This is a genomic window from Streptomyces sp. NPDC031670 (genome assembly GCF_055580545.1).
Window position 1 is genome coordinate 55446 of the sequence record NZ_JBVILC010000012.1, and the last position, 56793, is coordinate 112238.

Annotated in this window: 51 protein-coding genes (1 of these 51 cut by a window edge); 15 read left to right on the top strand and 36 right to left on the bottom strand. The window is 71.3% G+C overall.

Annotated elements, in window-relative coordinates:
• On the top strand, window positions 1-80 hold the 3' portion of the coding sequence (locus ACZ5ID_RS22420) for a siderophore-interacting protein (protein WP_468900693.1). It extends 760 nt beyond the left edge of the window; 80 of the gene's 840 nt are visible here — the last part of the coding sequence; the start codon falls outside the window, past its left edge; the stop codon is at window positions 78-80.
• 281 nt (window positions 81-361) lie between these two features.
• On the opposite strand, the gene ACZ5ID_RS22425 is transcribed toward ACZ5ID_RS22420, so the two are convergent.
• The 11 genes from ACZ5ID_RS22425 to ACZ5ID_RS22475 form a co-directional block, all read right to left on the bottom strand.
• Window positions 362-3196 (bottom strand): DEAD/DEAH box helicase, encoded by a 2835-nt coding sequence (locus tag ACZ5ID_RS22425; protein ID WP_468900696.1) that lies wholly within the window; start codon window positions 3194-3196, stop codon window positions 362-364.
• Between the two features lie 144 nt (window positions 3197-3340).
• Window positions 3341-4297, bottom strand: a complete 957-nt coding sequence (gene tatC, locus ACZ5ID_RS22430; protein ID WP_406552421.1) for a twin-arginine translocase subunit TatC — start codon at window positions 4295-4297, stop codon at window positions 3341-3343.
• A gap of 62 nt (window positions 4298-4359) precedes the next feature.
• Window positions 4360-4641, bottom strand: a complete 282-nt coding sequence (tatA, locus tag ACZ5ID_RS22435; protein ID WP_406552422.1) for a Sec-independent protein translocase subunit TatA — start codon at window positions 4639-4641, stop codon at window positions 4360-4362.
• Window positions 4642-4851: 210 nt separating this feature from the next.
• Window positions 4852-5049, bottom strand: coding sequence for a hypothetical protein (locus ACZ5ID_RS22440; RefSeq protein WP_468900700.1), 198 nt, complete (start codon window positions 5047-5049; stop codon window positions 4852-4854).
• A gap of 9 nt (window positions 5050-5058) precedes the next feature.
• Entirely contained in the window at window positions 5059-5313 is a 255-nt protein-coding gene (locus tag ACZ5ID_RS22445; RefSeq protein ID WP_468900703.1) for a hypothetical protein, read from the bottom strand.
• A 24-nt stretch (window positions 5314-5337) separates the two neighbouring features.
• Window positions 5338-6324: a helix-turn-helix transcriptional regulator gene (locus tag ACZ5ID_RS22450; RefSeq protein WP_468900706.1), complete on the bottom strand. Its 987-nt coding sequence runs from the start codon at window positions 6322-6324 to the stop codon at window positions 5338-5340.
• A 16-nt stretch (window positions 6325-6340) separates the two neighbouring features.
• On the bottom strand, window positions 6341-7315 hold the full coding sequence (locus ACZ5ID_RS22455) for a helix-turn-helix transcriptional regulator (RefSeq protein ID WP_468900708.1): 975 nt from the start codon (window positions 7313-7315) through the stop codon (window positions 6341-6343).
• A 123-nt stretch (window positions 7316-7438) separates the two neighbouring features.
• A complete protein-coding gene (locus ACZ5ID_RS22460) occupies window positions 7439-7810 on the bottom strand; it encodes an FKBP-type peptidyl-prolyl cis-trans isomerase (RefSeq protein ID WP_468900711.1) in 372 nt (123 codons plus the stop codon).
• Between the two features lie 57 nt (window positions 7811-7867).
• Window positions 7868-8821 (bottom strand): FKBP-type peptidyl-prolyl cis-trans isomerase, encoded by a 954-nt coding sequence (locus tag ACZ5ID_RS22465; protein ID WP_406552428.1) that lies wholly within the window; start codon window positions 8819-8821, stop codon window positions 7868-7870.
• 114 nt (window positions 8822-8935) lie between these two features.
• Window positions 8936-10297 (bottom strand): Pup--protein ligase, encoded by a 1362-nt coding sequence (gene pafA / locus ACZ5ID_RS22470; RefSeq protein WP_101387501.1) that lies wholly within the window; start codon window positions 10295-10297, stop codon window positions 8936-8938.
• A 24-nt stretch (window positions 10298-10321) separates the two neighbouring features.
• Window positions 10322-11566 carry an MFS transporter gene (locus ACZ5ID_RS22475; protein WP_468900714.1) on the bottom strand — a complete coding sequence of 415 codons (1245 nt, stop codon included), beginning with the start codon at window positions 11564-11566 and terminating at the stop codon, window positions 10322-10324.
• Window positions 11567-11687: 121 nt separating this feature from the next.
• Between ACZ5ID_RS22475 and ACZ5ID_RS22480 the strand changes: the two genes are divergently transcribed.
• Entirely contained in the window at window positions 11688-12692 is a 1005-nt protein-coding gene (locus ACZ5ID_RS22480) for a LacI family DNA-binding transcriptional regulator (RefSeq protein WP_468900717.1), read from the top strand.
• 69 nt (window positions 12693-12761) lie between these two features.
• Here the strand turns inward: ACZ5ID_RS22480 and prcA are convergent, their stop codons facing one another.
• The 6 genes from prcA to arc all read right to left on the bottom strand — a co-directional run bounded on the left by prcA (window position 12762) and on the right by arc (window position 18511).
• Window positions 12762-13511: a proteasome subunit alpha gene (gene prcA, locus ACZ5ID_RS22485; RefSeq protein WP_406551024.1), complete on the bottom strand. Its 750-nt coding sequence runs from the start codon at window positions 13509-13511 to the stop codon at window positions 12762-12764.
• Window positions 13512-13557: 46 nt separating this feature from the next.
• The gene (gene prcB, locus ACZ5ID_RS22490; RefSeq protein ID WP_406551023.1) at window positions 13558-14403 is read right to left on the bottom strand and encodes a proteasome subunit beta; all 846 of its coding nucleotides are present in this window, start codon (window positions 14401-14403) and stop codon (window positions 13558-13560) included.
• The gene (locus tag ACZ5ID_RS22495) at window positions 14355-14585 is read right to left on the bottom strand and encodes an endonuclease domain-containing protein (protein ID WP_468900722.1); all 231 of its coding nucleotides are present in this window, start codon (window positions 14583-14585) and stop codon (window positions 14355-14357) included. Before ACZ5ID_RS22495 ends, prcB begins: the two co-directional genes overlap by 49 nt.
• A 50-nt stretch (window positions 14586-14635) precedes the next feature.
• On the bottom strand, window positions 14636-14854 hold the full coding sequence (locus ACZ5ID_RS22500; protein WP_067134420.1) for a ubiquitin-like protein Pup: 219 nt from the start codon (window positions 14852-14854) through the stop codon (window positions 14636-14638).
• 131 nt (window positions 14855-14985) lie between these two features.
• Window positions 14986-16497, bottom strand: coding sequence for a depupylase/deamidase Dop (gene dop, locus ACZ5ID_RS22505; protein WP_468900726.1), 1512 nt, complete (start codon window positions 16495-16497; stop codon window positions 14986-14988).
• Window positions 16498-16744: 247 nt separating this feature from the next.
• Complete coding sequence (gene arc / locus ACZ5ID_RS22510; RefSeq protein ID WP_406551021.1) at window positions 16745-18511, bottom strand: proteasome ATPase; 1767 nt, start codon at window positions 18509-18511, stop codon at window positions 16745-16747.
• A 277-nt stretch (window positions 18512-18788) separates the two neighbouring features.
• Here arc and ACZ5ID_RS22515 point away from each other — a divergent pair, with 277 nt between their 5' ends.
• On the top strand, window positions 18789-19067 hold the full coding sequence (locus ACZ5ID_RS22515) for a ferredoxin (RefSeq protein ID WP_468900730.1): 279 nt from the start codon (window positions 18789-18791) through the stop codon (window positions 19065-19067).
• A gap of 37 nt (window positions 19068-19104) precedes the next feature.
• On the opposite strand, the gene ACZ5ID_RS22520 is transcribed toward ACZ5ID_RS22515, so the two are convergent.
• From ACZ5ID_RS22520 to ACZ5ID_RS22530, 3 genes are all read right to left on the bottom strand, one after another.
• Complete coding sequence (locus ACZ5ID_RS22520) at window positions 19105-19677, bottom strand: hypothetical protein (RefSeq protein WP_468900734.1); 573 nt, start codon at window positions 19675-19677, stop codon at window positions 19105-19107.
• Window positions 19678-19911: 234 nt separating this feature from the next.
• A complete protein-coding gene (locus ACZ5ID_RS22525; RefSeq protein WP_468900736.1) occupies window positions 19912-20799 on the bottom strand; it encodes a tRNA (adenine-N1)-methyltransferase in 888 nt (295 codons plus the stop codon).
• 75 nt (window positions 20800-20874) lie between these two features.
• Window positions 20875-22125, bottom strand: coding sequence for a site-2 protease family protein (locus tag ACZ5ID_RS22530; RefSeq protein WP_468900739.1), 1251 nt, complete (start codon window positions 22123-22125; stop codon window positions 20875-20877).
• A gap of 103 nt (window positions 22126-22228) precedes the next feature.
• Between ACZ5ID_RS22530 and ACZ5ID_RS22535 the strand changes: the two genes are divergently transcribed.
• Both ACZ5ID_RS22535 and ACZ5ID_RS22540 read left to right on the top strand, forming a co-directional pair.
• Window positions 22229-23119 carry a RecB family exonuclease gene (locus ACZ5ID_RS22535; protein WP_468900742.1) on the top strand — a complete coding sequence of 297 codons (891 nt, stop codon included), beginning with the start codon at window positions 22229-22231 and terminating at the stop codon, window positions 23117-23119.
• A gap of 12 nt (window positions 23120-23131) precedes the next feature.
• The gene (locus tag ACZ5ID_RS22540) at window positions 23132-23803 is read left to right on the top strand and encodes a response regulator (protein ID WP_053723497.1); all 672 of its coding nucleotides are present in this window, start codon (window positions 23132-23134) and stop codon (window positions 23801-23803) included.
• Window positions 23804-23901: 98 nt separating this feature from the next.
• On the opposite strand, the gene ACZ5ID_RS22545 is transcribed toward ACZ5ID_RS22540, so the two are convergent.
• From ACZ5ID_RS22545 to metH, 4 genes are all read right to left on the bottom strand, one after another.
• Entirely contained in the window at window positions 23902-25488 is a 1587-nt protein-coding gene (locus ACZ5ID_RS22545; RefSeq protein ID WP_468900745.1) for an ABC transporter substrate-binding protein, read from the bottom strand.
• Between the two features lie 115 nt (window positions 25489-25603).
• The gene (locus tag ACZ5ID_RS22550; protein WP_468900748.1) at window positions 25604-27205 is read right to left on the bottom strand and encodes an ABC transporter substrate-binding protein; all 1602 of its coding nucleotides are present in this window, start codon (window positions 27203-27205) and stop codon (window positions 25604-25606) included.
• Between the two features lie 518 nt (window positions 27206-27723).
• The gene (locus tag ACZ5ID_RS22555) at window positions 27724-28425 is read right to left on the bottom strand and encodes an HAD family hydrolase (RefSeq protein ID WP_468900751.1); all 702 of its coding nucleotides are present in this window, start codon (window positions 28423-28425) and stop codon (window positions 27724-27726) included.
• A gap of 148 nt (window positions 28426-28573) precedes the next feature.
• Complete coding sequence (metH, locus tag ACZ5ID_RS22560) at window positions 28574-32086, bottom strand: methionine synthase (RefSeq protein ID WP_468900753.1); 3513 nt, start codon at window positions 32084-32086, stop codon at window positions 28574-28576.
• Window positions 32087-32365: 279 nt separating this feature from the next.
• Between metH and ACZ5ID_RS22565 the strand changes: the two genes are divergently transcribed.
• The 5 genes from ACZ5ID_RS22565 to ACZ5ID_RS22585 all read left to right on the top strand — a co-directional run bounded on the left by ACZ5ID_RS22565 (window position 32366) and on the right by ACZ5ID_RS22585 (window position 38263).
• Entirely contained in the window at window positions 32366-33130 is a 765-nt protein-coding gene (locus tag ACZ5ID_RS22565; RefSeq protein ID WP_406551012.1) for an IclR family transcriptional regulator, read from the top strand.
• Window positions 33131-33432: 302 nt separating this feature from the next.
• Window positions 33433-34227, top strand: coding sequence for an MIP/aquaporin family protein (locus ACZ5ID_RS22570; RefSeq protein WP_468900755.1), 795 nt, complete (start codon window positions 33433-33435; stop codon window positions 34225-34227).
• A 52-nt stretch (window positions 34228-34279) separates the two neighbouring features.
• A complete protein-coding gene (gene glpK / locus ACZ5ID_RS22575; RefSeq protein ID WP_406551010.1) occupies window positions 34280-35821 on the top strand; it encodes a glycerol kinase GlpK in 1542 nt (513 codons plus the stop codon).
• Between the two features lie 7 nt (window positions 35822-35828).
• Window positions 35829-37439 (top strand): glycerol-3-phosphate dehydrogenase/oxidase, encoded by a 1611-nt coding sequence (locus tag ACZ5ID_RS22580; RefSeq protein ID WP_358832847.1) that lies wholly within the window; start codon window positions 35829-35831, stop codon window positions 37437-37439.
• A gap of 152 nt (window positions 37440-37591) precedes the next feature.
• Window positions 37592-38263: a FadR/GntR family transcriptional regulator gene (locus ACZ5ID_RS22585; protein ID WP_468900758.1), complete on the top strand. Its 672-nt coding sequence runs from the start codon at window positions 37592-37594 to the stop codon at window positions 38261-38263.
• Between the two features lie 9 nt (window positions 38264-38272).
• Here ACZ5ID_RS22585 and ACZ5ID_RS22590 read toward each other — a convergent pair whose 3' ends face one another.
• From ACZ5ID_RS22590 to ACZ5ID_RS22610, 5 genes are read right to left on the bottom strand one after another with little or no spacing between them, the layout of a single operon-like run.
• Window positions 38273-39298 (bottom strand): ABC transporter permease, encoded by a 1026-nt coding sequence (locus ACZ5ID_RS22590; RefSeq protein ID WP_468900760.1) that lies wholly within the window; start codon window positions 39296-39298, stop codon window positions 38273-38275.
• On the bottom strand, window positions 39295-40794 hold the full coding sequence (locus ACZ5ID_RS22595; protein ID WP_468900763.1) for a sugar ABC transporter ATP-binding protein: 1500 nt from the start codon (window positions 40792-40794) through the stop codon (window positions 39295-39297). The genes ACZ5ID_RS22590 and ACZ5ID_RS22595 overlap by 4 nt, the downstream gene beginning before the upstream one ends.
• Window positions 40795-40796: 2 nt before the next feature.
• Window positions 40797-41828 carry a sugar ABC transporter substrate-binding protein gene (locus ACZ5ID_RS22600; RefSeq protein WP_468900767.1) on the bottom strand — a complete coding sequence of 344 codons (1032 nt, stop codon included), beginning with the start codon at window positions 41826-41828 and terminating at the stop codon, window positions 40797-40799.
• 25 nt (window positions 41829-41853) lie between these two features.
• Window positions 41854-42660 carry an SDR family NAD(P)-dependent oxidoreductase gene (locus ACZ5ID_RS22605; RefSeq protein ID WP_468900770.1) on the bottom strand — a complete coding sequence of 269 codons (807 nt, stop codon included), beginning with the start codon at window positions 42658-42660 and terminating at the stop codon, window positions 41854-41856.
• Complete coding sequence (locus tag ACZ5ID_RS22610) at window positions 42657-43982, bottom strand: enolase C-terminal domain-like protein (RefSeq protein WP_468900773.1); 1326 nt, start codon at window positions 43980-43982, stop codon at window positions 42657-42659. The genes ACZ5ID_RS22605 and ACZ5ID_RS22610 overlap by 4 nt, the downstream gene beginning before the upstream one ends.
• Window positions 43983-44297: 315 nt before the next feature.
• Here ACZ5ID_RS22610 and ACZ5ID_RS22615 point away from each other — a divergent pair, with 315 nt between their 5' ends.
• Complete coding sequence (locus ACZ5ID_RS22615) at window positions 44298-45299, top strand: PAC2 family protein (protein WP_468900776.1); 1002 nt, start codon at window positions 44298-44300, stop codon at window positions 45297-45299.
• Between the two features lie 142 nt (window positions 45300-45441).
• Here the strand turns inward: ACZ5ID_RS22615 and mshC are convergent, their stop codons facing one another.
• The 4 genes from mshC to ACZ5ID_RS22635 form a co-directional block, all read right to left on the bottom strand.
• A complete protein-coding gene (mshC, locus tag ACZ5ID_RS22620; protein WP_468900779.1) occupies window positions 45442-46671 on the bottom strand; it encodes a cysteine--1-D-myo-inosityl 2-amino-2-deoxy-alpha-D-glucopyranoside ligase in 1230 nt (409 codons plus the stop codon).
• A gap of 132 nt (window positions 46672-46803) precedes the next feature.
• Complete coding sequence (locus ACZ5ID_RS22625; protein WP_468900782.1) at window positions 46804-47643, bottom strand: SCO1664 family protein; 840 nt, start codon at window positions 47641-47643, stop codon at window positions 46804-46806.
• Window positions 47607-48197 carry a DUF3090 domain-containing protein gene (locus ACZ5ID_RS22630; RefSeq protein ID WP_358834913.1) on the bottom strand — a complete coding sequence of 197 codons (591 nt, stop codon included), beginning with the start codon at window positions 48195-48197 and terminating at the stop codon, window positions 47607-47609. The genes ACZ5ID_RS22625 and ACZ5ID_RS22630 overlap by 37 nt, the downstream gene beginning before the upstream one ends.
• A gap of 96 nt (window positions 48198-48293) precedes the next feature.
• Window positions 48294-48998, bottom strand: a complete 705-nt coding sequence (locus tag ACZ5ID_RS22635) for a histidine phosphatase family protein (RefSeq protein WP_468900785.1) — start codon at window positions 48996-48998, stop codon at window positions 48294-48296.
• A gap of 59 nt (window positions 48999-49057) precedes the next feature.
• Between ACZ5ID_RS22635 and ACZ5ID_RS22640 the strand changes: the two genes are divergently transcribed.
• Complete coding sequence (locus ACZ5ID_RS22640) at window positions 49058-50071, top strand: magnesium and cobalt transport protein CorA (RefSeq protein ID WP_468900787.1); 1014 nt, start codon at window positions 49058-49060, stop codon at window positions 50069-50071.
• A 24-nt stretch (window positions 50072-50095) separates the two neighbouring features.
• Here the strand turns inward: ACZ5ID_RS22640 and ACZ5ID_RS22645 are convergent, their stop codons facing one another.
• Together ACZ5ID_RS22645 and ACZ5ID_RS22650 are read right to left on the bottom strand one after the other, a co-directional pair.
• Complete coding sequence (locus ACZ5ID_RS22645) at window positions 50096-50884, bottom strand: ferritin-like domain-containing protein (protein WP_468900790.1); 789 nt, start codon at window positions 50882-50884, stop codon at window positions 50096-50098.
• A gap of 231 nt (window positions 50885-51115) precedes the next feature.
• Window positions 51116-52171 carry an LLM class F420-dependent oxidoreductase gene (locus ACZ5ID_RS22650; RefSeq protein WP_468900793.1) on the bottom strand — a complete coding sequence of 352 codons (1056 nt, stop codon included), beginning with the start codon at window positions 52169-52171 and terminating at the stop codon, window positions 51116-51118.
• Window positions 52172-52308: 137 nt separating this feature from the next.
• On the opposite strand from ACZ5ID_RS22650, the gene ACZ5ID_RS22655 reads away from it, so the two are divergent.
• Together ACZ5ID_RS22655 and ACZ5ID_RS22660 are read left to right on the top strand one after the other, a co-directional pair.
• Entirely contained in the window at window positions 52309-53292 is a 984-nt protein-coding gene (locus tag ACZ5ID_RS22655) for an aldo/keto reductase (protein ID WP_468900796.1), read from the top strand.
• The gene (locus ACZ5ID_RS22660) at window positions 53289-55715 is read left to right on the top strand and encodes a helix-hairpin-helix domain-containing protein (protein WP_468900799.1); all 2427 of its coding nucleotides are present in this window, start codon (window positions 53289-53291) and stop codon (window positions 55713-55715) included. The genes ACZ5ID_RS22655 and ACZ5ID_RS22660 overlap by 4 nt, the downstream gene beginning before the upstream one ends.
• Before the next feature lie 130 nt (window positions 55716-55845).
• Here the strand turns inward: ACZ5ID_RS22660 and ACZ5ID_RS22665 are convergent, their stop codons facing one another.
• Window positions 55846-56511, bottom strand: a complete 666-nt coding sequence (locus ACZ5ID_RS22665) for a hypothetical protein (protein WP_468900801.1) — start codon at window positions 56509-56511, stop codon at window positions 55846-55848.
• 47 nt (window positions 56512-56558) lie between these two features.
• On the opposite strand from ACZ5ID_RS22665, the gene ACZ5ID_RS22670 reads away from it, so the two are divergent.
• Window positions 56559-56747: a DUF5703 family protein gene (locus ACZ5ID_RS22670; protein ID WP_344075348.1), complete on the top strand. Its 189-nt coding sequence runs from the start codon at window positions 56559-56561 to the stop codon at window positions 56745-56747.
• Window positions 56748-56793 lie beyond the last annotated feature (46 nt).

Below are 56793 nucleotides of genomic sequence, written 5' to 3' on the forward strand. Positions count from 1 at the left end.
TGGGCCAGAGCGACGAGGCCTGGCGCGCGGTCAAGCGGGAGTGGAACGCGCAGGTGGAGCGGGAGCAGGAGTCCGCGTAACGACGGGGAGGGGCGCAGCCCCCTCCCCCTCGATCCCCTTCCCCTGAGTCCCTCCCCTGGGCTCCGCCCGGCCCCCGTGCGTGACGGGGGACGGTGGTCGGGCCGCACCTCCGGCCCGGATCTCTCCGCGGACCGTGCTGGGTTGCTCGCGCGGTTTCCCGCGCCCCTGGGCACCTGGGGGCGCGGAAAACCGCGCGACCAGCCCCCACCAACCCGCAGACACACACCCTGCCCGGAGGGCTCGCCCCACCAACCCCCAGACGCAGACCCGCCCGGAGGGCTCACCCCACCGAGCTGTATGCCACCACGCCCCTCAGCAGCGCGTCCACCGCCTTGCGGGCGTTCTTGGAGACCGTGCTGCCCGCGGAGGTGCCGGGGGCAGCCGCCGCGATCTGGCCGAGTACGTCGATGACCTGCTTGCACCAGCGCACGAAGTCGCCCGCGGGCATCTCCGCCTCGCGCAGCACCTCGTCCAGGCCCTGGCCGGAGGCCCACTGGAAGGCGGCCCAGGCGAAACCGAGGTCCGGTTCGCGCTGGCCGACGCCCTCGGTCTGGTTGATCTTGTGGTCCTCCTCCAGCGCGTCGAGGCGGCCCCAGATGCGGACCATCTCGCCGAGCGCCGCCTTGGCCGCGCCCGAGGGCAGCTTGGGCGCCACCGCGTCGTCGGCCTGGCGGGCCTCGAAGACCAGCGCCGAGGCGCACGCGGCCAGCTCGGCCGGGCTCAGGCCCTCCCAGACGCCCGCGCGCAGGCACTCACTGGCCAGCAGGTCCAGCTCGCCGTAGAGCCGGGCGAGACGGCGGCCGTGCTCGGTGACCTCGTCCGCGCGCAGATAGTCCAGCTCGGTCAGGAGTGACACGATCCGGTCGAAGGTGCGGGCGATGGTGTTCGTCCGCCCCTCGATGCGCTTCTCCAGCTGCCGGGTGTCGCGCTGGAGGCGGTGGTACCGCTCGGCCCAGCGCGCGTGGTCCTCGCGCTCGTCGCAGCCGTGGCAGGGGTGGGCGCGCAGCTCGGCGCGCAGCCGCATGATCTCGCGGTCGTCGGCGGCCTCGGCGCGGCCCCTGCGGTGGCGCTCGGGCACGATGTGGCCGGCCTTGGTGCGCAGCGCGGAGGCGAGGTCGCGGCGGGACTGGGGCGAGCGCGCGTTGAAGGACTTGGGGACCCTCATCCGCTCGATCGCCTCCACCGGCACCGGGAAGTCGATCGCGGCGAGCCGCTTGACCTGCCGCTCGGCGGTCAGCACCAGCGGGCGCGGCCCGTCGTGCTGGTCGAAGCCGCGGTGGCCGTTGGAGCGCCCGGCCGGGATGCCCGGGTCGAGCACGAGCGCGAGACCGGCGAACTTGCCCGTCGGCACATGGATCACGTCTCCGGGCCTGAGCCGCTCCAGGGAGGCGGCGGCGGCGGCCCGGCGCTGGCCGGCGCCCTGCTTGGCGAGCTCCGTCTCACGGTCCTTGAGGTCACGGCGCAGCCGCGCGTACTCCTCGAAGTTCCCGAGGTGGCAGCTCATGCCCTCCTTGTAGCCCTCCAGGCCCTCCTCGTTGCGCTGCACCTGGCGGGAGATGCCGACGACGGACTTGTCCGCCTGGAACTGCGCGAAGGAGGTCTCCAGGAGCTCGCGCGAGCGGTGCCGGCCGAACTGCTCGACCAGGTTCACCGCCATGTTGTACGAGGGCCGGAAGCTGGAGCGCAGCGGATACGTCCGGGTGCCGGCCAGGCCCGCGAGCGCGCCCGGGTCCATGCCGCGCTGCCAGAGCACCACGGCGTGGCCCTCGACGTCGATGCCGCGGCGCCCGGCGCGGCCGGTCAGCTGGGTGTACTCACCGGGGGTGATGTCGGCGTGCTGCTCGCCGTTCCACTTCACCAGCTTCTCCAGGATCACCGTCCTGGCGGGCATGTTGATGCCCAGGGCGAGCGTCTCGGTGGCGAAGACGGCCTTCACCAGGCCGCGCACGAACAGCTCCTCCACGACCTCCTTGAAGGTGGGCAGCATGCCCGCGTGGTGGGCCGCGATGCCCCGCTCCAGGCCCTCCAGCCACTCGTAGTACCCCAGGACGTTCAGGTCCTCGCCGGGGATGGAGGCGGTGCGCTCCTCGACGATCTCGCGCACCCGCCGGCGCGCCTCCTCGTCGTTGAGGCGCAGACCCGCGTACATGCACTGCTGGACGGCGGCCTCGCAGGCCGCGCGGCTGAAGATGAACGTGATGGCGGGCAACAGGCCCTCGGCGTCGAGCCGTTCGATGACCTCGGGGCGGCCCGGCGTCCAGATCCGGGAGCGCTGGCGCCGCTCGCGCTCGCGGTCGGCCTCGCGGACCATCTTGCCGCGTCTGCGCTCGCGCGGGTTGTACGTCTTCTGGTTCTCCATCCGGGCCATGCGCAGCAGGTCCGGGTTGACCTCGCGCCGGGCGCCGCCACGGCCGCCGTGGTCGGTGGACTCCTCGAAGAGGTCGTACATCCGCCGGCCGGCCAGCACATGCTGCCAGAGCGGGACGGGGCGCTCCTCGGAGACGATCACCTCGGTGTCGCCGCGCACGGTGTCCAGCCAGTCGCCGAACTCCTCCGCGTTGGACACGGTCGCCGACAGCGACACCAGCGTCACCGACTCGGGCAGGTGGATGATCACCTCTTCCCAGACGGCGCCCCGGAACCGGTCGGAGAGGTAGTGCACCTCGTCCATGACCACATAGCCCAGGCCGCGCAGCGACTGGGAGCCCGCGTAGAGCATGTTGCGGAGCACCTCGGTGGTCATCACGACCACCGGCGCCTCGGAGTTGACGCTGTTGTCGCCGGTGAGCAGGCCGACCTTGTCCGCGCCGTAGCGTCTGACCAGGTCGGCGTACTTCTGGTTGGAGAGCGCCTTGATCGGCGTGGTGTAGAAGCACTTGCGGCCCTGCTGGAGGGCCAGGTGCACGGCGAACTCGCCGACGATGGTCTTGCCGGAGCCGGTCGGGGCGGCCACGAGCACCCCCTTGCCGGTCTCGAGTGCCCGGCACGCCTCGATCTGGAAGGGGTCCAGATCGAACTCGTACAGGTCGCGGAAGGGTGCGAGCGCGGTGGCCTGCTCGGCGGCGCGGAGCCGGGCAGCTGCGTACGCTTCGGCTGGTGAGAGGTCCTCTGTCATCTTGTCTTCGAGCCTACCCGGCGCCTCTGACACAGGTCGCGATCTTTATCGGGACCGGTGCCCCGCGAGGGAGCGCGCGGGGGCCCAAAACGCCGAAGCGGCCGGGTGCGCGCCGTGCGCGCCCGGCCGCCTCACGCAGGGGCGTCAGGTGACGTCGTCGTACCCGTTGACCCGGCTGCCGGGGCGGTTGGCGTCCGCCTGCTCGGGCAGGGACGGGGTGGGAACGGGCTCGATGCCACCGATGTCCGAGGGCGTGAGGTCGAGGTCGGAGGCCTCGTCGTCGGCGGGGCCGGACGCGGCGCGCTCACGGCGGCGCTTGTCGTTGAGGAACGAGATGCCGACGGCGATGAAGTACAGCAGCACGATCGGGGTCGCCAGCGACAGCATCGACACCGGGTCGACGGTCGGCGTCGCGAAGGCCGCGAAGACCGTGACGCCCATGATCATGCCGCGCCACCAGCCGAGCATCCGGCGGCCGGTGAGAACACCGCCGAAGTTCAGCATGATCAGGAAGAGCGGCAGCTCGAAGGAGAGGCCGAAGACGACGATCATCCGCAGCACGAGGTCGATGAGCTCGTTGAGCGGGAGCAGGTTCAGCGCGCCGTCGGGGGTGAACTCCAGGAGGACCTTCGCCGCCGCGGGCAGGACGTGGTACGAGAACCAGCCGCCGGCCAGGAAGAGCGGGAAGCCGGCCGCGACGAAGCCCAGCGAGTACTTCTTCTCGTTCCTGTGCAGGCCCGGGGCGACGAACGCCCAGAGCTGGTAGAGCCAGACCGGGCTGGCCCCGACGACGCCCGCCACCAGGGACGTCTTGATCATCAACGTGAACGGCGACATGAGGCCGGACATCGTGACGTTGCCGCAGTGGTCCTTGCTGTCCTTCTGGGACAGCGTGTCGAACGCTTCCTTGCAGCCGACCGACTCCCTGACCGGCTTGATGATCAGGTCGACGATGTCCTTGTAGTAGAACGCCGCCACCACGGCGCAGACCAGGATCGCGAGAACCGCCTTGGCGAGCCGGTTGCGCAGCTCACGGAGATGGTCCGAGAGGGGCATCCGCCCCTCCGGGTCCTTCTGCTGTTTGCGGGCAGACTTCAGCAACCCACGTCCTCATCTCGTGCGGCAGGGCACCTTGGTGATCAGCGCCTGCTTCGGCCCAGGTGTCAGCGGGTGGAGTCGGTCGGCTCGGTGACGGGACGCGAGCTGCTGACGTCGCCGGGGGCCGACCGGATGGTGCGCTGCACCGGCGGCTGCTCGCCCGGGTGCGGCGGGTCGGCGGGGGCGGGCTGCTGGCCGTCGGACTTCATGGCCTTCGCCTCGCTCTTGAGGATGCGCGCGGACTTGCCGAGCGAGCGCGCCATGTCCGGAAGCTTCTTCGCGCCGAACAACAGGACGATGACGACGAGGATGAGAATGATCTCGGGGGCTCCGAGCCTTCCGAACATAAGCTTTTACCTTCTCACCGAGGCGACGTGGGTGGGGCTGCGGGTCCCGGTCGGACTGGTGTCCGACCGGTTGCGTGCAGCGATCGTAACGCGCAGGGGTGAACACCGGGCAATCCCCGTGCGTCCTCACGGACGCGGGCCACTGCCTCGCTGCGTGGTCCGCGCTCTGAAGCGTACCCAAAGGGACGGACACACAGGAGTCCCCACCGGTCACCGCGAGGTCTCTGCGGTACCGGAGAGTGCAACTGCGGCGCTCTCCAGCTCCTCGGCGGCTCTGTTGATCCTCCTTGTGGTGTCGGCCACTTGCCGGCCGAGCCGCTGCGCCTCGACGAACACCTTGATCGCGAGCACACCGAGGACGGCGATGGAGAGGAACCCGACGGCGATGGCGGTCATCGGCCAGAACATGAGCGGACCCTAGACGCTGGAGTGGAGGCGGAGGGTGTTGACCCCTCCGCCGGTGAGGAGTTCGACGACGCGCTCACCGGCCGGCTTGCGGACGGCGGAGCCGCACTCGGGGCAGGTGAAGGAGTAGAAGGTGGTACGGCGGCTGGCGCCGATGGCCAGGCGCAGCGCCCCCGCGGCCAGCTCGATGCGGGCACGGCAGTCGGGGCAGGCGGCCTTGAAGAGCACCGACTGGACTGCGGCCACCTGACGGGAAATACCGGGCATCACCGACATGTTCCGCTTATCTCCTCAATTCTCTCCGTCGTACGCGCTCTGCTCTTCGTACGCCGCCAGCGCCGCCAGCGCCGCACCACGGGCACTTTCGGCCAGTTCGCCGGGGGCGACGATCCGGCCGTCGCGGCCCAGCCGCAGCGCCAGGCGCCGCAACGAAGCGGGTTCCGGGGTGCGCAGGGTGATCCGCAGACCGCCGTCGGGGAGCTCCTCGGCGCTGTCGTGCGGGTAGTACTCCGCCACCCAGCGCCCGCCGGGCCCCACCTCGACGACCACCTCGGGGTCCTCGGCGGCGGGCTGCACCAGCCCCTCGGAGAGGTCCCGCAGCTCCAGCTCGGGCGGCGCGGCGGGCTCGTCGAGCAGACGGATCTCGGCCACCCGGTCGAGGCGGAAGGTGCGGCGCGCCTCGGAGAGGCGGCACCACGCCTCCATATAGGTGTGGCCGACGGCGAAGAGCCGGATCGGGTCGACCTCGCGCTCGGTGAGCTCGTCGCGCGCGGGCGAGTAGTAGCGCACCCACAGCCGGCGCCGCTCCGAGATCGCCCGGTCGACCTCGGCGAAGACCCCGCCCTCGGACTCGAAGGTCACCGAGAGCCGGGAGCTGGCGCCCGCCGCCTCCCCGGCCGCCGCCTCCAGCTTGGCGGTGGCGCGAAGCAGCGCCTGGCGGTCGCCCTCGCGCAGCCCCGGCAGCGTCGCCACCGCGCGGGCCGCGACCAGGAGCGCGGTCGCCTCGTCGGCGGCGATCCGCAGCGGCTCGGCCGCCTCGGCGCCCAGCGCGTTGGGATTGCGCCACCAGATGCGGTCGCCGTCGGTGTCGATGTCGAGCAGGTCGCCGCCGCGGAAGCTGGTCCCGCACATGGGCAGGACGTCGAGGTCCGAGATCAGCTCGTCCTCGCTGATCCCGAAGGCGCGGGCGACGTCGGCGACGTGCGCACCGGGCCGCTCGCGCAGATAGGTGACGAGGGAGAGCATCCGCCGCGTCTGGTCGATGGCGTTCGCAGCCATGGTCGTCCGGTTCCCCTCAGCCCTTGGCCACGGCGCGCAGCCGGTCCACCACGTCGGCCCGCAGGTCCGCGGGCTCCAGCACGACCACATCGGGGCCGAACTCCACGAGCCAGGCGTCCAGCCCGTGCCCGTACGGAATCTCCAACTCGTCCCAGCCGTCGCCGAGTTCCCGCGTCGCGGTGGCCCGCGAGCGCAGCGGGTAGCCGGCGCCGGCGCGCAGCCGGATCCGCGCGGAACGGGTGGCGGTCTCCCCCGCCCAGGTCTCCACGGTCTCGCGCACGGTCACCACGTCGGGCACCGGCGCGGTGAAGGAGCCGGCCCGCGAGCGCACCTTGCCGGTGATCCGCGAGAGCCGGAAGACCCGCTCGGCGCCCCGGTCGCGGTCCCAGCCCGCCAGATACCAGTGGCCGCGCCAGCACTCCAGAGTCCACGGCTCGACATGGCGGGTGCCGGGGCGGGCGGCGGTGGCCTTGCGGTACTCGAAGACGACGGGGCGGCGGTCGCGGCAGGCCAGCATCAGGGGCTCGAAGGCGGCCTCGTGGACCGGGATGCGTGGCTCGATCGCGCTGTGCTCGTACGGGTTGTCGGCTTCCGGCATTCCGGCGGCGCGCAGCTTCTGGAGTGCGCCGCTGGCCGCGCCCGCGAGCCGGGCCTGCTGCCAGACCCGGGCGGCGAGTCCGAGCGCCGCCGCCTCCTCGGCGTCCAGCTGGACCGGCGGCAGCCGGTTGGAGTCGCGGCGGGCCAGATACCCGGTCTCGCCGTCGAGGTTCTCCACCGTCTCGATGACCAGGCCGAGTTCGCGCAGATCGTCCTTGTCGCGCTCGAACATCCGGTTGAAGGCGTCGTCCGACCCGGCCGAGCTTCCTTCCGGGCCGGCGGCCTCGACGTACGCCTCGATGGAACCGCGCAGTTCGCGCTTGCTGAGCGGACGGCGCGTCCCCAGCAGACACAGCGCCAGGTTCATCAGCCGCTCGGCCTTGGCAATCGCCATCGACGCCCTTCGCCTCTCCTCGAATCCGCTGCTCCGACCGTTGACCGTACCGCCCCGGGGTGTCGGGGCAAAAGCCGAGGGCCCGTGCCGGACGGCACGGGCCCTCGGTGTGATCGGGTGTGATCAGACAGCGACCAGGTCGCAGACGAAGATAAGCGTCTCACCCGGCGCGATCCGGCCACCGGCACCGCGGTCGCCGTAGGCGAGGTGCGCGGGGATGGTCAGCTGACGGCGACCGCCGACCTTCATGCCCTGCACGCCCTTGTCCCAGCCCTGGATGACCTGGCCGACACCGAGCTGGAACTCCAGCGGGGTGCCGCGGTTCCAGGAGGAGTCGAACTCCTCACCGGTGGAGAAGGCGACGCCCACGTAGTGGACCTTCACGTAGTCGCCCGCCTTGGCGACGTCGCCGTCGCCCTCCCAGATCTCCTTGATCTCCAGGTCCGCCGGCGGCTCGCCCTCGGGGAAGTCGATCTCGGGCTTCTCGATGCTCACTGAACTGCTCCTCTTGAATACGTGCAGGGCAACCGGGACAGTCTTACATCCCCGCCGTCACATCTTGGACAGGATGTCGATCGAGAAGACCATGGTCGAGTTGGCCGGGATACCGGACTGCTCCTTGTCGCCCAGACCCTGGTCCGGGGGGATGACGACGAGGATGCGGCTGCCGACCTTCTTGCCGATCAGACCGGCCTTGAGGCCCTTGAGGGTCAGGTTCGGCAGCGCGAAGGTCTGCGTCTTGCCCTGGTCGTAGGTGCTGTCGAACTTCTTGCTGTCCTTCCACAGGAAGCCCTCGTACGCCAGGACCACGCTGTCGGTGTCCTTGACCACGTCGCCGTCGCTCTCCAGCACGTAGTCGGAGACCAGCTTCTTGGGGGCGTCGCTCTTGGGAATGGTCAGCGAGGGCGCCTTGCCGTCGGTGTTGGTGCCGACCTTCGGCAGGTCCTTGTCGTCCTGCGCGACCTCCTTGCCCTTGGCGGAGGTGGGGATGGTGGTCGCCTTGACGATGTCCACGACGAAGACCAGCGTGGCGTTGGGCTTGATGCTGTCGCCCTGGCCCTGCGCGCCGTAGCCGAGCTCCGGCGGGATGCCCAGCTCGACGCGGCTGCCGACCTTCTGGCCCTCCAGGCCCTGGTCCCAGCCCTTGATGACCTGGCCGGCGCCGAGGGTCAGCGTGAAGGGCTGCTTGCGGTCGAAGCTGTTGTCGAACGGCTTGTCCGAGTCCCAGGCCTGGCCGAGGTAGTTCACGGACACGGCGTCGTTCTTCTTGAGCGCCGCCCCCTTGCCCTCGCTGATGACATTGACCTTGAGGGCCTTGGGCGGGTTGCCCTCGCCCTTGGCGAGGGTCGGCTTCTCCCCGACCTTGGCGCCCGCGGTGATGGCGGGCAGGCCGTTCTTCATCGAGGCGGAGTCGGAGGTGGAGTCGGAGCCCTTGTCGTCGCTTCCGCAGGCGGCTGTGGCAACCAGCAGCAGCGGGACGGCGAGCAGGCCGGCAAGTCGGCGCACGTGTTCCTCAGATCTCAGACGGCACGGTAGTTGCCGCCACTCTAAGGCGTACCACGGGCCCCGTACGAGGAACGTACGGGGCCCGTGTTTCCGGCGGCCGGTGTCGTCGGCCGGTCACATTCCGGCGATCAGCTTCTCCACCCGGTCGTCCACGGAGCGGAACGGGTCCTTGCACAGCACGGTCCGCTGCGCCTGGTCGTTGAGCTTGAGGTGCACCCAGTCGACGGTGAAGTCCCGCCGCTGCTCCTGGGCCCGGCGGATGAAGTCGCCGCGCAGCCGTGCCCGAGTGGTCTGCGGGGGCACCGACTTGCCCTCGAAGATCTTCAGGTCGTTGCAGATCCGCGCGGCCTGGCCCTTGCGCTCCAGCAGGTAGTACAGCCCCCGCTGGCGGTGGATGTCGTGGTACGCCAGGTCTATCTGCGCGACCCGGGGGTGCGACATGGTCATGTTGTTCTTCGCCCGGTACCGCTCGATCAGCTGGTACTTCATGACCCAGTCGATCTCGGTACCGATCCGGTCCAGGTCCTCGGCCTCGATCGCGTCCAGGGTGCGGCCCCACAGCTCCAGGACCTGGTCGACGGTGCCGGTGCGGATGCCCCGGCGCTCCACGAAGTCCACGGCCTTCTCGTAGTACTCCCGCTGCACTTCGAGGGCCGAGGCCTCACGGCCGCTGGCCAGGCGCACCTTGCGCTGGCCCGTGATGTCGTGCGAGACCTCGCGGATCGCCCGGATCGGGTTCTCCAGCGTCAGGTCGCGCATCACCGTGCCCGCCTCGATCATGCGCAGCACCAGGTCGGTGGCGCCGACCTTGAGCAGCATGGTCGTCTCGGACATGTTGGAGTCGCCGACGATCACGTGCAGCCGCCGGTAGCGCTCGGCGTCGGCGTGCGGCTCGTCCCTGGTGTTGATGATCGGGCGCGAGCGGGTGGTGGCGGAGCTGACGCCCTCCCAGATGTGCTCGGCGCGCTGGCTGACGCAGTAGACCGCGCCGCGTGGGGTCTGGAGGACCTTGCCGGCCCCGCACAGGAGCTGGCGGGTGACCAGGAACGGGATGAGGATGTCCGCCAGCCGGGAGAACTCGCCGTGCCGGGCGACGAGATAGTTCTCATGGCACCCGTAGGAGTTTCCCGCGGAATCGGTGTTGTTCTTGAAGAGATAGACGTCGCCCGCGATTCCCTCCTCGTGCAGGCGGCGTTCGGCGTCGACGAGCAGGCCTTCGAGAATGCGCTCGCCGGCCTTGTCGTGGGTGACCAGCTCGGTCACGTTGTCGCATTCGGGAGTTGCGTATTCCGGATGCGAACCCACGTCGAGGTAGAGACGGGCGCCGTTCCGCAGGAAGACGTTGCTGCTGCGGCCCCATGACACAACACGGCGGAAGAGGTAGCGCGCCACTTCGTCAGGTGACAGTCGGCGCTGTCCCCTGAACGTGCACGTGACGCCGTACTCGTTCTCCAGCCCGAAAATGCGGCGGTCCATGACTGAACATTACGCCCGATGCCCTCAGCTGAAACCGGGTTCGACGGCACGGGTTGGATCATTTTGGTCAACTCCAGCGACGCTTTCCGTACGCCCGCCAGCTGCGAGGACCCGTCGGGTGGCGAGGAGCACCACCAGGGCGGCCACTCCGCCGCCGCCCGCCACGGCGAAGCTCGCCGCGCTGCCGCCCAGTTCGACGGCGGGCCCCGCGACCGCCGTGCCGAGCGCGGTGCCGACCCCGAAGGCCGTCACCAGCCAGGAGAAGGCCTCGGTCACGGTGCCGCGCGGGGCGTGCCGGTCGACCACGATGAACGCACAGGCGATGCACGGCGCGAGGAGGAGTCCCGAGACCACCATGAGCCCCGCCATCGGCACCACACCGGGCACGAGCGTCAGCGGCAGATAGCCGACGGCGAGCAGCGCGACGAGCGAAATCAGCCGTTTCTCGGGAGTTGTGGCCCACTGGCGCGCCCCGTACACCAGACCGCCGAGCAGCGCCCCGAGGCCGTTGGCCGCCATCAGCCAGCCGTAGATGGCGTCCCGGCCGTGGTCGTCGGCGTACGCCGAGGCCGCCACGATGATCGCGCCCAGCGCGAGACCGACGAAGAAGAAGGCCCCGAGGAGCGCCAGCAGGCCGGTGGAGCGCAGCGCGCCCAGCCAGTGGGCCTCGCGGGGGGCCGAGCGCCACGCGCGCGAGGGCCGCGAGAGGACCACGGAGAGCGCGCCGAGCACCCCGAGCGCGTTGATCGCGACGAGCGCGGTGGCGGGCGACCACAGGGCGATGCCGAGGGTGACCAGGAGGGGGCCGACGGTGAACATGACCTCCTGGGCTATCGCGTCCATCGCGTAGGCCGTGTGCACCTGGTCCTGGCGGGTCAGGACGCTGGGCCACAGCGCCCGCAGTCCGCCTTCGAGGGGCGGTGTGCAGAAGCCCGCCACCAGCATCGCCGCGTACGCCAGGGCGACCGGGTCGATGCCGACGAGGGCCAGGACGCACATGCCGAGCGCGCTGGCCACCGACGCGGGCAGCATCACCCGGGGCTGGCCGTACAGGTCGACGGCGCGGCCGAGCAGGGGCTGCCCGGCGGCGGTGGCCAGGCCGTAGACAGCGGTGAGGGCGCCCGCCAGCGAGTAGCTGCCGCCCTCGGCGCGGACGAACAGCACCACGGCGATGGCCGCCGTGGCGTTCGGCAGCCGCCCGGTCAGTGTCCCCGCCAGCAGTCGCGCGGCGTGCCGCGTCCGGAGGATCTCCAGATATCCCGCCGCCATGCTCGCCCCTCGATTGGTGAGTGTTACGTATAACGTGCGACGTCATACGTACCATGTCGGCAACCCCCGGGTCCACCCCGGACCGGGGGTTCCCAGCTCCCCCACCCCGCCGGAGGACCCCGTGAAGACCCAGCCGACCAGCCGGGACGTCGCCCGCGCGGCCGGGGTCTCCCAGGCCACCGTCTCCCTGGTCCTCGGCGACAAGTGGCGCGGCCGGGTCTCGGAGCGGACGGCGGCCCTGGTCCGCGACGCCGCCCGCGACCTCGGCTACCGGCCCAACCTCGCCGCCCGCAGCCTGCGCCTGGGGCGCACCCGCACCGCCCTGCTGGTCGTCCCGGCCCTCACCAACGAGTTCTTCGCCCGGGTCTACACCGGCGCGGCCCGGGTCGCCGCCGAGCACGGCTTCGGCGTGGTCCTCTACCCCTCTCCCGAGGGCGTCGGCCCCGCCCGCGATCCCTTCGCCTCCGCCAGCGCGGCCCTCGACGGGGTCATCGCCTCCTCCATGGCCGCCGACGCCCTCATGTCCATCCGGGGCACCGACCTGCCGCTGGTCATGCTCGACAGCGACCCCGCCGAGTCCGGGCCCGCCGCCCGCGTCAACCTCGACATCGCCGACGGCATACGTCAGGTGACGGACCATCTGCTCGGCCTCGGCCACCGCGGGTTCGTCCACCTCGCCTCGGCCGTGGACTCCTGGACCTTCCGGGTACGCGCCCGGGCCCTGGAGGACGCGCTGCGCGCGGTGCCCGGCGCCGAGGTCCTGACCGTGCCCTCCGCGCTCAGCGTCGACGCCGGCCGCGCCGCCGCCGAGCACGCCCTGACCCGGCCCGGCCCCCGCCCCACCGCGCTCATCTGCGACGACGACATCCTGGCCGCGGGAGCCTGCAAGGCCGCCCGGCGGCTGGGTCTGCGCGTCCCGGAGGACCTCTCGGTGGCCGGATTCGACGACCTCGCCCTGGCCACCGCCCTCGAACCCGAGCTCACCACCGTCCGGCTGCCCGCCGAGCGGGTGGGCGAGCGGGGCATGGCCGCGCTGCTCGCCGTACTGGAGGGCCGTGAGCCGGAGGCGGGCGACCTGCCCGTCTCCCTGGTGGTCCGCGGCTCCACGGCGCCGCCCACGTCCTGAACGCGAAAGGCCCGTGCCCCGCCGTCGGAGAGACGGTGGGGCACGGGCCCGCGGAGCACTGCCTCGCGGCTACTCCTCGTCGTCGTCGGAGGGCACCTCGGTCGGCTCGGCGCTCGCCTCCTCGGTCTGCAGCAGACGGGAGAGCTGACGGCCGACGATCCTCTTGAACTTGCGCTGCTGCGGCCGTGTCCGGTCCAGGACCGCGACCTCCAGCCGCTCCGCGGGGATCTCCCGGTCGGCGCCGTTGGTCTGGTTGGACAGGGCCTGGACCGCCAGCTTCAGCGCCTCGGCCAGCGACATACCGTCCTGGTGGCGCTGGTCGAGGAAGGTGCTGATCTGCTCGGCGTTGCCGCCGACCGCGACCGAGCCGTGCTCGTCCACGATCGAGCCGTCGTGCGGCAGCCGGTAGATCTGGTCCTCCTCCGGCGTCGCCCCGACCTCGGCGACCACCAGCTCCACCTCGTACGGCTTCTCGCCGGCGCTGGAGAAGATGGTGCCCAGCGTCTGCGCGTACACGTTCGCCAGGCCGCGGGCCGTCACGTCGTCACGGTCGTAGGTGTAGCCGCGCAGGTCCGCGTAGCGCACACCACCGATGCGGAGGTTCTCGTACTCGTTGTACTTGCCGGCGGCGGCGAAGCCGATCCGGTCGTAGATCTCGCTGAACTTGTGCAGGGCACGGGACGGGTTCTCGCCGACGAAGACGATGCCGTCGGCGTACTGCAGCACGACCAGGCTCCGGCCGCGCGCGATGCCCTTGCGGGCGTACTCGGCGCGGTCGGCCATGGCCTGCTGGGGTGAGACATAGAACGGCGTCGACACCGGCTATCCGTCCCTTTCTGTCAGTGGCGGGGTCATCTCTGCGGCCTCAGAGCAGCGCGGCGCGCGGGCCGTCGGGCTGCTCCAGGCGCTTCTCCAGGATCGAGCGGGCGATCTCGGAAGACTCCGCCTCGGTCAGTCTCCGGAAGCCCTCGTCGCTGATGACGGTGACGATCGGATAGATCCGGCGGGCCACGTCGGGACCGCCGGTCGCCGAGTCGTCGTCCGCCGCGTCGTAGAGCGCCTGGACGACCAGGGTCGTCGTCTGCGCCTCGGTGAGGTCCTCGCGGTAGAGCTTCTTCATCGAGCCCCGGGCGAAGATCGAGCCCGAGCCGGTGGCCGCGTAGCCGTGCTCCTCGGAACGGCCGCCGGTCACGTCGTACGAGAAGATGCGGCCCCTCTCGCGGTCCACGTCGTACCCCGCGAAGAGCGGGACCACGGCGAGGCCCTGCATGGCCATGCCGAGGTTGCCGCGGATCATCGTGGAGAGCCGGTTGGCCTTGCCCTCCAGGGAGAGGGTGGTGCCCTCGACCTTCTCGAAGTGCTCCAGCTCCAGCTGGAAGAGCTTGACCATCTCCACGGCGAGACCCGCGGTGCCGGCGATGCCCACCGCCGAGTACTCGTCGGCGGGGAAGACCTTCTCGATGTCGCGCTGGGCGATCATGTTGCCCATCGTCGCCCGCCGGTCACCGGCGAGCACCACGCCGCCGGGGAAGGTGGCGGCGACGATGGTGGTGCCGTGCGGGGCCTCCACGTGCCCCTGCACGGGCGGCAGGACGCGCTTGCCGGGCAGCATCTCCGGCGAGTGCTCGGCCAGGAAGTCCATGAACGAGGACGAGCCCGGCGTCAGGAAGGCAGCTGGTAGACGCCCTGTGCCACGGGTGTTGGCTTCCACGAGGTTCCCTCCAGGTAGGCGGCAGCCCGACGAACTGTGTCGGGATCGTCTCCCAACTTGCCGATGGCCGAATCGCAGTTGAAGCACCGTACGCCACGGACCTTACCCGTCCCGTGGCGGTGATCCACATGAACGGCGGGGGCGGCAGGGCAGGTTGGGCACACACCGCGCCGCCCCGCCACCGGGAACCGTCGTCCCCCTATTCGCAGCCCTCGCTGTTCACATTTGTGGACTACTGTCCACCCTTCTGAACGAACGAGCGGACGAAGTCCTCGGCGTTCTCCTCAAGCACGTCGTCGATCTCGTCCAGCACCGAGTCGACGTCGTCCGAGAGCTTCTCGTGGCGTTCCTTGAGGTCCTCCGAAGCCTGCGCGTCCTGGGTCTGCTCCTCGACCTCCTCGGTGGAACGCGTGGCCTTCTGCTGTCCGCCGCCGGTGTCCTTGGTCGCCATCTACCTCACCCCGCTCGGTTCGATGTCCTTGATCAGACCCTACAAGCAGGGTCTGACATCGGCCCCGCACTTGGTGGAACGTGCGGGGTCTACCTCTGTGTTTCCCCTACCGCGGGCTTTTCAGCCCCAGGTCAGCCGCCCGAGAGCACCCGGACCAGATCCTCGGCCGTACGGCACCGGTCGAGCAGCTCCTTCACGTGATTACGCGTTCCGCGAAGCGGTTCCAGGGTTGGCACGCGCTGGAGGGAGTCACGGCCGGGCAGATCGAAGATGACCGAGTCCCAGGAGGCGGCGGCCACGTCGTCCGCGTACTGCTCCAGACAGCGTCCCCGGAAGTAGGCCCTAGTGTCCTCCGGCGGCTTCGTCCGGGCCCGGGAGACATCGGACTCGTCCAGCAGCCGTTTGATCTTCCCGCGGGCCGCCAGACGGTTGTAGAGGCCCTTCTCGGCCCGTACGTCGGCGTACTGGAGGTCGACGAGGTGGAGCCTGGCCGCGTCCCAGTCCAGGCTGTCGCGCCGCCGGTAGCCCTCCATCAGCTCCCGCTTGGCGATCCAGTCCAGCTCGCCGGAGAGGCTCATCGGATCGTTCTCCAGCCGGTTGAGCACGTCCTCCCAGCGGCCGAGCACATCCTTGGTCTGGTCGTCGGCGTCGGCGCCGAACCGCTCCTCCACGTATTTGCGCGCCAGCTCGAAGTACTCCATCTGGAGTTGTACGGCGGTCATGGTCCGGCCGCTGCGCAGCGTGACCAGATGGCGCAGGTCCGGGTCGTGGGAGACCTGGTGCAGGGCGCGGACCGGCTGGTCGACGGCGAGGTCGACGTTGATGAAACCGTCCTCGATCATGGAGAGGACGAGGGCCGTCATTCCCAGCTTGAGGTAGGTGGAGATCTCGGAGAGGTTGGCGTCGCCGATGATGACGTGCAGCCGGCGGTACTTCTCCGCGTCCGCGTGCGGCTCGTCGCGGGTGTTGATGATCGGGCGCTTGAGGGTGGTCTCCAGGCCCACCTCGACCTCGAAGTAGTCCGCGCGCTGGCTGATCTGGAAGCCGTGCTCGTGCCCGTCCTGGCCGACGCCGACGCGGCCGGCCCCGGTGATGACCTGCCGGGAGACGAAGAACGGCGTGAGGTGGCGCACGATGTCCGAGAACGGGGTCTCCCGCTTCATCAGATAGTTCTCGTGCGTGCCATAGGACGCGCCCTTGTTGTCGGTGTTGTTCTTGTAGAGGTGGATCGGCTGGGCGCCGGGGAGCTGCGCCGCGCGCTCCGCCGCCTCCGCCATGATGCGCTCACCCGCCTTGTCCCAGAGGACCGCGTCCCACGGGTTGGTGACCTCGGGCGAGCTGTACTCGGGGTGCGCGTGGTCGACGTACAGCCGCGCCCCGTTGGTGAGGATGACGTTGGCGAGGCCGATGTCCTCGTCGGTGAGCTGGCTGGAGTCGGCGGCCTCGCGGGCGAGGTCGAAGCCGCGGGCGTCCCGCAGCGGGTTCTCCTCCTCGAAGTCCCACCGCGCTCTGCGCGCCCGGTGCATCGCCGCCGCGTAGGCGTTGACGATCTGGGACGAGGTGAGCATGGCATTGGCATTGGGGTGGCCGGGGACGGAGATGCCGTACTCCGTCTCGATGCCCATTACTCGCCGTACGGTCATGCGGCCCTCCTTGCCCGGCGGCGCTCCCCTGTGGGAGCGGCGCTCAAGTACCGCTGTTTCTCCGGTGCGTGTGCGGTGCCCGTCCCCGCACTGCGCGACTCGGCGGTACGGAAGAGCCTAGAACGCCTTTGCGCTGGTGGGGAGATCAATTCCGTCATTGCTCTTGGTCGGTCCATGGCCTGAATTCGGCCGGAAACGCAGGCGGCTGCGGATGCCCCGGCCGGGCACCCGCAGCCGCCCCTGTGTGCTACAGGTACTGACCGGTGTTGGCCACGGTGTCGATGGAGCGTCCCGTGTCCGCGCCCTGCTTTCCGGTGACGAGGGTACGGATGAACACGATCCGCTCGCCCTTCTTTCCGGAGATACGGGCCCAGTCGTCGGGGTTGGTGGTGTTGGGCAGGTCCTCGTTCTCCTTGAACTCGTCCACACAGGCCTGGAGGAGGTGGGAGACGCGGATGCCCTTCTGGTTGTGGTCGAGGAAGGCCTTGATGGCCATCTTCTTGGCCCGGTCCACGATGTTCTGGATCATGGCGCCGGAGTTGAAGTCCTTGAAGTACAGGACTTCCTTGTCGCCGTTGGCGTACGTGACTTCCAGGAAGCGGTTCTCCTCGGATTCCGCGTACATCTGCTCGACGACGGACTGGATCATCGCGTGGGCCGCCACGTCCTTGGAACCGCTGTGCTCGGACAGGTCGTCCGCGTGCAGCGGGAGGGAGGCCGTGAGGTACTTGGCGAAGATGTCCTTGGCCGCCTCGGCGTCGGGCCGCTCGATCTTGATCTTCACGTCCAGGCGCCCGGGGCGCAGGATGGCCGGGTCGATCATGTCCTCGCGGTTGGAGGCGCCGATGACGATGACGTTCTCCAGGCCCTCCACACCGTCGATCTCGGCGAGCAGCTGGGGGACGATGGTGTTCTCCACGTCCGAGCTGACACCGGAACCGCGGGTGCGGAAGAGGGACTCCATCTCGTCGAAGAAGACGATGACGGGGGTGCCCTCGCTGGCCTTCTCCCGGGCTCGCTGGAAGACCAGGCGGATGTGCCGCTCGGTCTCCCCGACGTACTTGTTGAGGAGCTCGGGGCCCTTGATGTTGAGGAAGTAGCTCTTCCCCGCGGGCTGGCCGGTCACCTCGGCGACCTTCTTGGCGAGCGAGTTGGCGACGGCCTTGGCGATGAGCGTCTTGCCGCAGCCGGGCGGACCGTAGAGCAGGATGCCCTTGGGCGGGCGCAGTTCGTGCTCCTTGAAGAGGTCCGGGTAGAGGTACGGGAGCTCGACCGCGTCGCGGATCATCTCGATCTGGCCGCCGAGTCCGCCGATCTTGTCGTAGTCGACGTCCGGGACCTCTTCGAGGACCAGTTCCTCGACCTCGCTCTTGGGGACCACCTCGTACACGTAGCCGGAGCGGGGTTCGAGCAGAAGGGCGTCGCCGGGGCGGATGGTGATGTCCAGGAGCGGCTCGGCGAGCCTCACCACCCTTTCCTCGTCGGTGTGCCCGACCACCAGGGCGCGTTCGCCGTCCTCAAGGATCTCCTTGAGGGTGACGATGTCCCCGGCGCGCTCGAACTCCATGGCCTCGACCACGTTGAGCGCTTCGTTGAGCATGACTTCCTGGCCGCGCCGGAGCTCGTCGAGCTCGACGCTGGGGCTGACGTTCACCCGGAGCTTGCGGCCCCCGGTGAAGATGTCCGCCGTGCCGTCCTCGTTGGACTGCAGGAAGACACCGAAGCCGGCCGGCGGCTGTGCGAGCCGGTCGACCTCCTCCTTGAGGGCCACGATCTGGTCCCGGGCCTCGCGGAGCGTATTGGCGAGCCGCTCGTTCTGCGCGGACACGCCCGCCAGGTTGGTCTGCAGCTCGACGATCCGCTCTTCGAGAATCCTCGTATGACGCGGAGAGTCGGCGAGCTTACGTCGCAGGACGGCGATTTCCTGCTCTAGATAGGCAACCTGGCCGGCTGGGTCCTCAGACCCCCGCCCCGGCCGGATGCCGCGGTTGATGTCGTCGTCGTGGGCTGCCACGGTCCTCACCTCCTCCAAGGGGAGCTGGACGCTTCCTGACCCTACCTGGGCGGGTGGTGATTGAAACCCCTAGATCACAAAGACTGCGGGGTGTGTCCGATCTTCACCCTTGCGCTCTCCCTCACGCCAGGGGAATACCCACCCATCAACATCGGAAAGCGGGCGGTTGTATCGTCGAGTCGGTCAACACCCGTCAGGACTGGTACGGATTGCCCGATCGGCCTGTGGGGTGGGACACACCGCACGAACACAGCACCGCGCAGGAACGGCAGGCGACATGAACGACGCTCTCGAGGTCTGGATCGACCAGGAGCTCTGCACGGGCGACGGCATCTGTGTCCAGTACGCGCCCGAGGTCTTCGAGCTGGACATCGACGGTCTGGCCTATGTGAAGAGCGCGGAGGACGAGCTGTTGCAGGCGCCGGGCGCCGTGACGCCGGTTCCGCTGCCGCTTCTCCAGGACGTCGTCGACTCGGCGAAGGACTGCCCGGGCGACTGCATCCACGTACGCCGGGTTTCGGACAGCGTCGAGGTCTACGGCCCGGACGCGGCCTGAGACCGTAAGTGACGAGTGACGTACGCTCGGTGACGGATCAGATGCTGGGCGCCGGGGACCGGGTGCTCCGGACGAACTTCCCGCCCTGCCACCGCCACTTGGTCTTCAGCTCCTCGTCGGGGCAGCAGCGCGGCACGGACGGCGAGGAGTAGCCCAGCAGGGTCGCGCTGACCTCGCCCTCCCGGACCGCGAGATCGCGGACGCTCCGCTTCTCCCGGGGGTCGGCGAGCGTGGCCACCACACGCGGCGGGCCGCCCGGCACCGCGGGCCGGGTCAGCACGTAGAGCCCGCTCGGCGGGGTGCCGGAGCCGGCCCGGCAGTGGACGGCCGCCACGGTCTCGGGGCTGCCGTCGCCGTCGAGGTCGCCGGTGGCGCGGGCGGCGACCTCGGTGCCCACCGTGCCGCACTGGAGCGGGTAGGCGACGGCCGACGCCTCGGGGGCCGGGGCCGCCGCCACCTGGGCTCCGGGGGCCCCTTGGGAGGCCTTGGCGGTGCCGGGCTGGAGCCAGCCGGCCAGCGCCACGACACCGGCCATCGCGGCGGCCGTGGCCAGCCAGTGCACCGGGCGGGCGTGGGTGTGCGCGAGCTCGGGGACGGCGGCGTTCTGCACGCGGGAGGTCTCCTGTGAGGGGCGGTGCGGGTGGTGGAGGTGGCCAGCATCGTGCCACACGTCACAGTCGGGCGGAACAGCGGGGTCGCGGCGGAGTGCGCCGCCCGGGCCGTATCCATCCCATATCCGGCCCGTATCCGGCCCGTAATTCCAACGGAAAAGCGCCGCCGCCGAGTTCCCGGGCGTGTGGGGGAACTCGGCGGCGGCGCCGGTGCGTTGGGGTTGACGGGCCCGTCAGTCCTTGTTGGGGCCCTCGTAGTCGTCTCCGTACGCGCCCTTGGCGGGGCGGCGGCGGCGCAGCGGGGGCTCGACGCCGTCCGCGAGGCGGCGGGCGGTGACGAGGAAGCCGGTGTGGCCGATCATCCGGTGGTCGGGGCGGACTGCGAGGCCCTCCACGTGCCAGTTGCGGATCATCGACTCCCACGGCTGCGGCTCGGCGAAGCAACCGATCTCGCGGATCGCCTCGACGGTGCGCGAGAGCTGGGTGGTGGTGGCCACGTAGCAGCAGAGGATGCCGCCGGGCACCAGCGCCTTGGAGACGGCTTCCAGGCACTCCCAGGGGGCCAGCATGTCGAGGATGACGCGGTCGACGTCGGTGTCCGACAGGTTGTCCTGGAGGTCGCCCACGGTGAGCTGCCAGGCGGGGTGCGGCTCGCCGAAGTAGCGCTCCACGTTCTGCTGGGCGATCTCGGCGAAGTCCGCGCGGCGCTCGTAGGAGTGGAGCATGCCGTGGTCGCCGATGGCGCGCAGCAGGAAGGCGCTGAGCGAGCCGGAGCCCACACCCGCCTCGACGACGCGCGCGCCGGCGAAGATGTCGGCGAAGGCCAGGATCTGCCCCGCGTCCTTGGGGTAGACCACGGCGGCGCCGCGGGGCATGGACAGGACGTAGTCGGGGAGCAGCGGGCGCAGCGCGAGGTACGCGACGTTCCCGGTGGTACGGACAACACTGCCCTCGGGAGCGCCGATCAGCTCGTCGTGCGGGAAGGAACCCTTGTGGGTGTGGAAGTTCTTCCCGGCTTCGAGCGTGAACGTGTAGTGGCGTCCCTTGGGGTCGGTGAGCTGGACCTGGTCCCCGACCTTGAAGGGCCCGCGACGGCGGGCGGCACCGGTCGGTTCGGACATACGAACAGGGTACCGGCCCTGTTGACCCGGCGGCGCCACTGCCTGCGCGGCCCCGGCCGGGCGTGACGGCGCGGGCTAGGCGGTGGGCCGCGCCATCGCCGCCACGAAGGCCTTCTCGACGTCAGCGGCCGAGAGCACCCCGTAGATCTCCCCGCTCTCCTCGACCACCAGGTACTCGGTGGCCGGGGTGGCCCGCAGCCGGTCCAGGAGCGGCTCGCCCGCCAGCTCGGCCGGTACGCGCATCCCGTCGGTGAGGTCCTGGGCCAGACCGCTCACCGCGACCCAGGGGCGGCGGTGTTCCGGTACGCCCACGATGGCGGCCTCGCGGACCAGGCCGGTGGGGTCGCCGTGGCCGTCGACGACGACCAGCGCGCGCGCCCCGGCCTCGTTGGCCCGGCGCAGCGCCTCGGAGAGCGGGGTGGCGGACTCCACGGGGACGGCCCGGCGGGTGAGGTTGCGGGCGCGCAGCTCCGGCAGGTGCTCGCGCAGCCGGGCCATGCGCAGGCTGTTGCCCGCGCCGGTCCAGATGATCGCGGCGAGGATCGCGGCGAGCAGCGCGTCGGTGACGGTGTCCATGCCGTCGACCTCTTCGGGCGCGTTGCCCAGGGCGCCGGTCTGGGTGAGCAGGGGCAGGCCGATGAGGACGGTGACGGCCAGTGCCCGGCCGACCCAGGCGGCGGCGACCGTGCCGCTCATGGGCTTGCCCGTGATCTTCCACACGACGGCGCGGAGCATCCGGCCGCCGTCCAGGGGCAGCCCGGGCAGCAGGTTGAAGCCCGCCACGATCAGGTTGGAGATCATCAGCCCGGCGAGCAGCACACCGGGGACGGTGCCCGGCTCGACGGCCTGCATCCCCACGTAGAACAGCCCCGACAGGACCAGCGAGAGCAGCGGGCCGACGAAGGCGAGCACGAACTCGCGGCCCGGCGTCTCGGTCTCCTTCTCGATCTCGGAGACTCCGCCGAAGAACTGGAGCTGGATACGCCGCACGGGCAGTCGGAAGCGCAGCGCGGCGACGGTGTGAGCGAGCTCATGGACCAGCACCGAGGCGTAGAAGGCGACGGCGAAGAAGAGCGAGACGAGGTAGCGGGCGGCGCCGAGTTCGGGCAGCACCCGGTCGAGCTGGCCGCCGAAGACCCAGGTGATCAGGGCGGCGACCAGGAACCAGCTGGGGGCGACGTAGACCGGCACACCGAAGGGGCGGCCCATGAGGAGTCCGCCGCCCGGCTCCGGCCGGCGGGGCGACCTGCCGCCGCCGGGCGCGGCGCCCGGGCCTTCGTCGCCCGCGCCGGACTGCGGCCTTTTGCTGTCGCCGCTCTCGTCCACGGTGTCCCTTCGTCGGTGCTTCTGTCACGATCATGCAGTGTGAGGGGGCTCGTCGTCGATGGTATTCCGCTCGCTGTCAGTGGCGGGCCGTAGGGTCTGTGTCATGGATACGAGCACCCAGGAGGCCGCGCCGGACCGGCGGCCCGTGTCGTTGTCGCCGTCGCGGGCGAACGACTTCATGCAGTGCCCCTTGCTGTACCGGTTCCGGGTGATCGACAAACTTCCCGAGAAGCCGAGCGAGGCGGCGACGCGCGGCACGCTGGTGCACGCGGTGCTGGAGCGGCTCTTCGACGACCCCGCGGCGGAGCGGACCGTTCCGCGGGCCAAGGCGATGATCCCCGGCCAGTGGGACCGGCTGCTGGAATCGAAGCCCGAGCTGACGGAGCTCTTCGCCGGGGACGCGGACGGCGAGCGGCTGACGCGGTGGCTGGCGGAGGCCGAGCGGCTGGTGGAGCGGTGGTTCTCGCTGGAGGACCCGACCCGCCTGGAGCCGGTGGAGCGGGAGTTCTTCGTCGAGACGGAGCTGGAGTCGGGGCTGCGGCTGCGCGGGGTGATCGACCGGGTCGACGTGGCCCCCACCGGCGAGGTGCGGATCGTCGACTACAAGACGGGCAAGGCCCCCCGCCCGCAGTACGCGGAGGGCGCGCTCTTCCAGATGAAGTTCTACGCCCTGGTGGTGTGGCGCCTGAAGAACGTGCTGCCGCGCCGGCTCCAACTGGTCTACCTGGGCAGCGGCGACGTGCTGACGTACGACCCGGTGGAGGCGGACCTGCACCAGGTGGAGCGGAAGCTGCACGCCCTGTGGGAGGCGATCCGGCAGGCCACCGAGACCGGCGACTGGCGGCCCCGGCCCACCAAGCTGTGCGGCTGGTGCGACCACCAGGCGGTCTGTCCGGAATTCGGGGGGACTCCCCCGGCCTATCCGCTTCCGCTGCTCCCCACCGGGAGTGCGCCGGACACGCAGGGCAGAATGAACCCGGTCCAGCAATCCTGATGAGGAGTTCCCGTGGCGATCCGCGTCCTACTGGTCGACGACCAGCCGCTGCTGCGCACCGGCTTCCGGATGATCCTGGAGGCCGAGCAGGACATCGCGGTGGTGGGCGAGGCCGGCGACGGTCTCCAGGCCCTCGACCAGGTGCGGGCGCTCCAGCCCGATGTGGTGCTGATGGACATCCGGATGCCCCGGATGGACGGCGTGGAGGCCACCCGGCAGATCAGCGGGCCGGGCAAGGACGGCCCCGCGAAGGTGCTGGTGCTGACCACGTTCGACCTCGACGAGTACGTGGTGGAGGCGCTCAAGGCGGGGGCCAGCGGCTTCCTGCTGAAGGACGCCCCGGCCAATGAGCTGGTGCAGGCGATCCGGGTGGTCGCGGCGGGCGAGGCGATGCTCGCCCCCTCCATCACCCGCCGGCTGCTGGACAAGTACGCGGACCACCTCCCCTCGGGCGAGGAGCCGGTCCCGGACACGCTGCACACCCTGACCGACCGTGAGGTCGAGGTCCTGAAGCTGGTGGCGCGCGGTCTGTCCAACGCGGAGATCGCCGCGGACCTCTTCGTCAGCGAGACGACCGTGAAGACGCACGTCGGCCATGTGCTGACGAAGCTGGGCCTGCGCGACCGCGTCCAGGCGGCGGTGTACGCGTACGAGAGCGGCCTGGTCCGGCCCGGGGCGCAGTAGGGCGGACGCCACGGATACGGCGAAGGGGTGCGGGAATCGATTCCCGCACCCCTTCGCCGTATCCGTGGCGTCCGTATCCGCGTTCGCGGCGTGGGCGCCTAGTTCTTGCTGATCTCCCAGAAGCGGAAGACCGTCGACGGGTCCAGCGTCCACTCCAGGCCCGCCACGCCCTCGCGGGCCACCGCGTACTGCTTGCCCTGCCACAGCGGCAGGAGCGGCAGGTCGGCCGCGACGAGGTCCTGGAGGCGGGCGAAGTCGGCCTCGGTGGCCGAGCGGTCCTCGGTGGCGGCCGTGGACGGGAGGATCTCGTCCGTGATCACCTTGCTGACGTAGTGGTTGGACAGCACGCTGTCCTTGCCGAAGAACGGCGAGGTGAAGTTGTCCGGGTCCGGGTAGTCGGGGATCCAGCCCTTGACGTACACGCCGTACTTGCCCGCCGCGATGTCCTTCTCGTACTGCTTGAACTCGACGGACTTCACCTCGGCCTCGAACAGTCCGCTCGCGTTGAGCTGCTTGGCGATGGCCCGCAGCTCGTCGTCGGTGCCCGGTCCGTAGCGGATGGGCGTGGACCACAGGGTGAGCTTCACCTTGCCGTTGATGCCGGCCTTGTGCAGCACCTGCTTGGCCTTCGCGGGCTGCGGGCTGCCGCCGTACATGTCGAACAGCGCGGTGCTGTGCGCGGTGATACCGGCCGGGACGACCGAGTAGAGCGGCGTCGCCGTCGACTTGTAGACATCGCGTACCAGCGCCTCGCGGTCGACGAGGTAGGCGACGGCCTTGCGGACGGCGAGCTTGCCGGCGACCGGGTCGTTCATGTTGAAGACCAGGTGCTGGACCTCGGCGCCGGTGCCCTCGACGACCTTGACGCCCTTCTTGTCGGCCAGGCTGGAGGTCTGGAGGTCGGCGATGTCCTTGGCGGTGAGACCGCGGTAGGCGAGGTCGATGTCGCCCTGCTTCAGGGCCTGTGCCAGGTCCTTCTGACGGCCGTGGAAGAGCTTGATGGTCATGCCGGAGTTCTTGACCTTGGCACTGCCCCGGTAGCCGGAGTTCACCGAGAAGCTCGCCTGCTTCTCACCGAAGGCGTCCAGCTTGTAGACGCCCGAGCCGACCGCCTTGCCGTCGGTGCGCAGCTTGTCCGCCGGGTACGTCTCCTGGTCGACGATCGAGCCGGCACCGGAGGCGATCCTGCTGGGGAAGGTGGCGTCGGGCACCTTGAGGTGGAAGACGACGGTCCGCTCGTCCGGGGTGTCGATCTTCCCCAGGGTGGCCAGCAGCGGGGCGGGCCCGTTGGGGTCGTTGATGCGCAGCACCCGCTCGAACGAGAACTTCACGTCCTCGGAGGTCAGCGCGTGGCCGTTGCTGAACTTCAGACCGGAGCGCAGGGTGCAGCGGAAGACCTGGGAGCCGCCCTTGTCGAACGAGCACTGCTCGGCCGCCTCGGGCTGCGGGGTGGAACTTCCCTTGGGGAAGCCGAGCAGCGACTGGAAGACGTTGTTGAACAGCAGCCAGGAGCCCGGGTCGTAGCCGGAGGCCGGGTCGGTGGCCTGGATGTCGTCCGACATCCCCATGACCACCGAATCCCCGCTGCCGGAGGAGGAGCCGTCCTCCGAGCCGCAACCGCTGAGGAGACCGGCCGCCAGCCCCGCGGCGAGCGGGGCCGTCAGCCATCGGTTCCGTATCTTCACGTGCGAGTGCCTCACAGTCGTTGCTCGGCCGCGGGCCCCGGGGTCGCCCCCCGGGGAGCCGCGGCCTCACGGAAATTGCTTGCCCGGCACGTGCGAGACGCGGCCGGGTCCTGCGTTACTTCACACCGCGGCCCAGCTCCCACAGCTGGAGGTCGGCCGAGGAGTTGAGCGCCCACTCGGTGCCCGTGATGTCGCTGCGGGCGGCGACGTACTGCTTGCCCTGCCACAGCGGCAGCACCGGGACGTCGTTGGCGACGATGTCCTGGATCTTCTCGAACGGCTTGGCGGCCTGGTTGCGGTCGGCCGCGACGCGGGACTCCGGGATCAGGGTGTTGCGCACCTCGACGTTGGAGTACGGCGAGTTGAGGAAGTTGTCACGGCCGAGGAAGGGCGCGACGTAGTTGTCCGGGTCCGGGAAGTCGGGGAACCAGCCGAGGCCGTAGACGGCGTACTCGCCGGCCTTCTGCGCCGGGCGGTACTTGGGCCAGTCGGTCGCCTTGATCGTGGTGGCGAACAGACCGGTGGAGTTCAGCTGGTCCCGCAGGATCGAGAACTCCTTGGCGGTGCCCGGGCCGTAGTGGTCGCCCGTGTAGTTCAGCGTGAGTTTCACCGGGGTGGAGACGTTCGCGGCCTTCAGGATGCCCGCGGCCTTCTGCTTGCTCGGCTCGCCGTACTTGTTGAAGAACGAGTTGGTGTGCCCGGCGATCGAGGTCGGGATGAGCGAGTAGAGCGGCTCGGCGGTCGCCCCGTACACCTTGGAGGCCAGCGCGCCGCGGTCAACGACGGCGGCCATCGCCTGGCGGACGGCCTTGTTCTTCACCGACGGGTCGTTGGTGTTGAAGCCCAGGTAGCGGATCTCCAGGCCGGGCATCTCGACCAGGTTGACGTTCTTGGGCGGGGTGGCCGAGTACTTCTGGATCTGCTCCGGCGACATGGAGCGGGTCATCAGGTCGATCTTGCCGGACTCGAGCTCGGCGCCCATGGCGTCGGCGTCCGGGAACGAGCGGAGCTCGACCTTGTCGTGGTTGACCTTCAAGTCCCCCTTGTAGTTGGGGTTCTTGCTGAAGACCGCCTTGACGACCTGGTCGCCCTTGTATTCGGCCTTGAGGGTGTACGGGCCGGAGCCGTCGACCTCGAAGCCGCCGCGCAGCTTCTTCGGCAGGTACTTGTCCTTCTGCACGATCGCGGCGGCGGGCGTCGCGAGCTTGTACGGGAAGGTGGCGTCCGGCGTCTTCAGATGGAAGATGATCTCGTCATCGCCCTTGGTCTCCATCGTGTCGATGTTCTCGAGCAGCGCGACGGGACCGTTGCCGTCCTTGATCGTCAGGACGCGCTGGATGGAGTAGTGGACGTCGGCGGCGGTCAGCTTGGAGCCGTCGGCGAACTTGAGGCCGCTGCGCAGCTTGCAGCGGTAGCTCTCGTTCTCCTTGTCGGTGAACGCGCAGCTGGAGGCCGCGTCCGGGACCGGCTCGCCGCCGCCGCGCGGCACGTGGACCAGCATCTGCACGGTCTGGCGCAGCACGTTCCAGGCGCCGGTGTCGTAGGCGTAGGCCGGATCGAAGGGAGCGGGCGCGTCCTTGGTGACCACGAACTGGTCCGTGGTGCCCACGACGATGGCCTTGCCGCCGTCGCCCCCACTTCCCGCGCCGCCACATGCGGCGAGTACGGGGGCGAGCAGGCCCACTACGGCCGGCAGCACCAAAGTCTTGCGGTTCATCCTGGACGTTCTCCCTATGTGTCCGGCACTGGGGTACAGCGGTGTACGGAAGACTCCGCCGCGGGCCGCCCGGTCGGGGCGGGGAGGCGATCGGGCCGGTACGTACGATCGGACCTGCGCGCCCGGCGGCTTGGTGGTTGCCGGGGCAGTTGAGGGTGCGGCGAAGTTCTCGCGACGAGATTAGTGGGCGGCCCGGGAAAGCCCGTACCGGGCCTGCTCCATTCACATGGCACGCAGTGGCCGGAAATAGCGGCCGTCGGATATCGAGACGGCGGAATCTTTCGTACAGGAGATCACCAAACAGGACACAAGGGCACCTCCAGAAGGCCTGGAGACGCCCTTGACGTGGGTGACTGACGGCGGATCAGGTGACGAACGTCACCCACTTGACAAGGATTGATCCGCCGCGAATTACCCCGCGGTGATGGCACCGCCACCCCTCTTGCGGGGTAACGGAAAATGCACGGTCGGATGCGATCAGTTTGTGTCGCATTCAGGGCGCACGCTGTGTGTACGGATCAGTTCATCCGGGTGATCAGCGTGCGCAGAAAAGCCAGGTCGACCTGTTCGAGGGATTCCACCACGACCCGGCCCTCGGCGGCCTCGATGGGCGCCACGGAGGGCACCGCCACGACCCGGCAGCCGGCCGCCTCGGCGGCGGCCACGCCCGTCACGGTGTCCTCGACGACCGCGCATCTGGTGGGGTCCGCGCCGAGCCCGGCGGCGGCGAAGAGGTACGGCTCGGGGTGCGGCTTGGTACGGCCCACCTCATCCCCCGCGACGGTGAGCGCGAAGTGGCGCGCGCCGAGCGTGTGCAGCACCCGGTCGATGATCCGCCGGTGCGAGGCCGAGACCAGCGCGGTCGGCACCGCGTGCTCGGCCAGCTCGCCCAGCAGCCGGGCCGCCCCGGGCATCAGCGGCACGCCCCCGCCGATACGCGCCTCGAAGCGGTCGTTGAGCAGCACGGTGAGCTCGGGCACGGTGATGTCCGCGCCGGTGGCCTCGATCAGGAACCCGGCGCTGCGGCTCATCGGACCGCCCACCACGACGTCGCGCCAGATCGGCTTGAGCGTGTGGCCGAGCGCGGCGAAGACCTCCACCTCGACGTCCCACCAGAACCCCTCGGTGTCGACCAGGGTGCCGTCCATGTCGAGGAAGACGGCTTCGAGGGCGGAGCCTTGAGCCGAACCGGTTACGGGCGCGGGAACCGTGGTGGTCATCCGGGCACACCTCCTGGAGGGACGAGAAGGCCGGTTCCCAGGGTGGGAACCGGCCTGCGCTGGACCGACCAGTGTACGTCCGGCCGCCGCGAAACGCTCGTGGTGAGGGTCACGTCCGGGTCGGGCGCACCGCGGGCGCGGGGAGCGCCTACCTCGCGTTGAAGTACTTCGCCTCCGGGTGGTGGATGACGATGGCGTCCGTGGACTGCTCGGGGTGGAGCTGGAACTCCTCGGAGAGGTGCACCCCGATCCGCTCGGGTTCGAGGAGTTCGGCGATCTTGGCGCGGTCCTCCAGGTCGGGGCAGGCCCCGTAACCCAGCGAGAAGCGGGCGCCGCGGTACTTGAGGGCGAACATGTCCTCCACTTCGGAGGGGTCCTCACCGGCGAAGCCGAGTTCGGCGCGCACGCGCGCGTGCCAGTACTCGGCGAGGGCCTCGGCCAACTGCACCGACAGCCCGTGCAGTTCGAGGTAGTCGCGGTAGGAGTTGGCCGCGAACAGCTCGGCCGTGGCCCCGCCGATCTTCGAGCCGACCGTGACCACCTGGAACCCGACCACATCGGTCTCGCCGGACTCCTCCGGACGGAAGAAGTCCGCGAGGCAGAGCCGACGGCCCCGGCGCTGGCGCGGGAAGGTGAAGCGGGTGCGCTCCGAGCCGTCCTCGTTCAGGATGATCAGGTCGTCGCCCTTGGAGACGCACGGGAAGTAGCCGTGGACGACGGCCGCCTCCAGCAGGTTCCTGGTGTGCAGCTGCTCCAGCCAGCCGCGCAGCCGGGGCCGGCCCTCGCTCTCCACCAGCTCCTCGTAGCTCGGCCCGTCGCCGGCCCGGTTCTGCTTGAGGCCCCACTGGCCCTTGAAGAGCGCCCCCTCGTCCAGCCAGGACGCGTACTCCTTGAGACCGATGCCCTTGATCACCCGGGTGCCCCAGAACGGCGGCTCGGGGACGCGGTTGTCGACGGCCACGTCCGAGCGGACCGAGCCCTCGGGCTCCTCCGGCTCGGGCAGGGCCGTCGCCCGCTTGGCGACCCGGCGCTGCTTGAGCTCGGGCAGCGCCGCGCCGGGCACTCCGCGCTTCACCGCGATCAGCGCGTCCATCAGACGCAGGCCCTCGAAGGCGTCGCGGGCGTAGCGGACCTCGCCCTCGTAGATCTCGTGCAGGTCCTGCTCCACGTACGCGCGCGTGAGGGCGGCGCCGCCGAGGATCACCGGGTAGTCGGCGGCCATCTTGCGCTGGTTGAGCTCCTCCAGGTTCTCCTTCATGATCACGGTCGACTTCACCAGGAGACCGGACATGCCGATCACGTCGGCGCGGTGCTCCTCGGCGGCCTCCAGGATCGCGGAGACGGGCTGCTTGATGCCGAGGTTGACGACGTTGTAGCCGTTGTTGGACAGGATGATGTCGACGAGGTTCTTGCCGATGTCGTGGACGTCGCCGCGCACGGTGGCCAGCACGATGGTGCCCTTGCCCTCCGCGTCCGACTTCTCCATGTGCGGCTCCAGATGGGCCACGGCGCTCTTCATGACCTCGGCGGACTGCAGGACGAACGGCAGCTGCATCTGGCCGGAGCCGAAGAGCTCGCCGACGACCTTCATGCCCTCCAGGAGGGTGTCGTTGACGATGTCGAGCGCCGGGCGGGTCAGCAGCGCCTCGTCGAGGTCGGCCTCCAGGCCGTTCTTCTCGCCGTCGATGATCCGGCGCTTGAGCCGCTCCTCCAGCGGCAGGGCGAGGAGTTCCTCGGCCTTGCCCGCCTTCATCGACTTGGTGCTGACGCCCTCGAAGAGCTCCATGAGCCGCTGGAGCGGGTCGTAGCCCTCGGAACGCCGGTCGTGGATGAGGTCGAGGGCGACCTTGACCTGCTCCTCCTCAAGCCGCGCGATCGGCAGGATCTTGGAGGCGTGCACGATCGCGGAGTCCAGGCCCGCCTTGACGCACTCGTCCAGGAACACCGAGTTGAGGACGACACGGGCGGCCGGGTTGAGGCCGAAGGAGATGTTGGACAGACCGAGGGTGGTCTGGACGTCCGGGTGGCGGCGCTTGAGTTCGCGGATGGCCTCGATGGTGGCGATGCCGTCCTTGCGGGACTCCTCCTGGCCGGTGCAGATGGTGAAGGTGAGGCAGTCGATGAGGATGTCCGACTCATGGACGCCCCAGTTGCCGGTGAGGTCGTCGATGAGCCGCTCGGCGATGGCGACCTTGTGCTCGACGGTACGGGCCTGGCCCTCCTCGTCGATGGTGAGCGCGATCAGCGCCGCCCCGTGCTCCACGGCCAGCTCGGTGACCTTGGCGAAGCGCGACTCGGGCCCGTCGCCGTCCTCGTAGTTGACGGAGTTGATCACCGCGCGTCCGCCGAGCTTCTCCAGCCCGGCGCGCAGGACGTTCACCTCGGTGGAGTCGAGGACGATCGGGAGGGTGGAGGCGGTGGCGAAGCGGCCGGCCAGCTCCTCCATGTCGGCGACGCCGTCGCGGCCCACGTAGTCGACGCAGAGGTCGAGCATGTGGGCGCCCTCGCGGATCTGGTCGCGGGCCATCTCCACGCAGTCGTCCCAGCGGCCCTCCAGCATGGCCTCGCGGAACTTCTTGGAGCCGTTGGCGTTGGTGCGCTCGCCGATCGCCAGGTACGAGGTGTCCTGGCGGAACGGCACGCTCTGGTAGAGCGAGGCGGCGCCGGGCTCGGGGCGCGGGCGGCGCTCGGTCGTGGCGACGCCGCGGACCCGCTCGACCACCTGGCGCAGATGCTCGGGCGTGGTGCCGCAGCAGCCGCCGACCAGGGAGAGGCCGTACTCGCGTACGAACGTCTCCTGGGCGTCGGCGAGCTCCGGCGCGGAGAGCGGGTAGTGGGCGCCGTCCTTGCCGAGGACGGGCAGTCCGGCGTTGGGCATGCAGGACAGCGGCACCCGGGAGTGCCGGGCGAGGTAGCGCAGGTGCTCGCTCATCTCGGCGGGGCCGGTGGCGCAGTTGAGGCCGATCATGTCGATGCCGAGCGGTTCCAGCGCGGTGAGCGCGGCGCCGATCTCGGAGCCGAGCAGCATGGTGCCGGTGGTCTCGACGGTGACCGAGCAGATGATCGGGACCCGGTAGCCGGCCGTGTCCAGGGCGCGCCGCGCGCCGAGGACGGCGGCCTTGGTCTGGAGCAGGTCCTGGGTGGTCTCCACCAGGAGCGCGTCGGCGCCGCCCGCGAGCATGCCCTCGGCGTTCCGCTGGTAGGCGTCGCGCAGGGTGGTGTACGGGGCGTGGCCGAGGGTGGGCAGCTTGGTGCCGGGGCCCATGGAGCCCAGCACCCAGCGCTGCTGTCCGGTGGCGGCGGTGAACTCGTCGGCCACCTCGCGGGCGATCCGGGCGCCCGCCTCGGACAGCTCGTACACCCGCTCGGAGATGTCGTACTCGCCCAGGGCGGAGAAGTTGGCGCCGAAGGTGTTGGTCTCCACGCAGTCGACGCCGACGGCGAAGTACTCCTGGTGCACCGTGCGCACGATGTCGGGCCGGGTGACGTTGAGGATCTCGTTGCAGCCCTCGAGGTCCTGGAAGTCCTCCAGGGTGGGGTCCTGGGCCTGGAGCATGGTGCCCATGGCTCCGTCGGCCACCACCACACGGGTGGCGAGCGCTTCGCGGAGTGCGTCGGCGCGGGTCCGGCTGTCGGCGGAAGGGGTCGGCAACGAGGCCATGGATGTGCTCCCTGGAGTGCGACGGCTGTCGGCTTTGCGGCGTCCGGGGGGAGGCCGCACCCGGTCAGGGTAACCGGGCGCCGGGCGCGTGGCACGGGCGTCCCACGGGGCGGACGGCCCGGGGGGCCGGCCGGGTGACCGTCGGACGGCCGCGGTACGGCTGTCATCTGAACTGGCCGGATGGCGGCGGGGAGCGTCCATCACGGTGACACGGGGTCGACAACGGCCGATACTGTTCAGCATTGTCGAACTCAACGTTCCGAAGTGGGAGGAAGCGCGATGGCGCGGAACATCCAGTCGCTCGAACGGGCAGCCGCCATGCTGCGGCTGCTCGCGGGCGGCGAGCGGCGGCTCGGCCTGTCCGAGGTGGCCTCCGCGCTCGGCCTGGCCAAGGGCACCGCGCACGGCATCCTGCGGACCCTCCAGGCGGAGGGGTTCGTCGAGCAGGACCCGGCCTCGGGCCGCTACCAGCTCGGCGCCGAGCTGCTGCGCCTGGGCAACAGCTATCTGGACGTCCACGAGCTGCGGGCGCGGGCCCTGGTGTGGACGGACGACCTGGCGCGCTCCAGCGGCGAGAGCGTGTACGTGGGCGTACTGCACCAGCAGGGCGTGCTGATCATGCACCACGTCTTCCGGCCCGACGACAGCCGGCAGGTGCTGGAGGTCGGGGCGATGCAGCCGCTGCACTCCACCGCGCTCGGCAAGGTGCTCTCGGCCTTCGACCCGGTGGCGCACACCGAGGCCGTGGAGGGCGAGCGGACCGCGTTCACGCCCCGCACGGTCATCGAGCCCGCCCGCTTCGAGGAGCTGCTCGACCTGATCCGGGCGCGCGGCTGGGCCGGCGACACGGAGGAGACCTGGGACGGGGTGGCCTCGGTGGCGGCGCCCATCTTCGACCGGCGCCGGATGCCGGTGGGCGCGGTGGGCGTCACCGGGGCCGTGGAGCGCGTGTGCGCGGACGGCGAGATCCGTTCCGACCTGGTGGCGGCGGTGCGCGACTGCGCCCGCTCGGTCTCGCGCGACCTGGGCGCCGGCCGCTTCTGAGCCCCTGACCAGCCGCTTCCGGCCCCGCTTCGATCGTTTCCGATCCTGGCCGGAAGTTTTCGATCAATGTGGCTGAAAGATACCTACTGGTAACGATCGGGATACCGGCCACAGAACCCTTGACGACGACTTCACCCCGGGGCAACACTGCCGTTCATCGGTCGGCATTGTCGAACACCTAACGGCAATACGAGTTAGAGTGTGACAACGCCAAGGGCCGTCAAGCCCTCGACGTGAGGGCGCGGACCACCGGAGGAAACCGGGGTTCGCCTTCCCCTGGACGAAGGACAAAGGAGTCGCGGGTGTCCAGCTCCGACATCTTCACCGGCGAGATCATCGGTACCGCCGTTCTCATCCTGCTCGGCGGTGGCGTGTGCGCCGCCGTCACACTGAAGAGCTCCAAGGCACGCAACGCGGGCTGGCTGGCCATCACCTTCGGGTGGGGCTTCGCGGTGCTCACCGGCGCCTACATCTCCGCCCCGCTCTCGGGTGCGCACCTCAACCCGGCGGTGACGCTCGGCCTCGCGATCGAGGGCGGCACCGAGTGGAGCGACGTGCCCACCTACCTCGCGGGACAGCTGCTCGGCGCCATGATCGGCGCCACCCTGGTCTGGCTCGCCTACTACGGCCAGTTCCAGGCGCATCTGACCGACCCGGAGATCGTCGGCGACCCCGCCGACCAGGCGATCGAAGGGCCGCACGACGGTGGCGTCTCGCACGCCGGCCCGGTGCTCGGCATCTTCTCCACCGGCCCCGAGATCCGCAACGCGATACAGAACCTCACCACCGAGATCATCGGCACGGCCGTGCTGGTCCTGGCCATCCTGACCCAGGGCCTGAACGGCGACGGCAAGGGCCTCGGCGTCATCGGCGTACTGATCACCTCGCTGGTCGTCGTCGGCCTCGGCCTCTCGCTCGGCGGCCCCACCGGCTACGCCATCAACCCGTTCCGTGACCTGGGCCCGCGCATCGTGCACTCGCTGCTGCCGCTGCCCAACAAGGGCGGTTCGGACTGGGGCTACGCCTGGGTGCCGGTCGTCGGCCCGCTGGCCGGTGCCGCCCTCGCGGGCGGCCTGTACAACCTCGCGTTCGCCTGAGCCGTACAGCGTTGAGAAGCCGTAGAGACCTTCAGACCTCCAGGAGAACTCCGTGAGCGACACCCACACCACCGCCTCGCACGGCCACGGCCCGTTCATCGCGGCCATCGACCAGGGCACCACCTCCTCCCGCTGCATCGTCTTCGACAAGGACGGCCGGATCGTCTCGGTCGACCAGAAGGAGCACGAGCAGATCTTCCCGAAGCCGGGCTGGGTCGAGCACGACGCCGCCGAGATCTGGACCAACGTCCAGGAAGTCGTGGCGGGCGCCATCGACAAGGCGGGCATCACCTCCGCCGACGTCAAGGCGATCGGCATCACCAACCAGCGCGAGACCACGCTGCTGTGGGACAAGAACACCGGCGAGCCCGTGCACAACGCGCTCGTGTGGCAGGACACCCGCACCGACGCGCTCTGTCGCGAGCTCGGCCGCAACGTGGGCCAGGACCGCTTCCGCCGCCAGACGGGCCTGCCGCTCGCCTCGTACTTCGCCGGCCCCAAGGTCCGCTGGCTGCTCGACAACGTCGAGGGCCTGCGCGAGCGCGCCGAGCGCGGCGACATCCTCTTCGGCACCATGGACTCCTGGGTCATCTGGAACCTGACCGGCGGCACCGAGGGCGGTGTGCACGTCACCGACGTCACCAACGCCTCGCGCACGCTGCTGATGAACCTCCACGAGATGGCGTGGGACGAGAAGATCCTCGCCTCCATGGAGATCCCGGCGGCCGTGCTGCCCGAGATCCGCTCCTCCGCCGAGGTGTACGGCCACGCCAAGGGCGGCGTCCTGGACGGCGTCCCGGTCGCCTCCGCACTCGGCGACCAGCAGGCGGCCCTGTTCGGCCAGACCTGCTTCTCCGAGGGCGAGGCCAAGTCCACGTACGGCACCGGCACCTTCATGCTGATGAACACCGGTGACAAGCCCGTCAACTCCTACAACGGCCTGCTGACCACCGTCGGCTACCAGATCGGCGAGCAGAAGCCGGTCTACGCCCTGGAGGGCTCCATCGCCGTCACCGGTTCGCTGGTGCAGTGGATGCGCGACCAGATGGGCATGATCAAGACGGCCGCCGAGATCGAGACCCTGGCCTCCTCGGTCGAGGACAACGGCGGCGCCTACTTCGTGCCGGCCTTCTCCGGCCTGTTCGCCCCGTACTGGCGCCCCGACGCCCGCGGTGTGATCGCCGGTCTCACCCGGTACGTCACCAAGGCGCACATCGCGCGCGCCGTCCTCGAGGCCACCGCCTGGCAGACCCGCGAGATCAGCGACGCCATGACCAAGGACTCCGGCGTCGAGCTGACCGCGCTCAAGGTCGACGGCGGTATGACCTCCAACAACCTGCTGATGCAGACCCTCTCGGACTTCCTGGACGCGCCGGTGGTGCGTCCGATGGTCGCCGAGACCACCTGCCTCGGCGCCGCCTACGCCGCCGGCCTCGCCGTCGGCTTCTGGCCGGACACCGACGCGCTGCGCGCCAACTGGCGCCGCGCCGCGGAATGGACCCCTCGCATGGACGCCGACCAGCGTGACAGCGAGTACAAGAACTGGCTCAAGGCCGTCGAGCGGACCATGGGCTGGATCGAGGACGAGGAGTAGATCGACCATGACCACCACGCAGAGCGTCCCTGCCCTGGGGACGCACCCGGCCTCCGGCTCCACCCAGAGCCGCGCCGAAACTCGGGAGCAGCTTTCCAAGGCGACATACGACCTCCTGGTGATCGGCGGCGGCATCCTGGGCATCTCCACCGCCTGGCACGCCGCGCAGTCCGGGCTGCGGGTGGCCCTGGTGGACGCCGGCGACTTCGCCGGCGCCACCTCCTCGGCCTCCTCCAAGCTCCTGCACGGCGGTCTGCGCTACCTGCAGACCGGCGCCGTGAAGCTGGTGGCCGAGAACCACTTCGAGCGGCGTGCGGTGTCGCGTCAGGTGGCACCGCACCTCGCCAACCCGCTCACCTTCTACCTGCCCGTCTACAAGGGCGGCCCGCACGGCGCGGCCAAGCTCGGCGCCGGTGTCTTCGCCTACTCGGCGCTCTCCGCCTTCGGTGACGGCGTCGGCCACCTGCTCTCGCCCTCCAAGGCGGCGCAGGACGTGCCGGAGCTGCGCACGGACAACCTGAAGGCCGTGGCCGTGTACGGCGACGACCAGATGAACGACGCGCGCATGGCCCTGATGACGGTCCGCGCCGCGGTGGACGCGGGCGCCGCGGTGCTCAACCACGCCGAGGTCACCGGGCTGCGCTTCACCCGGGGCCGGGTCACCGGCGCCGAGCTGCGCGACCGCCTCTCCGGCGACGAGTTCGGCATCGACGCCCGTCTGGTGCTCAACGCGACCGGCCCCTGGGTCGACCACCTGCGCAGGATGGAGAACCCGGACGCGGCCCCCTCCATCCGTCTGTCCAAGGGCGCGCACCTGGTGCTCAAGCGCACCTCCCCCTGGAAGGCCGCGCTCGCGACCCCGATCGACAAGTACCGCATCACCTTCGCGCTGCCGTGGGAGGACATGCTCCTGCTGGGCACCACGGACGAGGAGTTCGAGGGCGACCCGGCGGACGTCGCGGTCACCGAGAAGGACACCGCGCAGATCCTGGACGAGGCCGCGTTCTCCATCCGCGACCAGCAGCTCTCGCGCGATCTGATCACGTACTCCTTCGCCGGTCTGCGGGTCCTGCCGGGCGGTCCCGGCGACACCTCCAAGGCCAAGCGCGAGACGGTCGTCACCGAGGGCCGCGGCGGCATGCTGTCGGTCGCCGGCGGCAAGTGGACGACCTTCCGCCACATCGGCCGTACGGTGATGAAGAAGCTGGAGCAGCTGCCCGGCCGCCCGCTCGGTGATGACTTCGAGCCCATCTCCGAACTGCCCGGCAAGCTGCCGCTGCCCGGTATAGCCAACCCGCGCGCCGTCGCCCACCGCCTGATGGTGGACGGTCCGGCGCCCGGCCCGCGCATGGCGGCCGACACCGCCAAGCACCTCGCCACGCACTACGGCTCGCTCTCCTTCGACATCGCGCGCCTGGCCAACGAGGACGCGGCGCTGGCCGAGCGGATCCACCCGGACGCGCCGGAGATCTGGGCGCAGGTCGTCTACGCGCGCGACCACGAGTGGGCGGAGACGGCCGACGACGTGCTGCGCCGCCGCACCACGCTGACGATCCGGGGCCTGGCCACGGACGAGATCCGCGGCAAGGTCGACGACCTGCTGGGCAAGAAGGACTGACGTAAGGACTGACGTACGGCCGCGACGGCCGAGTCGGCCGGAAGGGGCGGTTCCCACGGGGGGAGCCGCCCCTTTCGCGTGCTCCCGTGTACCGCAGCGTTGTGGGGACGCATAATGGGGTCCGATTCATCGGATGTATGGAGGTCGGCCCCATGGCAGTCACCGACGAGGCCATCGAGAAGATCAAGGAAATGATCGTCTCCGGTGCGCTGCGCCCGGGCGACCGGCTGCCCAAGGAGAGCGAACTCGCCGCCGAACTGGGCCTGTCCAGGAACTCCCTGCGCGAGGCCGTCCGCGCGCTGTCCCTGATCCGCATCCTGGACGTGCGCCAGGGCGACGGTACGTATGTGACCAGCCTGGACCCGCAGTTGCTGCTGGAGGCGATGAGCTTCGTCGTGGACTTCCACCGGGACGACACAGTGCTGGAGTTCCTGGCGGTGCGGCGGATTCTGGAGCCCGCGGCCACGGCGATGGCGGCGGCCCTGATCGAGGACGCGGAACTGGACGCGCTGGCGGCCCAGTTGGACGCGCTCGGCCCGGACCCCTCGGTGGAGGAGCTGGTCGCCTGCGACCTGGAGTTCCACCGGGGGATCGTGCGCGGCGCCGGGAACTCGGTGCTCTGCTCCCTCCTGGACGGTCTCTCGGGCCCCACGACCCGGGCCCGGGTGTGGCGCGGGCTGACCCAGGAGGACGCGGTGGCCCGCACCCTCCACGAGCACCGCGCCATCCTCGCTGCCCTGCGCGACCGGGACGCGGAGGCGGCGAGGTCGTGGGCGACGGTGCACATCGCGAGCGTGGAGCAGTGGCTCAGGTCGACGCTCTGAGCCGGGCCCTCAGTCCTGCTTCTCGCCGCTCGCGAACCGTGAGATCACCAGCGCCACGATGATGATCGCCCCGTTCAGGAACTGGTTCCACAGCGCCGGGACCCCGCCCAGCGTCATGACGTTGACGACGAGTTGCAGCGTCAGCACCCCCGTGAGCGCCCCGAACAGCGTGCCGCGCCCGCCCTTCAGGCTGATCCCGCCGATCACCGCCGCCGCGAACACCTGGAAGATCCAGCCGTTGCCCTGGGTCGCGGCCACCGAGCCGTAGTGGCCGGTGTAGAGGATTCCCGCGAACGCCGCGAGCAGGCCGCCCAGCGCCAGCACCACCCAGGTGATCCGGTCCACCCGGATCCCGGCCGCCCGCGCCGCCTCGGGGTTGCCCCCGATCGCGTACAGCGCCCGCCCGTGCCGCAGCCAGGCGAGCGCGGCGCCGCCGACGGCGAAGAGCGCGAGGCAGATCCAGACGGCGGCCGGGGCGCCCAGCCACTCGGCCTTGCCGAGGTAGCGGAAGGACTCCGGTACATCGGTGATCGACTTGCCCTCGGTGATGCCGACGTGGAGGCCGCGCAGCATCGTCAGCATGCCGAGCGTGGCGATGAACCCGTTGACGTTCAGCTTCAGCATCAGAAAGCCGTTGACCGCCCCGATCACCACGCCCACCAGGAGGCAGAGCGGAACCGCCGTCCAGGTGGGCAGCAGCCCGAGCCCCGCGAACCGGCCGCCCTCGCCGGGCAGGACCAGCCACATCGCGATCACCGGCGCGATACCGATCGTGGACTCCAGCGAGAGGTCCATCCGGCCGCAGATGAGGATCAGGGCCTGGCCCAGCACCAGCAGGCTCAGCTCGGAGGACTGCTGGACCACGCCGATCAGGTTGTCCGAGGTGAGGAAGACCGGCGAGACGACGAAGCCGATCACCATCAGTACCAGGATCACCGGGACCAGTGAGAAGTCGCTCCAGCGCACCTGCGCGAGCCGCCGGGGCGCGCCCGCCTCCGTCGCCTCGGCGGGCGCCGTGGTCACCGTCTCGGTCATGGCCGCTCCCCCACACCTTCCATGGCGGCGACCAGTTCCCGGTCGCTCCACCCGCTGTCGTATTCCGCCACGACCCGCCCGTGGAACAGTGCGAGCACCCGGTCGCACACCCGCAGGTCGTCGAGCTCGTCGGAGACGATCACGGCGGCGTTCCCCTGGTCCGCGACCCGCCGTACCACCGCGAGCAGCGCCTCCTTGGACTTCACGTCCACCCCGGCGGTCGGGCGCAGCGCGACCAGCGCCACCGGCTTCCTCGCCAGGGCCCGCGCCACCACGACCTTCTGCTGGTTGCCGCCGGAGAGCCCGGAGACGGGCTGCCCGGGCCCGCGGGCCTTGATGTCGAGCGAGGCGATCATGGACCGGGCGAACTCGCGGGTGCGGGAGGGCAGGACGGTCCCCCACGGCCCGAGCTGGTCGGTGACCGTGAGCGTGGTGTTCTCCGCGACCGAGCGCCCGGGCACCAGGCCCTGGCGGTGCCGGTCCTCGGGGATGTAGCCGATACCGGCGCCGAGGGCGTGCGGCACACTGCCGGGCCGCACCGTCCGCCCGCGCACCGCGATCCGGCCCGCGCTCGCCCGGCGCATCCCGGCCAGGGTCTCCCCGAGCGCGGTGTTCCCGCTGGCGGCGGCCCCCGCGAGGCCGAGCACCTCGCCGGGCCGCACGGCGAGGTCCAGCGGCTCGAACTCACCCTCCAGGGCGAGCCCTTCGGCCGTCAGGACCGCCGCCGCGTCCCGGCGCGCCGCACGGGTGCCCGCGGGCCGCGGGGCCGCCCGGCCCGTCTCGCCGGTCATCGCCGCCACCAGGTCGTCCTTGGCCAGCTCCGCCACCGGCGCGGTCAGCACGTGCCGGGCGTCGCGGTAGACGGTGACGGCGGTGCACAGCTCGTACACCTCCTGGAGATGGTGGGAGATGAAGAGGAACGCCACCCCCTGCGCCTGGAGTTCGCGCAGCCTGGTGAACAGCCGCTCGATGCCGCGCGCGTCCAGTTGGGCGGTCGGCTCGTCCAGGACGATCAGCCGGGCGCCGAAGGAGAGCGCGCGGGCGATCTCCACGAACTGGCGCTGCTCCACCGTCAGTTCCCGGGCCCGTACGGTCGGGTCGACGTCCACCCCGTACTCCGCTAGCAGCTCCGCGGCGCGCCGCCGCAGCCGGTCCCAGCGGATCGGGCCGCGCTCGAACCGGTTGAGGAAGAGGTTCTCGGCGACGGTCAGCTCCGGGACGACCATGGAGCGCTGGTAGACGCACGCCACCTTGGACTGCCAGGCGGCCCGGTCGCCGAACGCGGGCGCGGGCGCCCCGCCGAAGGCCACCGTCCCGGCGTCCGGCCGGTGCAGTCCGGTGACCACGCCGACCAGCGTGGACTTGCCCGCGCCGTTGCGGCCGACGAGCGCGTGGGACTCGCCGGGACGCACGGTCAGCGCGACCGAGTCGAGCGCCAGGGTCGGCCCGAAGCGCTTGACGACGCCCCGGGCCTCCAGGGCGGGCTCGGCGCCCACGGTCAGTCCTTCTTCTGGAGCTGGTTGGCCCACAACGCCGGGTCACCGGCGTTGGCCCTGGTCACCAGGGGCGCCGGGAGCTGGTCCTCGTACCCGCCGGGAATCTTGACGATGGTGGAGCCGTGGTCGGTGGGGCCCTCCTTGAAGGTCTTTCCGTCCAGGGCCGCCCTGGCGTAGTACAGCGCGTACTTGGCGTACAGGTCGGCGGGCTGGGAGACGGTTGCGTCGATCTTCCCGGCCTTGATGGCGTCGAGCTCCTCGGGGATGCCGTCGTTGGAGACGATGGTGAGGTGACCGGGTGCGCCCGGCGGCTTCAGCAGGTGCTTCTGCTCCAGGAGGGCGAGGGTGGGCTGGAGGAAGACACCGCCCGCCTGCATGTAGATGCCGTTCAGGTCGGGGTGGGCGGCCAGGGTCGACTGGAGCTTGGCGGAGGCGACGTCGCCCTTCCAGTCGGTGGCCAGCTCGAAGACCCGGATACCGGGGAACTTCCTGTCCATGCAGGCCTTGAACGCCTGCGAGCGGTCGCGGCCGTTGATGGAGGACAGATCGCCCTGGAACTCGGCGACCTTGCCCCTGCCCTTCAGCTGCTCGCCGAGGAAGGCGCAGGCCTTCTCGCCGTACGCCTTGTTGTCGGCCCGCACCACCATGTAGACGTCGCCCTTGTCGGGGCGGGTGTCGACGCTGATGACCGGGATCTTCCTGTCGTGCAGGGACTCCAGGGTGGAGGCGATGGCCCCGGTGTCCTGCGGGGCCATGATCACCGCTTTGGCGCCCCGGTCCATGAAGGCCTGGACGTTGGCGACGAGCTTGCCGATGTCGTTCTGGGAGTTGGTGAGGGGCAGCGCCGAGACCTCGCCCCCCTTCGTCCCCCGCTCGATGTACTGCTGGTAGGAGTTCCAGAAGTCGCCGTCGCTGCGCGGCAGGTCGATACCGACCTTCTTGTCCCCGGCGCCGCCCGATTCGCGGTTGCAGCCCGTCAGTGCCCCGGCCGCCAGGAGGACGCAGCAGGCGGCGGTGGTCGTACGCACTCTCATGGTCGTGTCCTTCGCGGTTCGCGGCTCAGTGGGTGGGGCGCGTGCGCAGGCCCTGCATACCGCCGTCGACGGCCAGGGCGGTACCGGTCACGCAGGAGGCGGCCGGGCTCGCCAGATATGCGATGGCGGCGGCCACCTCGTCGGCGGTGACCAGCCGTCCCATGGGCTGGCGGGCCCGCAGCGCCGCCCGCTCGGCCTCCGGGTCCTCGGCCCCGGCCAGCAGCCGCTCGACCCACGGGGTGTCGGCCGTGCCCGGGTTGACGCAGTTCACCCGGATCCCCTCGGCCACGTGGTCGGCGGCCATGGCGAGGGTGAGGGAGAGCACCGCGCCCTTGGCGGCGCTGTACAGGGCGCGCCGGGGCAGGCCGGCGGTCGCGGCGATCGAGCAGGTGTGGGTGACGGAGACGTGGCCGGGCCGGTCCCGCGCGGCGCGGCGCAGGTGCGGCAGCGCGTGCCGGGCGACCCGGACCATCCCGAGGACGTTGACGTCCAGGACGCGGTGCCACTCGGTGTCGTCGTTGTCCTCCACGGTGCCGGTGGCGCCGGTCCCGGCGTTGGGGACGAGGGTGTGCAGGGCGCCGAACTCCCCCACGGCCCGCTCCACCGCCTCCCGTACGACCGCGTCGTCGCCGACGTCGGCCTCCAGGGCGAGGGTGCCGGGCGGGGCGCCGGCGACATCGCGGTCGAGGACGGCGACGCGGGCGCCCCGGGCGAGGAGCAGCCGGGCGGTGGCCGCGCCGATCCCGGAGGCGCCGCCGGTGACCAGTGCGGCCAGGCCGGCGAAGTCCCGGGGGGCGGCGCCGGTGGCGGTGAAGTCCTGGGGCACGCTCATGAGATGACCTCCTCGGCCGGCCGGCGGGAGCGCCAGGCCGGGCCGTCCGGATAGCGGTGGGCGGCGATCGACTCGGGGCGCATCCGGGCCGAGAAACCCGGTGCGGCCGGGGCGCGGTACCGGCCGCCCTCGATGACGGCCGGGTCGGTGAAGTGCTCGTGGAGGTGGTCGACGTACTCGATGACCCGGTCCTCGCGGGTGCCGGAGACGGCCACGTAGTCGAACATCGCCAGATGCTGGACGAGTTCGCACAGGCCGACGCCGCCCGCGTGCGGGCAGACCGGCACGCCGTACTTGGCGGCGAGCAGCAGGATCGCCAGGTTCTCGTTGACGCCGGAGACCCGGGCCGCGTCGATCTGCACGAAGTCCACCGCGCCCGCCTGGAGCAGTTGCTTGAACACGACCCGGTTGGCGACGTGTTCGCCGGTGGCCACCTTCACCGGCTGTCCGGCCCGCACCGCCGCGTGGCCGAGCACGTCGTCGGGGCTGGTCGGCTCCTCGATCCAGTACGGGGCGTACGGGGCGAGCGCGGCCATCCAGCGCAGCGCGTCGGGCACGTCCCAGCGCTGGTTGGCGTCGACGGCGATGCGGATGCCGGGCCCGACGGCCGCGCGGGCCAGGCGCAGACGCCGTACGTCGTCGTCGAGGTCGGCACCGACCTTCAGCTTGATCTGCGCGAAGCCGTCCGCGACCGCCTCCTTGGCGAGCCGGACCAGCTTGGCGTCGTCGTAGCCGAGCCAGCCGGGCGAGGTGGTGTACGCGGGGTAGCCCTCGGCCCGCAGCAGCCGGGCCCGTTCGGCGCGGCCCGGTTCGGCGGCGCGCAGCAGGGCGAGCGCCTCCTGCCGGGTCAGGACGTCGGTGAGGTAGCGGAAGTCGACGAGGGAGACCAGCTCCTCGGGGGTCATGGCGGCGAGGAACTCCCAGACGGGCAGGCCGGCGGTGGTCGCGGCCAGGTCCCAGGCGGCGTTGACGACCGCGCCGGCCGCCATGTGGATGACGCCCTTCTCGGGGCCGAGCCAGCGCAGCTGGGAGTCGTGGGTGAGGTCGTGGTGGAGGGCCGCGAGGTCGGCGGCGTCCCTCGGCGCCGGGCGGCCCACCACGTAGGGCCGCAGCGCCTCGATGGCGGCGGCGGTCACCTCGTTGCCCCGGCCGATGGTGAACACGAAGCCGTGGCCCTCGGTGCGGGCCGGGCCGTCGGTGCGCAGCACCACGTAGGCGGCCGAGTAGTCCGGGTCGGGGTTCATCGCGTCCGAGCCGTCCAGCCGCTCCGAGGTGGGGAAGCGGATGTCGTGGACGTCGAACCCGGTGACACTCGGCCTCATGCGCGCCCCCTGTGGCTGAGTCCTGACGGAAGAACTCTTGCGACGAACTTCTGCTCGAACATCCGACCTCGCATGGTCATCCGATGTATGAGGATGTATAGCGCCGTCCTGACCCTGCGGTCCAGGGGTGGGACCGAGGTTTTCACTCAACAGCTCGGATGAATCAAGGGCGAGCTTCGGCCGTGCCCCGGCTTTCACTCCTTCATGCGCGGATCACTCCGGCGGGGAGCGGACCGTGCACGGGGGCTGCGGCGGGGTAGTGCTGAAGCCGTAAGGTTGGGACGTACGCAAGAGAACTTCGGAGGGAGGCACTGGGTGATCGAGCTGGAGGGAGTTCCCGAGCTGGTCGACCCGGTCATGATCGCCGCGTTCGAGGGCTGGAACGACGCGGGCGACTCCGCCTCCTCAGCCGTCGCTCACCTGGAACGCGAGTGGAAGGGCGAGGTCTTCGCCGCGCTCGACGCCGAGGACTACTACGACTTCCAGGTCAACCGGCCCACCGTGTTCCTGGAGGGCGGGGTCCGCCGGATCACCTGGCCGACCACCCGGCTCTCGGTCGTCCGGATCGGCGGCGACAAGCCGCGCGATCTGGTGCTGGTGCGCGGGATCGAACCGTCCATGCGCTGGCGCTCGTTCTGCAACGAGATCCTCGGCTTCGCGCACGAGCTCGGCGTGGAGATGGTGGTGATCCTGGGCGCGCTGCTCGGGGACACCCCGCACACCCGCCCGGTGCCGGTCAGCGGGGTCACCTCCGACCCCGACCTGGCCCGCACGATGGATCTGGAGGAGACCCGGTACGAGGGTCCGACCGGCATCGTCGGCATCCTTCAGGAGGCGTGCACCCACGCGGGCGTCCCGGCGGTCAGCCTCTGGGCCGCGGTACCCCACTACGTGTCGCAGCCGCCGAACCCCAAGGCCACCCTCGCCCTGCTCAACCGCCTCGAAGACCTCATCGACCTGCGCATCCCGCTGGGCGAGCTGGCCGAGGACGCCCGGGCGTGGCAGCTCGGGGTGGACCAGCTGGCGGCCGAGGACAGCGAAGTGGCCGAGTACGTCCAGACGCTGGAGGAGGCGCGGGACACCGCGGACCTCCCCGAGGCGTCCGGCGAGGCGATCGCCCGCGAGTTCGAGCGGTATCTGCGCCGCCGCGACGGCGGCCCGGGGCCCGGTGGCCCGGTGGCCGGCGGGCACGCCACGGAGGGCAGCGAGTCCACCTCGTATCTGCGCGACACCAGCAGCGGTCGCACCCGGCCGCCGAAGCCGTCGCGCGAGGACAAGCCGGAGGACCCGGGCGAGGGCGAGTCGTCGGAGGGCTGAGCGGGAGCGTCCGGCCGGGGCGCGCGGCCCGGCCGCGGCTCCGGTTCCTCGCCGCCGGGCGGGACGCGGGCCGGGCGGGACGGGGCCCGGCATGCGAAGGCGCCGGGGGGCAGGGCCCGCCCGGCGCCTGAGCGATCCGGCCTTACAGCGCCACGCCGAGCAGCGCGTCGACGGCGCGCGAGACGACGCCGGGCGCGCTCTCGTCCGTACCGCCCTCGCCGCGCTGGAGCTCGGCCCACCGGTCCACCGCCCGGAGCGCCTCGGGGGCGTCCAGGTCGTCCGCGAGGGCGTCGCGGATCTCCTCGACCAGCGCGTCCGCGGACGGCCCGTCGGGGCGGGAGACGGCCGCGCGCCAGCGGGCCAGCCGCTCCACGGCGTCCTGGAGGACCTGGTCGGTCCACTCCCAGTCGGCCCGGTAGTGGTGCGCGAGCAGCGAGAGGCGGATCGCCGCCGGGTCGACGCCGTCGCGGCGCAGCTTGGAGACGAAGACCAGGTTGCCCCGGGACTTCGACATCTTCTCGCCGTGCAGGGCGACCATGCCGGCGTGGACGTACGCCTTGGCCATCGGGAACTCGCCGGTGAGCACCTGGGCGTGCGAGGCGCCCATCTCGTGGTGCGGGAAGGCGAGGTCGGAGCCGCCGCCCTGGACGTCGAAGCCCATGCCCAGGTGGTCCAGGGCGATGGCGACGCACTCGATGTGCCAGCCCGGCCGGCCGCGGCCCAGGCTCGCGCCGTCCCAGCTCGGCTCGCCCTCGCGGGCGGCCATCCACAGCATCGGGTCGAGCGGGTTCTTCTTCCCCGGGCGCTCGGGGTCGCCGCCGCGCTCGGCGGAGAGCCGCCGCATGGCCTCGGCGTCGAGGCGGGAGACCTGCCCGAAGTGGGCGTCGCTCTCCACCGAGAAGTAGATGTCGCCGTCGAGTTCGTAGGCGGCGCCCAGGTCCCGCAGCCGCTCGACGAGCGGCACGATGCCCGGTATCGCCTCGACGGCGCCGATGTAGTGCTCGGGGGGAAGCATCCGCAGGGCGGTCATGTCCTCGCGGAAGAGGGCGGTCTCGCGCTCGGCGAGCGCGGTCCAGTCGTGCCCGTCGCGGATGGCCCGCTCCAGGAGCGGATCGTCGACGTCCGTGACGTTCTGGACGTAGTGGACCTGCCGCTTGGTGTCGAGCCACACGCGCTGCACGAGGTCGAACGCGTTGTAGGTCGCCGCGTGACCCATGTGGGTCGCGTCGTACGGCGTGATGCCGCAGACGTAGATACGGGCGACGGGACCGGGGTCGAGGGTGACCGGACCGCCGGTCGCGGTGTCGTGGATCCGGAGGTCGCGGCCCTTGCCGGGCAGGGCGGGGACCTCAGAAGCGGGCCAGGCATACATGTCATGAGCGTAACCGGACGCACGCTCCAGATTCGAACCGGATGGCCGCTCTTGGCCGAATGAGGACTCTTGCGCGGATGGGGCGGCCCGTGCATGCATCCCGCTTGCCCCGATACGTCACCGGCGGCGGGGCTACACCGGTGGCCAGGGGATCGGCGGCCACTCACCGGAAGGGCTGCGGTGCACCCCGTCGGCCAGCAGACCCGCCACCCGGCCCCGCAGGGCGTCCAGCTCGGCGGCGGTGATCAGCTCCGCCAGTCGGGTGGCCAGCGGCTCCCCGGGGGCCAGCGCGGCGGCGAGGCGGGTCAGCGCCGCCACGGCCTCAGCGGTCAGCGGCTCGCCCGCCCAGCCCCACAGGAGCGTGCGCAGCTTGTCGTCGACGTTGAAGGTGACCCCGTGGTCGATGCCGTAGAGCCGGCCGCCCTCGGCGGGCAGCAGATGGCCGCCCTTGCGGTCACCGTTGTTGATCACCGCGTCCAGGACGGCGAGCCGGCGCAGCCGCTCGTCGTCGGCGTGCACCAGCAGGGCCGTACGGCCCTCCCCCACGTCCGCGAGCCCGACCGGCTTCCAGCCCTCGCCCGGCTCCTCGCCCTCGACGAGCGCCAGCAGACCGTCCTGGCCGGAGGCCCCGGTGTTCTCGGCGGGCGGCTCGATCCACAGCTGGACCATGCCCTCGCCGTACGGCCCGTCGCGCAGCACGGTCGGCGGCACCAGGTCCCAGCCGAGCGCGGCGCAGACCTCGTACGCGGCGACCTCGCGCTGGGCGAGGGTGCCGTCGGGGAAGTCCCACAGCGGGCGCTCGCCGGCGACCGGCTTGTAGACGCAGTGGGCGGCCGAGCCCTCGTACGAGACGGAGCAGTAGAGCACCGCGTTGGACGCCTCGCGGATGCGGCCACGGACGGTGAGTTCGCCCTTGGCCAGCAGTTCCACCGGCGTCAGGCTCCCCGTCGGTATCCGTTCTGGCGCGGGCATACGTGTCCTTCCGGGTCGAGCGGCAGGCTGCACAGCGGGCACGGCGGGCGCCCCGCGTTGACCACGTCCAGGGCGCGCTTGGCGAACGCGCGGGCCTGGGCGCCGGTGAGGCGCACCCGCAGCATCGGCGGGCCGTTCTCGTCGTCCTGGAGCAGCCGCTCCTCGGCCTCGGCGAGGTCCTCGTCGGAGTCGGCGTCGAGCTCGACCAGGGCCTGGGCCTCGATCACCATGCGCTGCTCCTCGCCGTCCCAGGCGAGCGCCATCGTGCCGACCCGGAACTCCTCCTCCACCGGCGAGTCCAGCGGCGCGGTGTCGGTGACCTCGGCGGGGGCGACGGCCGGTACCGGCGCGTTGCCGCCGGTGCGCCGCACGACCTCGTCGAGGAGCTCGTCGATCCGCTCGGCGAGGGCGGCGACCTGGGTCTTCTCCAGGGCGACGCTGGTGGTACGGCTGCCCGCGGACGCCTGGAGGAAGAACGTACGGCGCCCGGGCAGCCCGACCGTACCGGCCACGAAGCGGTCCGGTGGGTCGTAGAAGAACACCTGACGGGACACGTCCTGGTCTCCCTATGTCGAGAGTGAGCGATGAGCGCGGGGCCGCCGGGGCGCAGCGCGGTGTTTTCGGCCCGTCCACCCTACTGCGCCCGGCGATCACGGTGCTCCCGCGCCACCCCCCACGACGGCCCGGCCCTCGGCGGCCGGGTCCGCGTCCCCCTTCGGCTCCCTCGGCGCCAGCGAGGCGAGGTCCCCGGTCTCCCCCAGCCGCACCAGGAACGGGCGCAGCCGGGTGTAGCGGATCACGGTCAGGGAACACGGTTCCACCGAGATCCGCTGAAAGAGGTCCAGATGCATTCCGAGGGCGTCGGCGACGACCGACTTGATGATGTCCCCGTGCGAGCACACGAGGAACACGGCGTCCGGCCCGTGTTCGGCCTCCACGCGCGCGTCCCACTCGCGCACCGCGTCGACGGCCCGCCGCTGCATGGCCGGCATCGACTCGCCGCCCGGGAACGCCGCGGCCGACGGGTGCTGCTGCACCACCTCCATCAGCGGTTCTTCCATGAGCTCGGCGAGTTTGCGGCCCGACCAGTCGCCGTAGTCGCACTCGCTGACGCGCTCGTCGGTGTGGAGGGCGAGATCGGGCCGCGCGTCCAGGAGCGGGCGCAGGGTCTCCCGGCAGCGCTCCAGCGGGCTGGAGACGGCGGCGGCGAGCGGCAGTCCGGCGAGCCGGGCGGGCAGCGCGGCGGCCTGGGCGGCGCCGCGCTCGTCCAGCGGCACACCGGGGGCGCGCCCGGCCAGCACGCCCGAGGTGTTGGCGGTGGAGCGTCCGTGACGTACGAGGATCAGCGTGGCCATGTCCGCCAGCGTAGGCCGAGCGGTGCGCACAGGTGCGGGCGGTACGGTTTCGCGGAAGAATGCGCGCCGTGATCGTCGACTGCGCCATCTACCGGGACGGCCGCCGCACCGAGGGACCGCCGGACTACTCCGACGCGCTGGAAGAGGCCCGCTCGGCCGGGGACGGGTTTGTGTGGCTGGGCATGTACGAGCCGACCGAGGACGAGTTCGAGCTGGTCAGAAGCGAGTTCGGACTGCACGCGCTGGCGGTCGAGGACGCGCTGACGGCCCATCAGCGGCCCAAGCTGGAGGTGTACGACGACTCGCTCTTCGCGGTCCTCAAGCCGGTGACGTACGAGGCGGAGAGCGACACCGTGAGCACCGGGGAGCTGATGCTGTTCATCGGCGACTCGTTCGTGGTGACCGTCCGGCACGGCGAGGGCTCGCCGCTGCACGATGTGCGGACGCGTCTGGAGGCCGAGCCCGAACTGCTGCGGCAGGGTCCCAGTGCCGTCCTGTACGCGGTGAGCGACGCCATCGTCGACCACTACATGGAAGTGGCCGCAGAGCTCCAGACGGACCTGGAGGAGCTGGAGGCCGAGGTCTTCGCGCCGGTCGGCCGGGAGAGCAGGGGCCGCGCCCAGGCGGGCGGCACGGTGGCCTCCCGGATCTACACCTTCAAGCGGCAGGTGCTGGAGTTCCGCCGGGCGACCGGACCGCTGGCGGAGCCCATGCAGCGGCTCGCGGGGGCCGGGGTGCCGTTCGTGCCCGACCGGGCGCGGCCGTTCTTCCGCGACGTCAGCGACCACCTCACCCGCGCCAACGAAGGCGTGGACAGCCTGGACCGGCTGCTCTCCGACATCCTCTCCGCCCATCTCGCGCAGATGGGCGTGCGGCAGAACGACGACATGCGCAAGATCTCCGCGTGGGCGGCGATGGCGGCGGTGCCGACGATGGTCGCGGGGATCTACGGCATGAACTTCGAGCACATGCCCGAACTCGGCTACGTCTGGGCCTATCCGGCGGTCCTGGCGCTGATGGTGCTGCTCGAAGTGGTGCTGTACCGCACGTTCAAGCGCCGCGGCTGGCTCTAGGGATCCCGGGCCCCCGGCCCCCCGTCACGCCAGCCCGGGCGCCGGGAGGGCCGGTCCGCCGAGCGCGTCACGGCGCTCGGGCATCGTCAGGGAGACCATCCGCCGCCAGCCGGCCGCCCGTTCCCAGGCGTACATCAGGTGGACGCCGGCCGTCAGCGCCGCCGACTTGGCCCGCGACCAGCCCAGGAGGCGGCCCATGTGGGCCGTCACGGCGAGGCCGACGTCCCGGTAGACCCGGATCTCGGCGAGCGCGTACTCGCGCAGCACCCGCTGGATGGTGCGGCCGTGCCCGGCGCGGGCCAGGCGCAGCAGCTCCTCGTGGCAGTAGGCGAGGTGGCTGTCCTCGTCGTCGCTGATCATCCGGACCGCCCGGCCCACCTCGGGGTGGTCCCCGAAGTACCGCACCAGCATCGCCATCTGCTCGGCGGCGCGCTGCTCGGTGACCCGGCTGTGCGCGAGGTAGGTGATGACGTCCCGCTCGGTGAGCGGTCGCTCGGCGCGCAGCCGTTCGTGGGCGAGGCCGATGCCCCGGCGCTCCAGGAGCATCGTGTAGTCGGTCGACGCCGGTACCGGCACCGGGGTGAGGCCGCGCTTCTTGAGCAGGGCGCGGAAGATCCGCCCGTGCTTGTCCTCGTCGGCGCCGTGCCGGGCGATCCTGGGGGCGAGGTGGCCGAGCTCCGGCGGCACCAGGGCGGAGATGCGGCCGTTCTCCCACCCGCCCTGGCTCTCGCCGCCGGCCGCGATCGAGCAGAACAGCCGGTACGACTCGTCGTGGTCGAGGATCTCCTGGAACAGGCTCTTGGCCGAAAGCATCGCCGTACCTCCGCATGACTCCCGTACAGACATCTGCAAAGAGCAAGTCAAATGCTCAGGACAGAACGGGGCAACAGGGGTGGCTCTGCGCTGGGCCGAACGAAGGAACGCGCCGGGGCGCCACCGCCCGTAACCGACGGGGCGCACGGCGCGTTGTTGAGGGTGACGGCCGTGGCGGGGAAGACCCCCCGAGCCCCCACCACGGCCGCGGACTTCCCTCCGCCTTCCCGGTTACGCGAGACCGGCGTGCTCCAGCGCCTCCATGCCCGCGCGCAGGGCCGCGACGCGCTCGTCGAGCGTGAAGCCGGCCGGGGCGAGGGTGAGGGTGGTGACCCCCGCGGCGGCGTAGGCCCCCATCCGGTCGGCGATGCGCTCCACCGAGCCGAGCAGGGTGGTGGAGTCGATGAGCTGGTGCGGGATGGCGGCGGCGGCGCCCGCCTTGTCGCCCGAGAGGTACTTGTCCTGGATCTCGGCGGCCTCCTTCTCGTACCCCATGCGCTGCGCGAGCTGGTTGTAGAAGTTCTGCTTGCGGCTGCCCATGCCGCCCACGTAGAGCGCGGTGTACGGGCGGAACATGTCGGCGAGGGCGCCGACGTCGCCGTCCGCGCCGAGCGCCAGCGGCAGCGTGGGGCAGATGTCGAAGCCCTCCAGCGTCCTGCCCGCCTTCTCGCGGCCCGCCCGGATGTGGCGGATCGCGGTGTCCTCCAGGTGGTCGGCGGAGGGGAAGATCAGCAGCGCGCCGTCGGCGATCTCGCCGGTCTGCTCCAGGTTCTTGGGGCCGATGGCGGCGATGTAGAGCGGGATGTGCTCGCGCTCGGGGTGGACGGTGAGCTTGAGCGCCTTGCCCGGGCCGCCGGGCAGCGGCAGCGTCCAGTGCTCGCCCTCGTAGCTGAGCCGCTCGCGGGTCATCGCCCGGCGGACGATCTCCACGTACTCCCGGGTGCGGGCGAGCGGCTTGTCGAACTTGACGCCGTACCAGCCCTCGGAGACCTGGGGGCCCGAGACGCCGAGACCCAGACGGAACCGGCCACCGGAGAGCGAGTCGAGGGTGGCGGCGGTCATCGCCGTCATCGCGGGCTGGCGGGCCGGGATCTGGAGGATGGCGGAGCCGACGTCGATCCGCTCGGTCCGGGCGGCGACCCAGGCCAGGACGGTGGGCGCGTCCGAGCCGTAGGCCTCGGCGGCCCAGCAGACGTCGTAGCCGAGCCGGTCGGCCTCCTGGGCGACGGCGAGATTGTCGCCGTCCATTCCGGCGCCCCAGTAGCCGAGGTTGATCCCGAGCCGCATGACGGTCCCCTTACTGATCAGTAACGTCCCTGTTCGGGGGACTCTAGCGCGCGGGCGGGCGCCGGGGCAGGGCTCCCGGAGCCGAGTTGTCCACAGGGCCCCACCGGTCTCGGCCGTGGCCAGTAATCTCAGCGCCCATGGAGCTAAGGCACCTGGGCCGTACGGGCCTGCGCGTATCCCGTATCGGGCTCGGCACCCTCACCTGGGGCCGGGACACCGACGAGCACGACGCCGCCGATCTGCTGAAGGCGTTCTGGGAGGCCGGCGGCACCCTCATCGACACGGCCGACGTGTACGGGGGCGGGGACGCCGAATACCTGCTGGGGCGGCTGGTGGAGCGGCTGGTGCCGCGCCGCGACCTGGTCATCGCGACCAAGGCGGGCAGCGTGCCCGACCCGGACCGGCGCTTCGACGGCTCGCGCGGCCATCTGCTCGCCGCGCTCGACGAGTCGCTGGCACGTCTCGGCACGGACTATGTCGACATCTGGCAGGTGCACGCCTTCGATCCGGCGACCCCGCTCGAAGAGACGCTCCAGGCCCTGGACATCGCGGTGGGCAGCGGCCGGGTGCGGTACGCGGGCGTGTCCAACTTCTGCGGCTGGCAGCTCGCCAAGGCCGCCACCTGGCAGCTGGGCGCGCCGGGCGTACGGACCCGGCTGGCCAGTACGCAGATGGAATACTCGCTGCTCCAGCGCGGGGTGGAGCGGGAGGTGCTGCCGGCCGCGCTCGACCTCGGGATCGGGCTGCTGCCGTCCTCGCCGCTGGGGCGCGGGGTGCTGACGGGGAAGTACCGCAGCGGCACCCCGGCGGACTCCCGCGGGGCCTCCCAGGCGCTCGCCCCCTTCGTCGCGCCCTATCTCGACGAGGCGGCGAGCCGGATCGTCGAGGCGGTGGCGATAGCCGCGGACGGCCTCGCGGCGACACCGTTGCAGGTCGCGCTCGCGTGGGTGCGGGACCGGCCCGGGGTGACCGCGCCGATCGTCGGCGCGCGCAACGCGCAGCAGCTCACGGCGGCGTTGTCAGTGGAGGCGCTTAGTCTTCCAGACGAGATCTGCCGGGCGCTGGACGATGTGTCGGCGCCCGTGCACCGCTATCCCGACCAGGACTGGAGCACCCTGTGACCGCGCTTCCCCCGGGGACGGCCCCCGGAACCCCGACCGAAGGCGCCCCCGGCACCGAGACCGGTGGGGCCGATGTGGCCGAGGCCGCCGACACGCCCGAAGGCGTGGGGGAGGTCGCGGAGGACTCGCCTCCGCCCACTCCGGAGACCCCGGAGGCGGGCGGGGGCGCCGTGCGGGAGGCGGAGGGCCGGCCCGAGGACGGTGGGGCCCGGCCCGAAGACAGCGCGGCCCGGCCCGAGGGCGGCGCGGCCGAGGCTGACGGCGCCGGGGGCGAAGGCGGGTCGGGTGCGGCCGGGGACGGCGCGGACCCGGACGGTGCGGCCGAGGGCGGCGGTGGCAGTGGTAGCGACGGCGACGCCGCCGCATCCGGAAGCGGCTCCTCCGAGCTCTCCGAGGCGCAGGCCGAGCTCGCCGCGCAGCGGGAGCTTCGGGCGCGGATCGAGGCGCGCAAGGCCGAGAAGGAGGGGCCCGTCGCGGCCGGGACCAAGCTCAGCGGGCAGGCCGCCGACCTCCTCGCGGCCGTCCGCGCGGTCGAGAGCGGTGAGAAGCCGGACACCTCCTTCTTCACCTCCGCCCCGGCCCCTCGCCGCCCCGCCCCGCTGCCCGCCTCCCCCGCCCCCGTCCGGCCGCAGGCGCCGCAGCCCGCGCGCGCGGCGGGACCCGAGGCGCTGGCCGCGGCGCGGGCCGTGCTGGCGGAGGGAGGCGCGCCGGACTCGCTGGCCCCGCAGGTCGCCGACGCCCTCGGCGAGCAGGCGGCCGACGTGCTGCGGGCCGACCCCTGGCAGCTGCTCGCCGTGCCCGGCATCCGTCCCGAGCAGGCCGACGGCTTCGCCCGGACGCTGCTGGGCGCCGAGTGCGGCCCGGACGACCCCCGCCGGGCCGCCGCGCTGGTCGCCTGGATCCTGGAGCGCGCCTCCGTGCAGGGCCACACCGCGCTGCCGATCGCGGCGGTGAAGGCGGCGCTGGCCGAGCGTTCGCTGCCGGATCCGGACGAGGCGGTGCGGCAAGCGATCACCGAGGGCGTGGTGCTGGTCTTCCAGGACGGCGAGGCCTCGCTGGACGGTGAGCCGGGCGGCGCCGACGAGGCCGCCCGGGAGGACGGGGAGCAGGAGACCGAGGAGACGGAAGAGGCGCGGGAGGCCCCCGTCGAGGTGCTGCTCGGCCTCGACCGGTACGCACTGGCGGAGGAGAGCCTCGCCGACGGCCTGGCCCGGCTCGCCAACGCCCCGGTGAAGGACGACGGCACCGACTGGGAGGGCGCCGCGGCAGCCGCTCCCTCGCCGTCCGCCGCCGAGCTGATCAGGGCGGTGGCGGGCAGCGGCGTGGTCACCCACTCCGGCGGTGAGGCGGCCCGCGCCGAGTCGGCGGCCGTCGTCACCGCCGCGCACGGCCTCGGTCTGCGGGCGGCCGGCGCCGTCCACACCCGGGACGGGCGGCGCCGGCTCGCCGCGGCGGTGGGCGCCGAGCGGGCGTTCACCGTGGCTCAACTGCTCTCCGCCGAAGGGCCGGGCCGGGACGAGGACGGGGCGCTCGCCCTGGACGTCCTGGTCGTGCAGGACGCCCCGCAATTGGACGTGGAGGGCGCGGCGATTCTCGTCGAGTCCCTGCCGGACGGCTGCCGGCTGGTGCTCGGCGGGGACCCGGAGGTGCTGGGTTCGGCGGGCGCGGGCCGGGTGTTCGCGGACGTGCTGGCGGCCCGGGCGCTGCCGCACGTGGCGTCGCGCACCCCCGACCCGGGGCCGATCGGCGAGCTGGTCTCCGGGATCGGTGTCGGCGAGCTCGGCCAGGTCGAGGCGCCGGGCAAGGAGGTCGTGATCGTCCCGGTGCGGGACGCGGGCGAGGCGGTGCACCGCTGCGTCCAGCTCGTGGCGGACTCGGTGCCGCGTGCGATCGGGGTGCCCACCGAGCAGACCCAGGTGATCACGGTGGGCCACGGCGGCTCGGCGGGTACGCGGGCGCTCAACGCGGCCCTGAAGCAGCGGCTCAACCCGGGCCCCGGCCGGTTCGCCGGCTTCGACCCGGGCGACCGCGTGGCGTACGCGGAGGCGCCCGGGCGCACCTCGGTGGGCGTCGTCGCCTCGGCGGGTCCGGACGGGCTGCACCTCGACTGCGGGGGCGAGAAGCTCGTCGTACCGAAGGAGCGCGTCGAGTCGGCGCTGCGGCACGGCTGGGCCCTGACCGCCCACCAGGCGGCCGGGACGCGCTGGCCCGCGGTGGTGGCGGTGCTGCCGGGGGACGCGGCGCAGGGCCTGAGCCGGGCGTGGGTCTACACGGCGTTCGGCCGCGCCGAGCGGCATCTGTCCGTGGTGCACGGCGTGGACCAGGCGCTCCCGCGCTCGGTGGCCGAGGTGCTCGCTCCGGCGCGTACGACGCGGCTCACGCCCCTTCTGACGGCCCTGCTGCGCGCGCCCGGGGCCGAGTAGCCCGGCGCACGTGGGCGGCCCTCACACGGCAGCCTCCGCGCCCGCAAGGGCACGGAGGCTGCCGTGAGAGAAGGCCGGAAGGCCGGAAGGCCGAAGGTGGAGCGGTCGAGAAGGTGGCACGGCCGAGGGGTCAGGACGCCCCCGGCAGGTCGTCCTCCTCCTCCAGCTCGTCCTCGTCGAAGACCGCGCTGACGTCGAACCGGCACACCACCCGCTGCGGGTCGGCGTGGTCGAACGGCGTGCTCAGCCACTCCCCCGGCTCCGGCGGCTCGTCCGCGGCCGACACCCACAGCGTGGAGTCACCCTCCTCCAGACCGAATTCCTTGTGCCGGGAGGCGATCTCGTCCGGTTCGTACTCCCCGAACAGCACACCGAGCGCCGCGTGCACACTCGTGCCGACCACCGCCGCCGTCCGGTCCTCCTCGGCCGGGTCCTCGGCCTCCGGGTCCAGGTCCGCGATCCGCTGGGCCTGGGCCAGCAGCCGCTGGGGTTCCACCACGGCGTAGTCGCGGCGGATCAGAACGCTCAGCGCGTTCGGCTCCTCGGGGCCGGTGTAGGGCGGCAGGGAGTCGTCGGCGCCCGGGATCTCGAAGGGGGTGACCTCGTCGTACCGGTCGTAGAGCCGCTCGTCGTACGCCTCGGCAGCAGCCGCCAGGGCGTTGAACGCGTCGTACACGGCCGGATCGTCGTCCCCGGTGCGGCGTTCCACCGCCTCCAGGTGGCGGTCCAGCGCGGCTTTGACCGCGTCGGCGGCGGCACGTACCTCGGCAGCGGAGGGCTGCGCAGCATCAGACATAGTGCAGACGCTATCCGTACCGGGGCTCTGCCCGCACAATAGATGCGATGCCGGAATACGAATTTGTCGACGTGTACGTGCCTCGCGGGGTGTCCCGCAAGGAGACCACACGTCTGTTGACCGACCACGCCGAGTACGGACACTGGGAGTTGGAGCGACTGAGCCTGCTGCGTGACGGCAGCCGCCGGGTGCGGCTGCGCAGGCGGATCATCCGCCAGCTGCGCGCCACGTGGTGACGGACGCCGGGTGACGAAAAACGGATCGGGCCCCGCGGTCGCGGGG

Coding starts and splice junctions, on each gene's coding strand:
- ACZ5ID_RS22600 (WP_468900767.1), bottom strand. CDS start 41,828: ATGAGAGTGCGTACGACCACCGCCGCCTGCTGCGTCCTCCTGGCGGCC.
- ACZ5ID_RS22605 (WP_468900770.1), bottom strand. CDS start 42,660: ATGAGCGTGCCCCAGGACTTCACCGCCACCGGCGCCGCCCCCCGGGAC.
- ACZ5ID_RS22640 (WP_468900787.1), top strand. CDS start 49,058: ATGCGCGCCGTGATCGTCGACTGCGCCATCTACCGGGACGGCCGCCGC.
- ACZ5ID_RS22500 (WP_067134420.1), bottom strand. CDS start 14,854: ATGGCGACCAAGGACACCGGCGGCGGACAGCAGAAGGCCACGCGTTCC.
- ACZ5ID_RS22455 (WP_468900708.1), bottom strand. CDS start 7,315: ATGGCGATTGCCAAGGCCGAGCGGCTGATGAACCTGGCGCTGTGTCTG.
- ACZ5ID_RS22635 (WP_468900785.1), bottom strand. CDS start 48,998: ATGGCCACGCTGATCCTCGTACGTCACGGACGCTCCACCGCCAACACC.
- ACZ5ID_RS22645 (WP_468900790.1), bottom strand. CDS start 50,884: ATGCTTTCGGCCAAGAGCCTGTTCCAGGAGATCCTCGACCACGACGAG.
- ACZ5ID_RS22515 (WP_468900730.1), top strand. CDS start 18,789: ATGAACGACGCTCTCGAGGTCTGGATCGACCAGGAGCTCTGCACGGGC.
- ACZ5ID_RS22445 (WP_468900703.1), bottom strand. CDS start 5,313: ATGCCCGGTATTTCCCGTCAGGTGGCCGCAGTCCAGTCGGTGCTCTTC.
- ACZ5ID_RS22655 (WP_468900796.1), top strand. CDS start 52,309: ATGGAGCTAAGGCACCTGGGCCGTACGGGCCTGCGCGTATCCCGTATC.
- ACZ5ID_RS22440 (WP_468900700.1), bottom strand. CDS start 5,049: ATGTTCTGGCCGATGACCGCCATCGCCGTCGGGTTCCTCTCCATCGCC.
- ACZ5ID_RS22650 (WP_468900793.1), bottom strand. CDS start 52,171: ATGCGGCTCGGGATCAACCTCGGCTACTGGGGCGCCGGAATGGACGGC.
- ACZ5ID_RS22450 (WP_468900706.1), bottom strand. CDS start 6,324: ATGGCTGCGAACGCCATCGACCAGACGCGGCGGATGCTCTCCCTCGTC.
- ACZ5ID_RS22610 (WP_468900773.1), bottom strand. CDS start 43,982: ATGAGGCCGAGTGTCACCGGGTTCGACGTCCACGACATCCGCTTCCCC.
- ACZ5ID_RS22590 (WP_468900760.1), bottom strand. CDS start 39,298: ATGACCGAGACGGTGACCACGGCGCCCGCCGAGGCGACGGAGGCGGGC.
- ACZ5ID_RS22625 (WP_468900782.1), bottom strand. CDS start 47,643: ATGCCCGCGCCAGAACGGATACCGACGGGGAGCCTGACGCCGGTGGAA.
- ACZ5ID_RS22535 (WP_468900742.1), top strand. CDS start 22,229: ATGGATACGAGCACCCAGGAGGCCGCGCCGGACCGGCGGCCCGTGTCG.
- metH (WP_468900753.1), bottom strand. CDS start 32,086: ATGGCCTCGTTGCCGACCCCTTCCGCCGACAGCCGGACCCGCGCCGAC.
- tatA (WP_406552422.1), bottom strand. CDS start 4,641: ATGTTCGGAAGGCTCGGAGCCCCCGAGATCATTCTCATCCTCGTCGTC.
- ACZ5ID_RS22585 (WP_468900758.1), top strand. CDS start 37,592: ATGGCAGTCACCGACGAGGCCATCGAGAAGATCAAGGAAATGATCGTC.
- mshC (WP_468900779.1), bottom strand. CDS start 46,671: ATGTATGCCTGGCCCGCTTCTGAGGTCCCCGCCCTGCCCGGCAAGGGC.
- ACZ5ID_RS22665 (WP_468900801.1), bottom strand. CDS start 56,511: ATGTCTGATGCTGCGCAGCCCTCCGCTGCCGAGGTACGTGCCGCCGCC.
- ACZ5ID_RS22550 (WP_468900748.1), bottom strand. CDS start 27,205: ATGAACCGCAAGACTTTGGTGCTGCCGGCCGTAGTGGGCCTGCTCGCC.
- dop (WP_468900726.1), bottom strand. CDS start 16,497: ATGACCGTACGGCGAGTAATGGGCATCGAGACGGAGTACGGCATCTCC.
- pafA (WP_101387501.1), bottom strand. CDS start 10,297: ATGGACCGCCGCATTTTCGGGCTGGAGAACGAGTACGGCGTCACGTGC.
- ACZ5ID_RS22670 (WP_344075348.1), top strand. CDS start 56,559: ATGCCGGAATACGAATTTGTCGACGTGTACGTGCCTCGCGGGGTGTCC.
- ACZ5ID_RS22555 (WP_468900751.1), bottom strand. CDS start 28,425: ATGACCACCACGGTTCCCGCGCCCGTAACCGGTTCGGCTCAAGGCTCC.
- ACZ5ID_RS22525 (WP_468900736.1), bottom strand. CDS start 20,799: ATGTCCGAACCGACCGGTGCCGCCCGCCGTCGCGGGCCCTTCAAGGTC.
- ACZ5ID_RS22565 (WP_406551012.1), top strand. CDS start 32,366: ATGGCGCGGAACATCCAGTCGCTCGAACGGGCAGCCGCCATGCTGCGG.
- ACZ5ID_RS22580 (WP_358832847.1), top strand. CDS start 35,829: ATGACCACCACGCAGAGCGTCCCTGCCCTGGGGACGCACCCGGCCTCC.
- ACZ5ID_RS22425 (WP_468900696.1), bottom strand. CDS start 3,196: ATGACAGAGGACCTCTCACCAGCCGAAGCGTACGCAGCTGCCCGGCTC.
- ACZ5ID_RS22475 (WP_468900714.1), bottom strand. CDS start 11,566: ATGGCGGCGGGATATCTGGAGATCCTCCGGACGCGGCACGCCGCGCGA.